This is a genomic window from Leptotrichia sp. oral taxon 417, assembly GCF_013394865.1.
Taxonomy (GTDB): Bacteria; Fusobacteriota; Fusobacteriia; order Fusobacteriales; family Leptotrichiaceae; genus Leptotrichia; species Leptotrichia wadei_A.
In genome coordinates this window covers 1-57,671 of record NZ_JABXYV010000001.1, presented here as the reverse complement: position 1 = coordinate 57,671, position 57,671 = coordinate 1, and the positions used below count along the sequence as shown (strand labels likewise).

At 33.4% G+C, this 57,671-nt stretch carries 40 protein-coding genes, 2 tRNA genes and 6 rRNA genes (1 of these 48 running past the window's edge); 35 read left to right on the top strand and 13 right to left on the bottom strand.

The genetic code is table 11. The features are described from left to right. The 10 genes from HW276_RS00240 to dnaA all read right to left on the bottom strand — a co-directional run. Positions 1 to 667, bottom strand: partial view of an AAA family ATPase gene (locus tag HW276_RS00240; RefSeq protein ID WP_178936958.1) — the 5' portion only. It extends 1,001 nt beyond the left edge of the window; 667 of the gene's 1,668 nt are visible here — the first part of the coding sequence; it begins with the start codon at positions 665 to 667; its stop codon lies off the left edge, out of view. A 294-nt stretch (positions 668 to 961) separates the two neighbouring features. Then, positions 962 to 1,528: an aminoacyl-tRNA hydrolase gene (pth, locus tag HW276_RS00235; RefSeq protein ID WP_147002652.1), complete on the bottom strand. Its 567-nt coding sequence runs from the start codon at positions 1,526 to 1,528 to the stop codon at positions 962 to 964. A gap of 236 nt (positions 1,529 to 1,764) precedes the next feature. Continuing rightward, positions 1,765 to 3,657 carry a tRNA uridine-5-carboxymethylaminomethyl(34) synthesis enzyme MnmG gene (mnmG, locus tag HW276_RS00230; protein ID WP_178936957.1) on the bottom strand — a complete coding sequence of 631 codons (1,893 nt, stop codon included), beginning with the start codon at positions 3,655 to 3,657 and terminating at the stop codon, positions 1,765 to 1,767. A gap of 25 nt (positions 3,658 to 3,682) precedes the next feature. After that, the gene (locus HW276_RS00225) at positions 3,683 to 4,597 is read right to left on the bottom strand and encodes a lipopolysaccharide kinase InaA family protein (protein ID WP_147002650.1); all 915 of its coding nucleotides are present in this window, start codon (positions 4,595 to 4,597) and stop codon (positions 3,683 to 3,685) included. Positions 4,598 to 4,634: 37 nt separating this feature from the next. Beyond that, positions 4,635 to 5,663 (bottom strand): lipopolysaccharide assembly protein LapB, encoded by a 1,029-nt coding sequence (locus HW276_RS00220; protein ID WP_178936956.1) that lies wholly within the window; start codon positions 5,661 to 5,663, stop codon positions 4,635 to 4,637. Positions 5,664 to 5,794: 131 nt separating this feature from the next. Beyond that, positions 5,795 to 6,583, bottom strand: a complete 789-nt coding sequence (locus HW276_RS00215) for a spherulation-specific family 4 protein (protein ID WP_178936952.1) — start codon at positions 6,581 to 6,583, stop codon at positions 5,795 to 5,797. Between the two features lie 139 nt (positions 6,584 to 6,722). Continuing rightward, positions 6,723 to 7,766: a DciA family protein gene (locus HW276_RS00210; RefSeq protein ID WP_178936951.1), complete on the bottom strand. Its 1,044-nt coding sequence runs from the start codon at positions 7,764 to 7,766 to the stop codon at positions 6,723 to 6,725. A 137-nt stretch (positions 7,767 to 7,903) separates the two neighbouring features. Further along, on the bottom strand, positions 7,904 to 8,992 hold the full coding sequence (locus tag HW276_RS00205) for a DNA replication/repair protein RecF (protein ID WP_178936949.1): 1,089 nt from the start codon (positions 8,990 to 8,992) through the stop codon (positions 7,904 to 7,906). A gap of 47 nt (positions 8,993 to 9,039) precedes the next feature. Then, on the bottom strand, positions 9,040 to 9,273 hold the full coding sequence (gene yaaA, locus HW276_RS00200) for a S4 domain-containing protein YaaA (RefSeq protein WP_178936947.1): 234 nt from the start codon (positions 9,271 to 9,273) through the stop codon (positions 9,040 to 9,042). A 625-nt stretch (positions 9,274 to 9,898) separates the two neighbouring features. After that, positions 9,899 to 11,248 (bottom strand): chromosomal replication initiator protein DnaA, encoded by a 1,350-nt coding sequence (dnaA, locus tag HW276_RS00195; protein WP_178936945.1) that lies wholly within the window; start codon positions 11,246 to 11,248, stop codon positions 9,899 to 9,901. Between the two features lie 502 nt (positions 11,249 to 11,750). On the opposite strand from dnaA, the gene HW276_RS00190 reads away from it, so the two are divergent. The 31 genes from HW276_RS00190 to HW276_RS00040 all read left to right on the top strand — a co-directional run bounded on the left by HW276_RS00190 (position 11,751) and on the right by HW276_RS00040 (position 48,492). Then, positions 11,751 to 12,137: a hypothetical protein gene (locus HW276_RS00190; protein ID WP_178936943.1), complete on the top strand. Its 387-nt coding sequence runs from the start codon at positions 11,751 to 11,753 to the stop codon at positions 12,135 to 12,137. 209 nt (positions 12,138 to 12,346) lie between these two features. Continuing rightward, positions 12,347 to 12,484, top strand: coding sequence for a 50S ribosomal protein L34 (gene rpmH, locus HW276_RS00185; protein WP_006805377.1), 138 nt, complete (start codon positions 12,347 to 12,349; stop codon positions 12,482 to 12,484). A 157-nt stretch (positions 12,485 to 12,641) separates the two neighbouring features. Beyond that, the gene (rnpA, locus tag HW276_RS00180) at positions 12,642 to 12,962 is read left to right on the top strand and encodes a ribonuclease P protein component (RefSeq protein ID WP_147004529.1); all 321 of its coding nucleotides are present in this window, start codon (positions 12,642 to 12,644) and stop codon (positions 12,960 to 12,962) included. Further along, on the top strand, positions 12,962 to 13,171 hold the full coding sequence (yidD, locus tag HW276_RS00175) for a membrane protein insertion efficiency factor YidD (protein ID WP_147004597.1): 210 nt from the start codon (positions 12,962 to 12,964) through the stop codon (positions 13,169 to 13,171). The genes rnpA and yidD overlap by 1 nt, the downstream gene beginning before the upstream one ends. An 83-nt stretch (positions 13,172 to 13,254) precedes the next feature. Continuing rightward, positions 13,255 to 13,941 carry a YidC/Oxa1 family membrane protein insertase gene (locus HW276_RS00170; protein ID WP_178936941.1) on the top strand — a complete coding sequence of 229 codons (687 nt, stop codon included), beginning with the start codon at positions 13,255 to 13,257 and terminating at the stop codon, positions 13,939 to 13,941. Continuing rightward, on the top strand, positions 13,910 to 14,725 hold the full coding sequence (locus HW276_RS00165; protein WP_178936939.1) for a R3H domain-containing nucleic acid-binding protein: 816 nt from the start codon (positions 13,910 to 13,912) through the stop codon (positions 14,723 to 14,725). The genes HW276_RS00170 and HW276_RS00165 overlap by 32 nt, the downstream gene beginning before the upstream one ends. A 29-nt stretch (positions 14,726 to 14,754) precedes the next feature. Further along, the gene (gene mnmE / locus HW276_RS00160; protein ID WP_178936937.1) at positions 14,755 to 16,122 is read left to right on the top strand and encodes a tRNA uridine-5-carboxymethylaminomethyl(34) synthesis GTPase MnmE; all 1,368 of its coding nucleotides are present in this window, start codon (positions 14,755 to 14,757) and stop codon (positions 16,120 to 16,122) included. 183 nt (positions 16,123 to 16,305) lie between these two features. Further along, positions 16,306 to 18,288 carry a DNA topoisomerase (ATP-hydrolyzing) subunit B gene (gene gyrB / locus HW276_RS00155; protein ID WP_147004526.1) on the top strand — a complete coding sequence of 661 codons (1,983 nt, stop codon included), beginning with the start codon at positions 16,306 to 16,308 and terminating at the stop codon, positions 18,286 to 18,288. A gap of 42 nt (positions 18,289 to 18,330) precedes the next feature. Next, positions 18,331 to 20,892: a DNA gyrase subunit A gene (gyrA, locus tag HW276_RS00150; RefSeq protein ID WP_178936936.1), complete on the top strand. Its 2,562-nt coding sequence runs from the start codon at positions 18,331 to 18,333 to the stop codon at positions 20,890 to 20,892. Between the two features lie 36 nt (positions 20,893 to 20,928). Continuing rightward, entirely contained in the window at positions 20,929 to 21,690 is a 762-nt protein-coding gene (locus tag HW276_RS00145; RefSeq protein ID WP_147004525.1) for a GntR family transcriptional regulator, read from the top strand. Between the two features lie 668 nt (positions 21,691 to 22,358). Then, complete coding sequence (locus HW276_RS00140; protein WP_147004524.1) at positions 22,359 to 22,811, top strand: YfcE family phosphodiesterase; 453 nt, start codon at positions 22,359 to 22,361, stop codon at positions 22,809 to 22,811. Between the two features lie 194 nt (positions 22,812 to 23,005). Beyond that, positions 23,006 to 24,022 (top strand): glycosyltransferase family 9 protein, encoded by a 1,017-nt coding sequence (locus HW276_RS00135; RefSeq protein WP_178936935.1) that lies wholly within the window; start codon positions 23,006 to 23,008, stop codon positions 24,020 to 24,022. Positions 24,023 to 24,131: 109 nt separating this feature from the next. Further along, a complete protein-coding gene (locus HW276_RS00130; RefSeq protein WP_178936934.1) occupies positions 24,132 to 25,433 on the top strand; it encodes an O-antigen ligase in 1,302 nt (433 codons plus the stop codon). A gap of 100 nt (positions 25,434 to 25,533) precedes the next feature. Beyond that, on the top strand, positions 25,534 to 26,538 hold the full coding sequence (locus HW276_RS00125; protein ID WP_178936933.1) for a capsular polysaccharide synthesis protein: 1,005 nt from the start codon (positions 25,534 to 25,536) through the stop codon (positions 26,536 to 26,538). A gap of 31 nt (positions 26,539 to 26,569) precedes the next feature. Next, the gene (locus HW276_RS00120) at positions 26,570 to 27,709 is read left to right on the top strand and encodes a glycosyltransferase (protein ID WP_178936932.1); all 1,140 of its coding nucleotides are present in this window, start codon (positions 26,570 to 26,572) and stop codon (positions 27,707 to 27,709) included. 47 nt (positions 27,710 to 27,756) lie between these two features. Next, positions 27,757 to 28,854, top strand: coding sequence for a glycosyltransferase family 9 protein (locus HW276_RS00115; RefSeq protein ID WP_178936931.1), 1,098 nt, complete (start codon positions 27,757 to 27,759; stop codon positions 28,852 to 28,854). Between the two features lie 63 nt (positions 28,855 to 28,917). After that, complete coding sequence (locus HW276_RS00110; RefSeq protein WP_178936930.1) at positions 28,918 to 30,000, top strand: glycosyltransferase family 9 protein; 1,083 nt, start codon at positions 28,918 to 28,920, stop codon at positions 29,998 to 30,000. Between the two features lie 149 nt (positions 30,001 to 30,149). Next, complete coding sequence (locus HW276_RS00105; RefSeq protein WP_255460248.1) at positions 30,150 to 31,739, top strand: glycosyltransferase; 1,590 nt, start codon at positions 30,150 to 30,152, stop codon at positions 31,737 to 31,739. Continuing rightward, the gene (locus HW276_RS00100) at positions 31,711 to 32,445 is read left to right on the top strand and encodes a glycosyltransferase (protein WP_147004516.1); all 735 of its coding nucleotides are present in this window, start codon (positions 31,711 to 31,713) and stop codon (positions 32,443 to 32,445) included. Before HW276_RS00105 ends, HW276_RS00100 begins: the two co-directional genes overlap by 29 nt. 17 nt (positions 32,446 to 32,462) lie before the next feature. Continuing rightward, on the top strand, positions 32,463 to 33,521 hold the full coding sequence (locus tag HW276_RS00095; protein WP_178936929.1) for a polysaccharide deacetylase family protein: 1,059 nt from the start codon (positions 32,463 to 32,465) through the stop codon (positions 33,519 to 33,521). Beyond that, positions 33,506 to 33,892, top strand: a complete 387-nt coding sequence (locus HW276_RS00090) for a glycosyltransferase family 52 (protein ID WP_178938487.1) — start codon at positions 33,506 to 33,508, stop codon at positions 33,890 to 33,892. The genes HW276_RS00095 and HW276_RS00090 overlap by 16 nt, the downstream gene beginning before the upstream one ends. Before the next feature lie 18 nt (positions 33,893 to 33,910). Continuing rightward, positions 33,911 to 35,683: an ABC transporter ATP-binding protein gene (locus HW276_RS00085; RefSeq protein ID WP_255460246.1), complete on the top strand. Its 1,773-nt coding sequence runs from the start codon at positions 33,911 to 33,913 to the stop codon at positions 35,681 to 35,683. A 26-nt stretch (positions 35,684 to 35,709) separates the two neighbouring features. Then, a complete protein-coding gene (locus HW276_RS00080) occupies positions 35,710 to 36,336 on the top strand; it encodes a hypothetical protein (RefSeq protein ID WP_178936927.1) in 627 nt (208 codons plus the stop codon). A 187-nt stretch (positions 36,337 to 36,523) separates the two neighbouring features. Beyond that, positions 36,524 to 37,555 carry an RnfABCDGE type electron transport complex subunit D gene (locus HW276_RS00075; RefSeq protein WP_178936925.1) on the top strand — a complete coding sequence of 344 codons (1,032 nt, stop codon included), beginning with the start codon at positions 36,524 to 36,526 and terminating at the stop codon, positions 37,553 to 37,555. A 19-nt stretch (positions 37,556 to 37,574) separates the two neighbouring features. Continuing rightward, positions 37,575 to 40,715, top strand: a complete 3,141-nt coding sequence (gene mfd / locus HW276_RS00070) for a transcription-repair coupling factor (RefSeq protein ID WP_178936923.1) — start codon at positions 37,575 to 37,577, stop codon at positions 40,713 to 40,715. Between the two features lie 109 nt (positions 40,716 to 40,824). Beyond that, positions 40,825 to 42,747 carry a tRNA uridine-5-carboxymethylaminomethyl(34) synthesis enzyme MnmG gene (mnmG, locus tag HW276_RS00065; protein WP_178936921.1) on the top strand — a complete coding sequence of 641 codons (1,923 nt, stop codon included), beginning with the start codon at positions 40,825 to 40,827 and terminating at the stop codon, positions 42,745 to 42,747. Between the two features lie 28 nt (positions 42,748 to 42,775). Then, a complete protein-coding gene (gene rsmG / locus HW276_RS00060) occupies positions 42,776 to 43,486 on the top strand; it encodes a 16S rRNA (guanine(527)-N(7))-methyltransferase RsmG (RefSeq protein WP_147004508.1) in 711 nt (236 codons plus the stop codon). A 213-nt stretch (positions 43,487 to 43,699) separates the two neighbouring features. Next, a 16S ribosomal RNA gene (locus HW276_RS00055) occupies positions 43,700 to 45,211 on the top strand. A gap of 113 nt (positions 45,212 to 45,324) precedes the next feature. Continuing rightward, a 23S ribosomal RNA gene (locus tag HW276_RS00050) occupies positions 45,325 to 48,227 on the top strand. Between the two features lie 59 nt (positions 48,228 to 48,286). After that, positions 48,287 to 48,399 (top strand): 5S ribosomal RNA (gene rrf, locus HW276_RS00045). Together the 16S, 23S and 5S rRNA genes with 1 tRNA gene alongside form the textbook arrangement of a ribosomal RNA operon. A 16-nt stretch (positions 48,400 to 48,415) precedes the next feature. Beyond that, positions 48,416 to 48,492: transfer RNA gene (locus HW276_RS00040), tRNA-Asn, on the top strand. A 219-nt stretch (positions 48,493 to 48,711) separates the two neighbouring features. Here the strand turns inward: HW276_RS00040 and HW276_RS00035 are convergent. The 3 genes from HW276_RS00035 to HW276_RS00025 form a co-directional block, all read right to left on the bottom strand. After that, a complete protein-coding gene (locus tag HW276_RS00035; RefSeq protein ID WP_018499469.1) occupies positions 48,712 to 50,100 on the bottom strand; it encodes a glycogen synthase in 1,389 nt (462 codons plus the stop codon). Between the two features lie 46 nt (positions 50,101 to 50,146). Beyond that, positions 50,147 to 51,400: a glucose-1-phosphate adenylyltransferase gene (locus HW276_RS00030; RefSeq protein ID WP_147004507.1), complete on the bottom strand. Its 1,254-nt coding sequence runs from the start codon at positions 51,398 to 51,400 to the stop codon at positions 50,147 to 50,149. A 356-nt stretch (positions 51,401 to 51,756) separates the two neighbouring features. After that, positions 51,757 to 52,134 (bottom strand): hypothetical protein, encoded by a 378-nt coding sequence (locus tag HW276_RS00025; protein WP_147004506.1) that lies wholly within the window; start codon positions 52,132 to 52,134, stop codon positions 51,757 to 51,759. Between the two features lie 680 nt (positions 52,135 to 52,814). Here HW276_RS00025 and HW276_RS00020 point away from each other — a divergent pair. The 4 genes from HW276_RS00020 (at position 52,815) to HW276_RS00005 (ending at position 57,607) form a co-directional block, all read left to right on the top strand. Then, positions 52,815 to 54,326 (top strand): 16S ribosomal RNA (locus HW276_RS00020). A gap of 113 nt (positions 54,327 to 54,439) precedes the next feature. Beyond that, positions 54,440 to 57,342 (top strand): 23S ribosomal RNA (locus tag HW276_RS00015). Between the two features lie 59 nt (positions 57,343 to 57,401). Then, positions 57,402 to 57,514: ribosomal RNA gene (gene rrf / locus HW276_RS00010) — 5S ribosomal RNA — on the top strand. A 16-nt stretch (positions 57,515 to 57,530) separates the two neighbouring features. Continuing rightward, positions 57,531 to 57,607 (top strand) — tRNA-Asn (locus HW276_RS00005). Positions 57,608 to 57,671 lie beyond the last annotated feature (64 nt).

Below are 57,671 nucleotides of genomic sequence, written 5' to 3'. Positions count from 1 at the left end.
TTCTTGTTATTCCTGTTAAAACACCATATTTCAAGGAATTATTAGTTTTTAATGCTGAGCTGTAAAATGTTTGAAAAAAGTTTATCGCTTCATTGTAGTATCCTTTATCAAAAGCATTTATTATTGGAGCATCGTATTCATCAATTAAAATTATGACTTTTTCTCCATAATATTTATTTAAATAATTTGATAAATCTAGGAGTGATGTTTTAAAATTTCTCTCATTTCCTGTTATTTCCCAAATTTTATCAAACTGTCTTTTTTCAACAATATTTAATTTTTCTCTTAAAAAACTGTACTCATTAAAAATTTTATACATAATATCCTTAATGCTTTCAAGACATTCTTCCCAAGTATCTTCTTTCAAATCCTTCAGTGAAACAAAAATTACAGGATATTTACCCTGTTCACTCATATATTCACTATCATATATTTTCAAATTTTCAAAAAGTTTTTTATTTTCTTCTTTATCTTTTACATCAAAAAAATATCTTAACATCGACATATTCAATGTTTTTCCAAATCTACGTGGTCTTGTAAAAAGTGTTACAGGAGCTCTGTTTATCAATAATTCTTCTATTAACATTGTTTTATCTACATAATAATAATCTTCGTTTATTATTCTTTCAAAATCTTCAATTCCCACAGGAACAGCTTTTTTTCTCATAAAATCATGCCCTCTTTTATTTTCTTAAAAATTATGCTCAAGCTCATTTAAAATTATATAAGCTTTTTTCGACTGTTTAAAAAATCTTTATATTCCCCAAAATCAAGTTTATTTGTATCATTAATTTCATTTCTTTTACTTAAAATCCCAAAGTATTTTACTAATGGATTATTTTTATATGCTGACAAAACTATTTGAACAAAAGCAAATTTTTTGACAATACATAAAATCTTGTTTTTAACTTTTATTCTTAAACAAAAAACTTTCAATAAATTTACTGATATTATAGACAGCTTATTTAGTATTATATTTATTCATTAATTTTTGTACTGTCATATCGTCCTTTATATCATCAATCAAATTAAAAATCTTTTCTCTCGAATCTTTTAAGACTTCCTTTTCTTCTGGCGAAAATTTCCCAAGTACAAATCCCAATGTCTCTTCCTTCGTTTTCGGCTTACCAATTCCAAATTTTATTCGCACAAATTCATTTCCGACATGTGATATAATGGATTTTATCCCATTATGTCCGCCCGCACTTCCATTTTGCTTAATTTTCAATTTTCCAAACTGCATATCCATATCATCATAGATTACAAAAAGCTCAGTTTTGGGATCAATCTTAAAAAATCTGACAGCCTCTCCAATCGCTTCTCCGCTCAAATTCATAAATGTAGTCGGCTTTTGATAAAAAACTTTATCTCCGTTATAATTTGTCTGAACAAACAGCGATTTAAATTTTTCCCTCATATCGCTTATATTATTTTCCTTCAAATATTCGTCAATAAATATAAATCCAATATTATGCCTTGTTAATTTATACTGTTCTCCAGGATTTCCAAGTCCCACTATTAATTTCATTAAATTATTTCTCCTTTTTTACTTTTTTTAGTTATCTGTAAAACTCTAAAAACTCCAATAAATACTATATTTTTTTATGTTCAATTTTCTTATTTTCTTCACTTTATGCCAAGAAGCCTTGAACTCTTAATACAAATACATTGTTGATAATTTTTTAAAGATTTTACTTTTACAGTTATCTATTCTTATCTTATTTGTCACTTGTAAAAATCTATGAATTTCAAAATATAATATTTTTAATTCTTCAAAATTGCAATTAAAAGTGAAATATCATTATAAGTAACTCCACTAATTCTGCTAGCCTGCCCAATCGTTTCAGGCTTTCCATACACAAGTCCAGAAATCGCAATATTACTAAGCCCCTTTACACTTTCATAGTCAAAATCCTCTGGGATTACCATTTTTTCCAGCTTTTTAAATTTCTCAATCTGCGCCTTTTCCCTTTCAATAAACACGTTATATTTCGCATTTATTTCCACTTGCTCCTTCGCCAAATCAGATAATTCCACAGTTTCCACAAATTCACTTAAATTATCATAGTTGATTTCTTTTCTTGCAAGAAATTCAAAGGCTGAAACAGGACTGTTCATACTATTTTTACTATTTTTTTCAATTTCTACATTTTCTGATTGGCTTTGTTTTTCCACAATTTCTAGTAATTTCTCATTATTTTCTTTAGTCGGATAAATAGTAATCTTTTTTAATCTTTCAATTTCATTTTCAATTTCAAAACAAGTATTTTCCAATTCGACTAATTTTTCAGCATTTAGTAGCCCGATTTCCTTCGACTTTTCCAAAAGTCTTATAAAAACATTATCTTGTCGCAAAGTTAGCCTGTATTCAGCTCTCGAAGGCAATACACGATAAGGTTCTGGCGTTTTTTTATTTATTATGTCATCAATCAAAACCCCTATATATCCTTCACTTCTGTCAATCACAATTTCCTTTTTCCCTAAAATTTTTCTCGCAGCATTCACTCCCGCTATAAATCCTTGGCAGGCAGCCTCTTCATATCCACTCGTTCCATTAATTGTCCCTGCCGTGTAAAGTCCATCCAGAACCTTTGTTTCAAGCGTCAATTTCAACTGATGAGCAGGCACAAAATTATATTCCACCGCATATCCATAACGTACAATTTTGGCGTTTTCCAGCCCGCTAATTGTCTTTAGCATCGCTTCCTGTGCAAATGGAGGCATTGCCGTTGTAAATCCATTTATATAAATTTCATCTGATTCCACAGATTCCTGCTCTAGAAATATCTGATGATTTGTTTTTTCTGGAAAGTTCATAATCTTTCTATCAAGCGAAGGACAATGCCGAGGACCTTTTGTACTTACAACTCCTGTCACAATTGGCGAATATTTAAGCATTTCCTGCCCCACACGAATAGTTTCAGGTGTTGTAAATGTCAGCCAAGTTGGCAAAGTTGAGTTATATTCTTTTTTTGTTTCATAAGAAAAATATCGTGGTTTGTCTTCTCCTTTTAATTCCTGCATTTTAGAAAAGTCAATTGAAGATTTGGCAATTCTTGGAGGGGTTGCAGTTTGATACCTGTCCAGTTCAAATCCATATTCTGCAAGCCTATCTGGTAAATCCACGCTTGCAGGCTCTCCTTGCCGTCCTGAAGAATACTTTACATCCCCCATAACATATTCTCCGCCTAAAAAAGTTCCAGTGCACAAGACAACAGCCTTTGCCCCATATTTAATCCCAAGATTATCTTCCACTCCCATAACTTTCTTATCTTCCACAGTCAAATCCACAACAATCCCTTGAACTAATTCTAAATTTTCCTGCTTTTCAATAATTTCCCTCATTTTAATTCTATACCAGTATTTATCAGCTTGTGCTCTAGTAATTCGTGAAGCCAGCCCCTTCGTATGATTCAAATTTTTCAGCTGCAAATTATAATTGTCAATATGTCTAGCCATTTCTCCGCCTAACATCCCAAGTTCCGACACCAGATGGCTTTTTCCAGGCCCTCCAACCGACGGATTGCACGACATCATCGCAATATTATCAAGATATATTGTAAACAATGCTGTTTTCAGCCCGTATCTAGCAGCAGCAAGTGCAGCTTCCACTCCAGCATGTCCCGCTCCAACAACAATTACATCATAATTTTTCATTTTTTATTTTCCTTTCAATTTACTCTTATTTTTTTCTTTTAAAAATATTTCTAAATGGACGTGTAATATCCATAAAATCAACATATCTCTTATGTTTTCTAATATAATATCTCAAAAATCTAAAAACTGTCTCTTCCCGCTGTTTATAACACTTCGCATATTCATCAGCAAAAATTTTTGCTATTTTTTCATTTTCCATCATTCTTGAAACATTTTTCATTCTTCTATTTAAATTAAGTTTCACATTAAACTTCATTCTATTCAAATCCACAAGATAAAATTCATAATTCCCGCTTTTATCCTTAATTAGCACATTTCCAGGCGAATAATCCTCAAATTCCACTCCATTTTCATGCAAATTAAATGAAAATCTTGCAAACTGCTTTATTATTTTTTCACGATTTTTTTCAACTTTTGCAAACATTCTTTCCATTTCTTCACTTATTTTATAATTTTCCCCTTGCTTAGCCTTTTCCTCCTCAATATCCTCAGGCCAGAAAACTTCCCTGCAGGTAAAATCATATTTCAGCTCTTCACTTATATAATAACTATTTTTTTTATTATTTTCATTCACAAAATCGTCAAAATAAGCAATCGGCTCTGGCGTCTTTATTTTGTATTCCAATAATTTTTTTGCATACTCATAAGAACGTTTTGCCTTTGAACCTTTAAATTTATAGAAAAAATTTGTAATAAAATCCTTTCTCTTAAATTTTTTTACATTTATCATTTTTTTATTTTTTAAATCATCAATTTTATTATGTTTTTTTCTTTTTAAATTCACGTTTTCCAAATTATTTTCAAAATCTATTTCAAATCTTTTTATCTCATTTCTCCCAGGTTCTACAACATATTCCCCAGCTTTATCAAAATTTTTCAATACATTTACCAGTGTTTTTTCATCATATTTCCTATTAACTTCATATTTTTTTTCTTCCATTTAAAATCCCCATAATTTTTTTATTTTTTAAATTTCTTTACTTTTCAGAATTTTTCTTGCTTTCCCTTTCAAATTTTCTCTTATTTTTCCTTATTCTTTTTTTCAATTCCTTTGAAAATTCCTTATCTTCCATAATTTTCCCCAACTTATCCACACATTCAAGCGCCTCGTCATATTTATGCTGTAATTCCAGAACATAAGCCAAATTCACATAATGCCTAAAATTTTCAGGCTCTAAAATTATCATTTTATCACAAACTTTCTGTGCATTTTCATAATCTGCAATTTTCACAAAAAATCTTCCCTGCAAATTCAGCATTTTTATTCGTGAAAGTTCCTTATTTTCATTTGTCGCATTTTCATAGTTTAAAAGCAATAGCCTTATTTCCTCATATTGCTCCGCTCTAAATAATATCTCAAAATAATCTTCAAACACGTAATCTTCCACATTTTCACAATTTATGGCAATATTATAATATTTTATAACTTCCTTTATATTATTCGCATAAGCCATTGTATCGCCCATTCGTGCATAAAGTGAAAATTCCTCCACTTCATTAAATTTAGAATTTAACAATTTTTCATATTCAGAAATCGCCTCGTCATATTTTCCCATCATTGTAAGGCAATCTCCCTTTTCAACATACGCTTCCGAACTTTCAGGCTCCATTTCTATCGCAATATTAATATTTTCAATTGCCTTTCTATAATACTTCAACAAAGCATAGGACATTCCCATATTAAGATACACAAAATAATTTTTTTCTATATCTAAAAATTTTTTATAAAGCGAAATCGCCTTTTTCAGTCTTCCCAGCGACTGATAAACAAATCCCAACGTAAAAAGCGTATCCTTGCTCTCAGGATACTTTTTATACAATTTTTCAGCATACTCCTTCGCTTCCTCAAACATCCCAAAATCTGTATAAATTTTGGAAAGTGTCATAAGCGCCGAATAGTTGCTCTCATCAATTTCAAGCACCGACTTCAAATACACAAGCGCATCGTCATACTTGTAATTTTCCATCGACTTATCCGCTTCCTTCAATAATTCTTTAATATACATTTTTTCTCCATTTATATTTAAATTCTTCTGTAATTTACAAAAATCTATAAAACCCAGTTAATATAGCATTTTTCAAGATCAATTTCTTTATTTCAGGTTACTTTTAACAAATCCAATATATAATAATAAAATTACTTATTAATCATATTTACCATTTCCATAAATCTAGATGGCTCCCTATCATAAGGATTTGGCATAACATCATCTGTTATCATAAGCCACCCTGCATTTCTCTCTCTTGATAATCTTATAATTCTTGCATATTCCTTAGGATTAGCGCTATGCACAATATGCCAGATATGTTTTGCATTCACCTTATTTTTTTCAAAATCAGATTTCGGCTTCTCAAACTTATTAACATACACATTTGCACTTACTTCGCTTGTTACGAAAATATCCGCATAAGGCGAAATTGCATCAGTAATCGGCGCTCCTGGATTAGCAATTACAAGATTACTTTTAGACTTCCCTTTTACATAATCAAAAATTTCCTTCATATAATTTACCTGCTTCAAAGTATCCGAAGCAATTTCATCAAAAAAGAATCCATTTATATTATCCCTGCCATAAAACTCCAAATATCTGTCAACTTCATCTTTCACTTTCTCAATATTTCTTTTCTGATAATTTGTAGAAATATAAGCAATGTTTTTTATCCCAGCTTCCTTGTTCTTCTTGATTTGAGTCACGTAATTCATTTCAATCTTTTTCCCTGCCCCGTTATCTGGATTTATCAGCACATAGGGAACTTTATCCTTCCCAAGTGCCAAAATATCATCCCAAAACGAATTTTCCCCATCTGGATAAGTATACGTTGTAGCAATTACAGACTGTTTCATCTTTGCATTGTTATCAATATTTTCACTTGAAAATCCATTAATTCCCAACATTATTCCAACTATCAAAAATATTTTTTTCATTATTTATTTTTTACTCTCTTTCTTCTTTTGAATCAAATAGTTAATACTAAATCCTATCAAATAAAAATAACATAAGATATATTATTTTAACATATTTTTTGAAATAATTGTAATTTTTCGATAAAATGGCAAAATAAAATCAATACCTCCTGCTATTTTCAAGCCTAAACCTGACATCCCTTTTCAACCTTCTCAAAACTGCCTTTCTTTCAATCTTAAAGACCTCCTCATTATCACTTCCAATTTTATAATCCACATAATTTTTTATAAATTTTTCCACATCTTCCCGTGATTCGCTCCGAATTTCAAACTCATAATCTCCATTTACAGAAATTTCCTTATTTTTTTCCACACAATAATAAAGCATATCGTTATAAGTCTGCTGTGCCAAAATATCCCGTGCCTTATAGTATGTGGATTTATCTGTATTTGCTATTCTAACTGCCTGTTTTTCAGATATATACGGATTATCTTTTATTAAATTTGATATTTTCTGAAATTTCCAATTTTTCTCATTCATTCTGCACTCAAAACACAATTTTTCATTGCTTTCCTGCAAAAACAGAATTTTACATTTCTCGCATTCAACATACCCAATACTTTTCAAATATTTTTCTCTCTTTTTCAATTTTATTGCAACTTTTTCCAAACTTCTAGCAATATCTTCATACTTTTTATCAATTTTATCAACATTTCTATGAATTTCCTTAATTTCCTCTGGAGAAAGTACAATATCCTTTATTTTTTCAGTAATTTTATTTTCTGATTCAACATTTATTTTCTTTTTTCCAATATTTCCCCTCGGAATTTCTCCAACTCGAATTGTCCCTCTATTTTCCTCATTTTCAATAAGTTCATCCAGCAAATCACGTTTTACCTTATAATTTATTTTCATAAACTCTATGCTTTCCACAAATTCTCCATTCAGGAAAGTATTTATTTTTTCCCTTATGACTTCTGCGCACATTATTGTCGTATGATAAATAACATTGTCATTAATAACTACAACTAAATTTTTATTAAACAGCCCCTTTGGATTAGTTTTTTCACCAATCGGACCATTCACGATCTGCTTCCAGTTTCTTTTAATTTTCAAAAAAATATATTTCTCATTTTTCAAAAGTGAACTTTTTTTCTCAACCGCCTCTAATGCCAAACTTTTTAATTCTCTAATTCCTTCCATTTTTCAACCCTTTTATTTATTTTTTTATTTTAAATCTATTAATAAACCAAATTTTTTTATATTATTATCTAACTGCAATCGTAAAATTATATAATTGTCAAGCAAACTATCCAAAATACAGCAAAACCATAAAAAAATTATTCTGCTGTAACTTTTCCCCTTTCCACAATGAATTTTTTCCCTTCTATCCCCAAATCCTCTGTTGAAGTTATAAAACATTGAATTTTTTTATTCAAAAAATAATTTAAAATGCTCTTTTTTCTCACTTCATCAAAATACGAAGCAATGTCATCCATAATAAAGATCGGATACTCATTTTTTTCTTTTATTAAAATATCAATTTCCGAGATTTTCAGCGAAAAAATTATAGATTTTTTTTCTCCCTGAGAAGAATATGCCTTTGCATTTTTCCCATTTAATTCAAAAATAAAATCATCCTTTTGCGGTCCAAGCAAACTATACCCTAAAAATTTTTCTCTTTCACTTTTTCTTTTGCACATTAACTCAAAATTCCCCTTCAACTCTTCCCTGGTTTTCTTTTCCACATCTCCAAGAAAACAGTCGTATTTTAATTTAAGTTCCGAATTTTCATCAAATAACTTTCTATAATTTAGATTTAGCAAAATTGATAATTTTTTTATAAATTCCCGCCGATTTAAAACAATATTCAGCCCTTCCTCAATAAATTTTTCATTATAAATTTTATAAATTTCCTCTCCAGTCTTTTTTTCCTTTATAAGTTTATTTCGCACCTTCAATATTTTCTCAAAATTTACAATCGACTGCAAATATTCCCTTTTTGCCTGCGAAATTTCATAGTTAAAAAAACTTCTCCTAACCCCAGGATTTCCCACAATTAGCTCAATATCTTCAGGAATAAATGAGATAATATTCAAAAGTCCCACATAATTTATATATTTATTTTTTTCCCTGTCAATATAAAAATCCCTTCTATCCTCATTCACATCAATAGCAATAACATTTTCCGATAAATCCCTATGCTGGTATTTCCCAAACACAATTAACCTGTTCAAATTATACTTGCGAATCTCCCTTACCTTCTTAGTCCTAAAGCTTTTCCCCGTAGCCAAAAAATAGACAGCCTCAATAAGTGATGTCTTTCCCTGTCCATTTCTCCCATATATTAAATTAAAATACCTGTCAAACTTCAACTTTCCATCCACAAGGCAACGAAAGTTATTAAAACTAATCTGATCCAAATACATTGATATTTCTTCCCCTTCATACTACACTAAATCTCAAAAAATTATTTCTATTTTTTTCTCACTGTTATCTTTTCCCCAGCAAATTCCACAATATCCCCATCATAAATTTTTTTTCCACGTCTTGTTTCCACAACATCATTTACTTTCACTTCACCATTTTGAATAAACATTTTCGCTTCCACTCCAGAACCTGTAAGATTCGCCCACTTTAACAGCTGATCTAATTTTATAAACTCAGTATTTATCGCAATTTCTTCAATTTCATTATCTATTTTTCTCATTTTCTCTTCTCCTTATATTTTTTTTATTTCTCTTTCAATCATTAATAAAATTAATGCTTAATTTTTCTGTGGAAAACTCATTTTTTTTGTGGAAAACTTTTTCCACAATTTTTCCACATCTTTTCCACAATTGCAGTTTATCCCCATTTTTACTAACTTTTTTAACTATTTACTTTTCCACATTGCATTGTGGATATAAATTTTATATATGTGGAAAACTTTTTAAATTTTTTATTTATATAATTTTTTATCAATTTATATTTAATTTAATATTAACTAAAACTGATTTATCCACAAATGTGGAAAACTTTTTTTAACAATGTGGATAACTAAATTTCAGTTTTACACAATTATATTTTACTTTTCCACAATCATAGTATTAATCGTAAATTTTAACAATCTTTTTCCACAAAAATTGTGGAAAACTTTCCAACATACTGTGGATAACTAATTTTTACTTTTCCACAATGATAAAATTTATTTTTTTAATTAATCAGAATATAATTATATTGATAATAAATATTTATAAAAATTTAGATTGTTGAAAACTTTTTCCACAGTGGAAAACTCCAGATTTTTTAATACGAGTTTTCCACAAAGTTTTCCACATGCTTTCCACAATCTTTTACACCTTGAATATTTTCTTGTTTAGCGTGTCAATTTCCTTCTTAAATACAATATCTTCTTTTATTTTCTTATCAATTTTTCTAATACTGCTTATAACCGTGCTGTGGTCTTTTCCGCCAAAAAGCCCGCCAATTGCAGTTAAGCTTAGATCAAGATTATCGTTGTTTTTTAAGAGATACATTGCAATTTGTCTTGTTTCAACTATTTTTTTCTGGCGTTTTTTAGATTTCATATCGGCTACACTGATACTATAATGTGCAGAAATCATTTCTATTACTTTTTGGGCTGTCATTTTAGATTGCTTCCGCTTTACGTTGTGCATAAGCATTTCCTGCACTAATTCCAATGTTATTTGCTCATTCAGCAGTTTTGCCCTTGCATTAAGGTTTGTAAGCGTTCCTTCCAGTTCTCTTACATTTGTATTCAAGGAGTCTGAAATATATTCTAAAATGCTTTCATCTATCTCAATTCCCTGTGCTTCTGCCATATTTTTTAAAATCATCATGCGAGTTTCATAGCCAGGGCTTTGTATTTCCACAGTTAAGCCTGATAGAAATCTTGATTCCAGACGTTTTGACAGATTTTTTATCTCCTTTGGCGACTTGTCGCTTATCATTATTATCTGCTTTCCTAGTTCCTGCAGCTTGTTAAAAGTGTGGAAAAACTCCTCTTCCACTGTTCCTTCTCCACGTCCAAAGACCTTTTCAAAAAACTGTATGTCATCCAGAAGAAGCACATCTAAAGCACGAAAGGTGTCCCGAAAATGCTGAATCCGTCCACTGTTTAAAACTTTGAAAAACTCATTTGCAAATTCTTCTGAAGTGGAATAATAAACCCGTTTTGTCGGATCCTTTTCCAAGATTGCGTTTCCCACAGCCTGCATAAGATGGGTTTTTCCAAGCCCTGAACTCCCAAAGATGAAAAGCGGGTTGTAAACAGTCGGGTTTTTCACAACTGCAAGACACGCATTATATGCCAGCCTGCTGTTTTCCCCAACTACAAAATTATCAAGCCGATGTCTAGGATTTAATCCTGTGTGAATTGGAGCTTTTTCCCTTGTTTCCTTTGGAAGTCTGTGTACTTCATTCTGATACAGCATTACATCCTGTTTTTTTACTTCAAACTTCATTGTAATTTCCTCATCAGTCACAATTTCCACAATTTCTTCCATCTGGCTTCTATACTTTTCCACACTTTCCTTTATCAGTTTAGAATTACAGGTAAGCGTAAATATGTTATCTTCTATTTTTTCTGCCTTTACATTCTCAAAAAAAAGCTCAAATTCTCCTTCGCTAATCTTCCTTTTCATAGTTTTTTTCACTTTTTCCCACAATTTCACGACATCCATCTGCTATTTCCCTTCTTTTATTATTAATTTATAGTAAAATTACTATCGTGTAACCTCTAATTTGATTTAACTATAACATATATAAAATAAATAATCAAGATTTTGAAAAAAAGTTTTCCACATACTTTTCCACATAGGGAAAATACTAACAAAACCTTTATTTATCACAATAATTTCACTTTCTTAAATACTTTTCCACAAAATCTTATATTCCCATTTTTAAGCACTTTCCACAGGTTTTCCACAATTGATTTAGTTTTCCACATCCTATGTTGATAACTATGTGGATAACATTGTGGAAAAAAGTTTTCCACAAAATCGGCAAAAGTTTTCCACAGGTTATCCGCTGGCAATCCCTTTATTCATCGGTATTCCCACATTTCCACAGTGCATAATAATAATATATATATTAATATATATTATATTAGTTATTATAGGAATGTGGAAAACTTTTCAAAAAATTAAAAATATGATATACTAAAAATTAGGAGGAATATACAATATGAATATAAAAATAAAAATTATTATCTGGCTTTTTATATGGATAATAACTTTTTGTAGTTCTCAAATATTCTGTTTAACAGAAATACAAAAAGTTTTAATAGAAATAATTAATTCATATACTTTTGCATATATAGCTATTGAATTAATCATAGAGACTCTTTTTTCAAAATTAAAATATTATTATATCATAATTATAAGTATTATTGATTTAATAATTTCATTATTCTATAAAAACACATTTGCTATATGCCTTTCAATTTTTGCTTTAACATTACTAATACTTGTTATAGAAAAAGTTCCACTAAAAAAATATTTAAAATCCAAGCAAAAAAAAAGAATTATTATTAAAAGTATTTTTAATATTATCAAGTTTTTTATTATATAGTTTTTTCTTTTCTTTTATTATTCCAAAATATTTAACTGTAAATTATATATTTGCTCCTTTTATATTTGAATATATAAAAATAATTATAAACTCAGTACAAATCAAAATTTAAATATAAACGGCTTAAAACTTGACTTTTTTTTGAATATTGTATATAATATTTATAAAAGACAATAACTTTTTTAAAAACACGAAAGAAAGGATAAGAAATGACTAAAAGAACATATCAACCAAATAAAAGAAAAAGAAAAAAAGATCATGGATTTAGAAAAAGAATGCAAAATAAAAGCGGAAGAAATGTTTTAAAGAGAAGAAGAGCTAAAGGAAGAGCTAAATTATCAGCATAACCCGGTGTTAAATTCAACACTGGGTTTTTAAAAGCATTAATCTAAACAAATAGGAGAGCTTTTTTATATAATAAAGATTTCTTGAAATTTGTCTGAATTTAAAGATTTTGAATATCTATTAAGCTCTCGTTTATCTTAAAATCTAAAGAAGAGAAATATGTCTATTAACAAAATAAAGAAATCAAAGGATTTTTCATTAATATATAACAAATCAAAAAAAATGCATACAAAGTATGCTATTATTTTTATAAGAGAAAATAATAAACAGCGATTTGGCTTTGTAGCCAGCAAAAAAACTGGAAATGCAGTTCAAAGAAATAGAATAAGAAGAATTTTTAGGGAATTTGTGAGAATACATAAGGATAAATTTAAAGAGAATACTGATTATGTATTTGTCGGCAAATCTATTTTGAAGGATAATTTAAAAAATTTAAAGTATAAGGATATAGAAAAGGATATTATCAAGGTGATAAAATGATAAAAAAAATATTATTATTTATGATAAAAATTTATCAAAAGGGCATTTCACCTTATTTAGGGAGAAGATGCAGATTTTATCCAACTTGTTCGGAATATTCACGACAGGCAATTACAAAATATGGAGCAGTAAAGGGGACTTACCTGACAGTAAAAAGGTTGTTAAAATGTCATCCTTTTCATAAGGGTGGATATGATCCGTTAAAATAAAAAAAGAGAAAGTTTAAAAATTAAAAAAAGTTTCACGCAAAAAGGCAAGTGAAATTTTATTATAAAAATGGAGGAAATTATACATGTTTAAAATACAAGCACTAGTCGATTTTGTCGTACATATTTTGAATGCGATATACGGTGTTGTAGGAAATTATGGGATAGCAATAATAATTGTTACAGTTTTAATGAGAATAATTATATTCCCTTTGACATTGAAACAGGAAAAGTCAATGAAAAAAATGAGGGAATTACAGCCTGAACTTGAGAAAATAAAAGAAAAATATAAAGACAATCCACAAGAATATCAGCAAAAAACAGCTGAACTTTATAGGGAAAGCGGAGTAAATCCACTAGGAGGATGTCTGCCATTATTAATTCAAATGCCTGTATTTGTGGCATTATACTGGGCTTTTAGCGGAAATGCCATTCCAGCAGATGCAAAATTTTTATGGTTTACATTAAAACAGCCTGATAGACTGTTTATGATAGGAAACTTTGCATTTAATCTGTTGCCAATTTTAAATGTTGGTGTTACTTATATTCAACAGAAAATAATGACAAGTGCAACAAGTGGACAGGAATCTAGCCAGCAAATGCAGACAATGCTGTATATGATGCCTCTTATGATGTTATTTATATTTTATAAAATGCCATCAGGAGTAACGTTATATTATTTAGTTTCAGGGGCTTTATCATTAGTTCAGCAGTATTTCATTTTGAAAGGAAGAAGTGATGATGGAAAAGATAATATTAAAAGCTCAAAATGAGGAAGAACTTAAAAATATGATAAGCCGTTCCTTGACATTGAAGGAAGATGAAACTTATCAGGTAAAAGTTTTAAAGTATCCTAAAAAAATATTATTTGTAAATATAAAAGGCGAATATGAAATTGAAATTGTTAAAAAGTCTGAGTTAAAGGCTAATAGTGAAATAAAAACACAAGAATCAAAAGTGCAAAGCGAAAATAAAATTGTAAAAAAAGAAACAAGAAATTATGATTTACAAAAGGAAAATAATCGAAATAGCAATACCAAGAAGAACTATAAAAATGAAAATTTTGAAAATGATGGAAAAACTAGTCAAGAAAGCTACTCTGATACGAATATAGATAAGATTAGAGGTTTTTTTAAGGAATTTATTGTGAGTGTAAGGCTGGATGTGAAAATTGTGAATGTTAAGAAGGAAAATAATGGAAAATATTTAGTTGTTCTTGATGGAAAGGATATGAGATTTTTAATTGGAGAAAAGGGGAGTGCCTTGAACAGTTTGGAATATCTGATAAGCACAACTAAAAAATTTAAGCATTTAAAAATTTCTGTTGATTCTAACAACTATAAGGAAAAACGTGAACATTCATTAAGGGATTTGGCTAGAAAGAAAGGGAAAGCTGTTTTATCGACTGGGAATGCGATAAAATTAAATCCTATGGCCTCACACGAACGTAGAATCATTCATGAAGAAATTTCATTTATGAAGGGATTGAAAACTGAAAGTGTAGGAGAAGATCCAAAAAGATATTTGATTATTAAAAAACTGGATGAAAAAAATTAGAAAAATGATTTTAGAAATAGAGGTTTAAGATGTTATTTGATACAATTGCGGCTATTTCCACTCCAAAAGGTGAAGGTGGAATTGCCATAATAAGAATATCTGGAGATAAATCATTTGAAATACTGGACAAAATATTTGTTAAAAAGAACCCAAATGCTAATTTGGGTTTTTATAAATTAAATTACGGATTTATCAAGGATGGTGAAAAAACAGTAGATGAAGTGATGGCTGTTAGGCTAAAAGCTCCAAAAAGCTACACTTGTGAAGATATTGTGGAAATAAATTGCCATGGTGGAACACTTGTTTCAGAAAAGGTGCTTGAGCTTGTGTTGAGAAATGGGGCAAGACATGCTGAAAGCGGTGAATTTACAAAAAGGGCATTTATGAATGGGCGAATAGATTTATCGCAGGCTGAGGCGGTTATGGATATAATTCAAGGAAAGACGGAAAAAAGCGTGTCTTTATCGCTGGATCAGTTAAGAGGGGATTTACGAGATAAAGTGAACCAGTTTAAAAAGGCGCTGCTTGATATTACGGCTCATGTAAATGTTGTGCTGGATTATCCTGAGGAAGGGATTGATGATCCATTGCCGGCTGAATTGAGAAATAATTTGGAAAAAGTCTATGAAGAGGCAAATCGTCTGATTGATTCTTATGATACGGGGAAAAAAATAAAAGAGGGAATAAAAACGGTTATTGTGGGAAAACCTAATGTGGGAAAATCTACATTGCTGAATGCTCTGCTTCACGAGGAAAGAGCGATTGTAACACATGTTGCAGGGACAACACGGGATGTTATTGAGGAAATAATTAATATAAAGGGAGTTCCGTTAGTTCTGGTGGATACGGCTGGAATCAGAAAAACTGATGACATTGTGGAAAATATTGGTGTGGAAAAGTCTAAGCAGTTTATTGGGAAGGCTGATTTGGTGCTGCTTGTGCTGGATGCTTCAAAGGAGCTTGAAAACGAAGATATAGAAGTTATAAATCAGATTAAAGAAAATAAAAAGAAAGTTATAGTATTATTGAATAAGATTGATTTAAATAAAAAAATTAATCTTGAAGGACATAATCTGGAAAATATTGTTGAAATATCAGCAAAGGACAATATTGGAATTGAAGATATGCAGGAAAAAATTTATTCGTATATTGTGGAAGAAGATGTGGAAAACTCATCAGAAAAATTGATAATTACAAATATTCGTCATAAAACGGCACTTGAAAAGACAAAGGATGCGATAAAAAATATTTTTGAAACGATAGATATGGGGCTTCCTATGGATTTGATTTCTGTGGATTTAAAGGAAGCATTGGATTCACTTTCGGAAATTACTGGGGAAATATCATCTGAGGATATTTTAGATCACGTATTTGGGAATTTTTGTGTTGGGAAATAAGGCGATTTCTTGTTTGAATAATAATTTTGTGGATTTTGAATCATGGCATTATTTGGCAAGAAGTTTAAAATTGCTTTGTTATTGCAACGGATAAATACTATTTTTGCTTTTCATAAGAAAAGTTTAGAGCAATTTGAAATAAAAGAAGATATAAAGTTTGGTATAAAATGGAGGGAGTAAATAATGGCTAATAATTATGGAGCAGAAGCTATTACGGTTCTGGAAGGGCTGGAAGCGGTTAGAAAGCGTCCTGGAATGTATATTGGGTCGACTTCGTCACGTGGGCTTCATCATCTTGTGTGGGAAATTGTGGATAACAGTGTGGATGAGGCGCTTGCTGGAGTTTGTGATAAGATTACTGTGAAAATATTGGAAGGGAATATAATCGAAGTAACTGATAATGGACGTGGAATTCCTGTGGGAATGCATAAAACAGGAAAATCAACATTGGAAGTTGTGCTTACAGTATTGCATGCTGGTGGAAAATTTGACAACGACAACTACAAAGTGTCAGGTGGACTTCATGGAGTTGGAGTATCTGTTGTAAATGCCTTGTCAGAGTGGCTTGAGGCGACTGTCACGCGTGATGGAAAAGTTTTTCGACAAACATATAGACGGGGTGTGCCAGCAACGCCTGTGGAGGAAATAGGCACAGCTGATGAGAATGAACATGGAACCGTAATTAGATTTAAGGCTGATGATGAAATTTTTGAAACAACAGTTTATGATTATTCTGTGCTGGAATCACGTTTGAAGGAATTGGCATATTTGAATAAGGACTTAAAAATTGAGCTGGCTGATGAAAGAAATGCTGATGATATAAAAACTGAAGAATTTTTGTTTGAAGGTGGAATAAAGGACTTTTTAAATGAAATTATTGATGATGAAAAAATTATTGATGATGTGATTTATATGGCTGATAAAATGCAGATTGAGGAAGCTAAAGAAGTAGAAACTGTGGATGAAAACGGAAATACTGTGAAAAAACACCGAAGCGCAAAATTTGTGGAAGTGGAAATCGCTATGAATTATACAACTTCTCAAAGGGAAAATGTCTATTCATTTGTAAATAATATAAATACACATGAAGGCGGAACTCATGTCAGCGGTTTTAGAACAGCGCTTACAAGAACTATTAATGATGTTGCAAAGCAGATGAACTTGATTAAAGATAAAAACGGAACATTTCAAGGGACAGATGTAAGGGAAGGGCTAGTCTGCGTAATAAGCGTAAAAATACCTGAACCGCAATTTGAAGGGCAAACAAAGACAAAACTTGGAAACAGTGAAGTAACAGGAATTGTATCAAATATTGTTGGAGGAAATTTAAAATTTTATTTGGAGGATCATCCAAAGGCAGCTGAAAAAATCATTGAAAAAATGGTAATGTCTAAAAGAGCAAGAGAAGCTGCGAAAAAGGCAAGAGAACTTGTATTAAGAAAGAATACGCTGGAAGTTGGATCGCTGCCTGGAAAACTGGCAGACTGCTCCTCAAAAGATCCAGCTGAGTCAGAAATTTTCATAGTCGAAGGAAATTCTGCGGGAGGTTCTGCAAAACAGGGAAGAGACAGAAGGTTTCAGGCAATATTGCCGCTTCGTGGGAAAATATTAAATGTGGAAAAATCAGGAGTGCACAAGGCTCTGGAAAATGCAGAAATTCGTGCGATGATTACAGCCTTTGGAGCTGGATTTGGTGATGATATGGATATAAAGAAATTAAGATACCATAAAATCGTAATTATGACAGATGCCGATGTTGATGGGGCTCACATCCGAACATTAATGCTGACATTCTTTTACAGACATTTAAGGGAATTAATTAACGAAGGCTACATTTATATTGCACAGCCGCCTTTATACAAAATTCAGGCTGGAAAGGCGATTAGATATGCCTATTCAGATGACCAGCTAAAGCAAGTGACAAAAGTTTTGGAAAAAGATGGAAGAAAATACACAATTCAACGTTACAAAGGGCTAGGAGAAATGAATCCAGAACAGCTTTGGGAAACTACCCTTGATCCAGAAGTGAGAACATTGTTAAAAGTTTCGATGGAAGATGCATCTTATGCGGATAAGATGTTTAATATTCTGATGGGGGATAAGGTTGAACCTAGAAGGAAATTTATCGAAGATAATGCAAATTATGTAAGGAATTTGGATATTTAACAAATGGAAGTATAGAATTAGAGAAGAAAAGAGGTGCAGATGATGTCGGACGATTTTAGAGATGACGAGGAAAGAGAAGATGAAATAACGGAAATGGATGAGAATGATGATAGGGAAATCATTGTGGAAGGATTACCTAAGGCTACGGATTTATCAAATGAATCTAATGTTTATATTGAGGATGAGATAAAGGCGGCTTATTTGGATTATTCAATGAGTGTAATTGTTAGCCGTGCGTTGCCTGATGTACGTGATGGATTAAAGCCTGTACATAGAAGAATTTTATTTTCCATGAGTGAAATGGGAATGAGCCATAAGACTCCATTTAAGAAATCGGCAAGAATTGTTGGGGATGTACTTGGGAAATACCATCCGCATGGGGATTCTTCGGTTTATGGTGCGATGGTTAGAATGGCTCAGGATTTTAATATGAGATATGAACTTATTGATGGACATGGAAACTTTGGTTCAATTGATGGGGATGAAGCGGCGGCAATGCGGTATACGGAGGCTAGAATGGCTAAAATTACTGAAGAGCTGCTTGCGGATATTGGAAAGGATACAATTGACTATAGAAAGAACTTTGATGAAAGTCTGGATGAGCCAGTTGTATTGCCTGCTAAATTGCCTAATTTGTTACTAAATGGAGCAAATGGGATTGCAGTGGGAATGGCTACAAATATTCCGCCACATAATTTAGGGGAAGTAGTTGACGGAATTGTTGCATTAATTGACAATCCTGAAATTTCAATTGATGAACTGATTGGTTATATAAAAGGGCCAGATTTTCCAACTGGTGGTATAATTAACGGGAAACAGGGAATTTATGATGCGTATAAAACTGGACGTGGAAAATTAAGAGTTGCAGGACGTGTGGAAATTGAAACTTCAAAAACTGGGAAAGAATCAATTGTTGTGACAGAATTGCCGTATCAAGTGAATAAATCTAGGCTTATTGAAAAAATTGCAGATTTAGTAAAACAGAAGAAATTAACAGGAATATCTGATTTGCGGGATGAAACTGACAGGGATGGTATTAGAATTGTAATTGAGCTGAAAAAAGGTGAGGAAAGTGAATTAATCTTAAACAGCCTTTATAAATTTACCGATTTGCAAAATACATTTGGTGTAATTATGCTTGCGCTTGTGGATAATGCACCGAGAGTATTGAATTTAAAGCAGGTTTTGCAAAAATATTTAGAGCATAGATTTGAAGTAATTACGAGAAGAACTGAATTTGAGCTGAAAAAAGCTAGAAATAGGGCTCATATTTTGGAAGGATTTAAAATTGCTCTTGATAATATTGAGGAAGTAATTAGAATTATACGTGCTTCTAAAGATGCAAATGTTGCACGGGCTGAATTAATTGATAAATTTGAATTTTCAGAAATTCAGGCAAAGGCTATTTTGGATATGAGATTGCAAAGACTTACTGGGCTTGAAAGAGATAAGATTAATCAGGAATATAATGAACTTATGAAATTAATTGAAAAATTAATGGGAATTTTGTCTGACGATTCAAAAATATATGGTATAATTAAAGAGGAAGCACTTAAGTTAAAGGAAGATTTTGGGGATGAACGTAGAACTGAAATTAGAAATGCAAGAGCTGAAATTAGCATTGAAGATTTGATTAAGGATGAGGAAGTTGTTGTAACGCTTACAGAAAAAGGTTATGTAAAACGTGTGGCAATTGATACTTACCGTTCTCAAAAGCGTGGCGGAATTGGAGTAAATGCTACAAATACAGTGGAAGATGATGTTGTAAAGGATATGTATATTGCCAAGGCTCTTGATACATTGCTTATTTTTACAACGAAAGGAAAGGTATTCAGCATAAAAGTTTATGAAATTCCTGAAACTGGAAAACAGGCTCGTGGAAAACTTATTGGAAATATTATAAATTTAGACAATGATGAGAAAGTTAGCACTATAATAAAAGTTCGTGAATTTGAAAAGAATAGAAATTTATTCTTTGTAACACGAAATGGAGTTGTTAAAAAATCTGAACTGACATTGTTTAGTAATATTATGAAGGCTGGAAAACGGGCAATCAGATTAAATGATGATGATGAAGTTATGTTTATTGGACTTACAAGCGGAAGCGGAGAAGATGAAATCTTTGCGGCAACTAGAAATGGTATTGCCATCAAATTCTCTGAAAAAGATGTAAGAAGCATGGGAACATCAGCAGTTGGAGTAAGGGGAATTACATTACGTGATAAGGATAAAGTTATTGGAGCTGCAATTATTAATTCTGAAATGGATGACGATAAAATGAGATTCCTTACAATAACTGAAGAAGGTTATGGAAAACGAACAAAACTTTCTGAATACAGACTTCAGTCAAGAGGCGGAAAAGGGCTCATCAATGCAAAACTGAATGATAAAACAGGAAAAATTGTAGATGTAAAAATCGTAAGGGAAAATGATGAAATTATGCTTATTACTTCAGAAGGTACGTTAATTAGAACAAGCATTAATGATATTACTGTGCAAAGTCGTTCGGCAACAGGTGTCAGAATAATGAAAGTTAGAAATAATGAAAAAATTGCCTCTGTTGTAAAAATTACAGAAGCTCCTGACTTTAGTGAAGAAAAATAGGTTAAATAAAATTATCATAATAAGGAAGTGGTTAAAATGTTACAAAAAAAAGCATTATTTTTAGTTACAGCAGAAAATGAAATACAGCCATTGGTTAATTTTGCGGGAATTTTTAAGAAAAAATATGATGTTGAAATTGATGTTATTTACATCAAGGATGTCTTAAAATACGAAGTTTTTCCTGTGAGCATTGAAGGTATGGGGCTAAATATCGGAGCAAATTATGCCTTTAAGGAATATAGGGAACTGGAAGAAAAAACTGTAAAAAAAATAAAGGAAAAAATGACAGCTGATATTTCAAATTTTTACACAAAGGATGGAGAAACTTCTGAAATTATCCTGGAAGAATTGAAAAAATATGATTTGCTTGTGCTTGTAAAAAATGAAAAAGTAACTCCTGTATTAAAGGAAATTTTAAGAAGCATATTCAAGCCATTAATTATTTTACCAAATGTGGAAAATTTCAGACTGGATAATTTAGTATTGCTTGATGACGGGGCTTATAATGCAAATAAGACATTATTTACTTTTTTCCATATATTTGGTGAGCAAAAGGTAAATGTGCTGCGTGTAAATGTTGAAGAAGATGATGAAAACAGCCTAGCTCAAAGATTTGGAGAAAACTATAACCTCATTCACAAAAAAGGAGATACATTTAAGACAATTATGAATGAATCTCAAAATTATGATTTAGTTTTAATGGGAGATTTACGGTATACAGTAATGGTTGAAAGAATTACTGGTAAACTTGGAGTTAGAATACTTGAAAATCTTCAAAAACCGATTTTCATTGTTTAGAAAATTAATCACAAATAATAATGGATATTACTCAAACAGTTTGTAATAGCTGTTTGGGTATTCCTAAATTTTTAAAATATGCTCTTCCTCTTTTTTTTGATTTTTAACTGGAACAATTAAATAATATTAATTTATTTTTAATATAAAAGGAAAATATAATAAAAATAATATTAGTAATAAACTATTTTAGATTATAATAAATGCAACTTTATTAAAAAATCTATGATTGAACATATACAAAAAGCAGATAAAAATTAGTATAAAATTAAAAAATATAGCAAATTTATTTAGAAGATTATAAAATTAAATATCAAATTATATAAATATTTATTTTTGAGAAAAATAATTGTAACATTCAAAATAATTTCAAAGTAATTTTATTGTTAAGTAAGAAACAAAAAACAGGGCAGGAACTGTCCGAAGAGCTTGGTAAATATATTTGGCTAGTCATGTGCAGATACTTCCCAAGAAGTTCCCGCTTCTAAAAGGGGGAGTAGTTCACTCTAATAAGATGATAAAACTGTTTATAAGTTAGATTGAAATGGCAACTAATTTTTTGAAAATTTTTAGGTTGTCTAGTTTTGGCAGTTTGATTTTAAAGAGGTTTGAGTATATAATAAAAAAATTTTTCAGTAGGGAAAAATTAAAAGATGGAGAGAGGAGATTTAATGAAAGTATTAATTTGTTCGGATAGTCACAGAAGACTTGATTATTTTCAGCAGGTGATGGAGCTGGAAAATCCAGAAATCGTAATTTTTGCAGGAGATCACAGCACCGATGCAATTGATATGTCATTAGTTTATAGGGATGTACTTTTTGCTATTGTAAAGGGGAATACTGATATGGATGATTATGAGTCCAGAGATACGAGAATATTTGACTTGATGGGGAAAAAGGTATTTCTTACACATGGACACTTGTATAATGTGAAACGGACACTTGAAGAACTAGAGAAAAAGGCACATTTGGAAAAGGCTGAAATTTGTGTTTTTGGACATACACACAAAGAATACTTTGCAGAAAAAAATGGTATAATATTTGTAAATCCTGGAGCATTGCAAGATAAGAAATATATGTTATATTATGGTGGAAAAAAATTCGAGTCAAAAGTATTGAAATAATTTGAATTATTTTTTAGTTTTATTCCAAAATATTGGTAAGGACATAACTTAGTGAATTTAATCATAAGCTATGTCTTTTTTTTGTTATTTTTTAAAAGAAATTTAGCACAAGTTAATCTAAAATGTAAAAATAACTATTATAAAAAGACACTAAATGTGATATAATAACTCTGTATACAGATTAAGGAGAAAAAATGAAAATATTGGTAATACATACGGCATTTATTGGAGATATTGTCTTGTCTACGCCATTGATTCAAAGACTGAAGGAAATGTATCCGAAATCAGAGATTGATTATTTGACATTGCCGGCAAATAAGAGCGTTATAAGCAATAATCCCAATTTGAATGAAATAATTCTTTATGATAAAAAGGGAAAAGATAAGGGAATAAAGGGATTTTTGAGAGTATTAAAAATCTTGAAGCAAAAAAAATATGATTATGCAGTAATACCGCATAGATTTATAAAGTCGATATTGCTTGCAAAACTGGCAAAAATTCCGAATATTGCTGGATTTGATGTGGCGACAGGCTCATTTTTGCTAAATAAGAAAGTTCATTATGACATGAAAAAGCATGAAGTGGAAAGATTGCTTGATTTGGTGGAATACAAAGGGGGAAAAATTCCGATTAGAATTTATCCTGCAAAGGAGGATTTTGCAAAAATTGACAGAATTTTGGAAAATAATGGATATTTTGGAAATGAAGGGCAAAAGTTAATATTAATCGCTCCTGGAAGCCAAAGACCTGAAAAAATGTGGCCTATAGAAAAATATCGTTTAGTTATTGAAAAATTGAAGAAAAATAAAAATTATTTTATAGGAATAACTGGTTCAAAAGCTGAAAAGGAACTGCCCCTAAATTTTGAGAATGATAAAAATGTTATTGATTTTCGTGGAGAAATTAACCTTGTTGAATTTGGGGCCTTGATTTCAAGGGCTGATGTTGTTGTAGGGAATGACAGTTCTCCAATTCATATTGCCAGCGGATTTGAAAAACCCTTTGTAATTGGGATTTTTGGACCTGGAAAACGTTCATTGGGATTTTTCCCTTGGAAGGAAAAAAGTAATGTTATTGAGGATAATGAGTTTTATGAGAATAATATTGTAAAAATTCCAGTACATCAGCATGAGTATAGGAAGGATTATTATAAGGGGATACCTGAGATTAGCATAGAAAGAGTCTATGAAGAAATTATAAATCATATTTAAAAAACTATAAAAGCAGGGATAAATACCTTGCAAGGGAGCGGAAAAAAACAAAGGTCGTATTTTATGGAATTTTTAGGCTTTTGTAAATGATTATAAAAAAGGAGTAAATATGAATAACGAAAAAATAAATTTAATTATAAATAAGGTGGGGTTTATTTTTTGTCTGTTAACTGGAGTTTCTTTATTTTTATCTGAAAAGTTTGAGAATAATGTTGTAATTCCGTTATTGTTATTGACATTTGCAGTTTCAATGTTTTTTAAAAAGAATCGGAAGGATTTTTTTTCTAAAATAGATGTAAAATTTTCAGTATTATTAGTCGTGTTTGTAGCTATGTCGTTTATAATAGCGGCATTTGACGGCGGAATAGGATCACGGTTAGATAATTATAACTTAAGATATTTAATTTTTTTTCCGTTAGCATATTTTATAAATGACAATAAAAGAATTTTTAATTTTTTAAAGTCATTTTTATTTGGTGGAACAATAATCTTAATTTTAGCAATTATTAATTTTATAAAAAATTATAATGAATGGGCACATCCTGTAGGGTTTGAATATCCGAGAGTTACTGCTATTTTAACTGTTCAGGATTTTGCAAATATTATGTGTATAATACTTTTATATTTGATGTCTTTTTTATTATTTTACAAGAATGAAGATAATAAAAAAAATAAAATGATAAAGATTTATTTGGCTATAATGTCAATTCTAGTTTTATTCATAGTTATTGTAAATAGATCAAAAATGGTTTATATTTCTTTACTTCCTACAATTTTGTATATTATGTATAAAAAAAGAAAAAGATATGTATTAGCCGCTGTTCTAATGTGCTTTACAGGCTACTTTGCATTGCCAGTTTCAATCTCGAATAGAATACAATACATAGTTAAATATAAAAATGATCCATCGAGTAATTTAAGAGTAATTTTCTGGAAAACTGGAGCAGAAGCTTTTAAACAGAAACCGCTATATGGCTGGAGAGCTGAGGAAAGAAAAAAATTTAATTTGGATTATTATAAAAAAATAGGAGTTAGCGATTATGTATATAAATATTTTCTTACTGGAAATAAATTGCGGACTCAGCATTATGTAGCTTCACATAATTCATATCTGCAATATTTACTGGATTTTGGAATTTTAGGCTTTGTGTTTTTTATTTTGATAATTATAAATTTATTAATAAAATTATTTAAGATAAATTTTTATAAATATGATAGGAATACAAAAATAACTGCATTTGAAATAGGTACTAAAGTTTCTTTTATAGCCTGGATAATTCAAGGGATGACAGATGACAATTTGAATGATAAGCATTTAGTAATAACTTTAACTGTACTAATATTTTTTATTGACTATTTGTACAGAAATATAAAAAATCAGAAGACTTTAAATTTTGAAAATGAAAAATGATGTTCTACTATTTTTAGTTTAAATATTATGTTTGAATTTTCAATTGGTGAGATCGAATTAATCAAAGTAGTTTTACTATATAAATAACAGGAGCGTGAAAATGGAGAAATATAAATTTTCTAACAGCAAAATTTACAAACTTAACGAAAAATTAAATAAAAAGCCCTATAAATATGTGTATAAAGAATTATTGCCAAAAAAAATATATGACAAATTACAAAGTAATGTGTATCTTTTGAATCAAAAAACAATTGCAAAGGATTGGGATAATATTTTAAAGGATTACTTTGAAAATAAAGTTATGGGAAAAAAAGTTAAGCCAAAAAAGACATTGGCAGATAAGAACATAATATGGCAATTTTGGGGGCAAGGCTGGGATTATGAAAAATTACCTAGCGTTGTAAAAATTTGCTATAAATCTATGGAGAAATATGGCAGGGATTATACTGTAATTCGTCTGGATAATGAAAGTATGAAGGAATATCTTGATATTCCAGAATATATTTTGGAAAAATTAAATGATAAAAGAATGGGATATGCTCACTTTTCAGATATATTAAGGCTTGCATTGCTGAGTAATTATGGTGGTGTATGGATGGATGCGACAATACTTTTGACAGATTATTTGTCTGAAAAATATTTTGAAATGGATTATTTTTTATTTCAAAGGGATGAGAATTTGGAAAATAAAAAAGAATGGGAAGATTATGATTCAATTTATTTTTCTTGGAGTAAAAAATCGAAGGTAAGAATGCTAAGCAGTGTTATTTTCTCACATAAAAATAACAAAGTTATTAATACGTTATTAGATATGTTAATGATTTTTTGGGAAAACAACGATTCAGTTCCAAATTATTTTATTTTGCAGATACTTTATAACGAATTAATAGAAAATTATTATAAAAAGGAACAATGTCAAGTTATATCTGATACTTTTCCTCATGAAATGTTTAGAGTATGGTTTGATAAATATTCTGAAGATAAATTACAAGAAATAACAAAAAAATCAAGTATTCATAAATTGTCTTTTAAAATAGAAAATAGTAAAAGAAAGAAAGATGGAACTTTTTTTGAATATTTTGAAAAAATGTATGAAATAGAATAGACTTGGAAAAAATAAAAAAGGATGAAAAAATATGAAAGTACTGGTATTACATGGTCATTTGAGCATGGGAGGAGAAGAGAGAGTTTTACTTAATGTTTTAAAAAATTTGGTTGAACTGAATTATGATGTTGATTTGCTTATAACTTGGAATCATGGAAAAAATAATTTATTTGAAAATGAAATTCCAGAAAAGGTGAATTATGAATTTTTATTTAAAAATTATGATGGAAAAAGCAAAATTGTTAAGGAAATTTTTAGGCTACGGGCAAAAACAACTTATTTAAAAAAAGTGGAAAAGAGAATAAAAGAAAAAAACTATGATGTTGTTATTGATTATTCTTCAAATTTGTTGAAATATAAAGATTTTGACATAGCAATTCCTGTATTTGCCTGGATTCATTTTTCACTTACTTTTGGAGAACAGCTAAGTGCAGACAAAATAGAAAAATATAAAAAACAATATAAAAAATATGATAAAATACTGGCAATATGTGATACAATGAGAAATGAGTTTGTGGATATTTTAGGAATGGATAAAACTAAAGTGGAATTAGTCTACAATCCAATAAATCTTAAAGTAATTAGAGAAAAGGCAGAGAATGTAAATCCTGACTATGAAAAATATTTAAAAGAGAATTATTTTTTACAGGTGTCACGATTGACACAGCAAAAACAGCCTGAACATCTTGTTGACATTTATTATAAATTAAAGCAACGAGGAATAAAGGAGAAACTTTATTTTATTGGAAACGGGGAAAAAGTAGAATTGATTAAGCAGAAAATTAAGGAATATAATCTGGAAAATGATGTAATCTTGCTTGGACAAATTGAAAACCCATATCCATTTTTTAAAAATGCAAAATTATTTGTACATACTGCAAAATATGAAGGATTGCCGACTGTACTGCTGGAAAGCCTTGCTTTTGGAACGCCTGTTGTGGCCTATGACTGCCCTACGGGTCCAAAGGATATATTGGGGGGAAATAGTGAATATGGTGAACTTATTCCGTTAAATGATAAAGACATGTTTGTGGAAAAAGTTTACGAATTAATAAATAATAATGAAAAATATGAAAATTATAAGAAAATATCATTAATTCGAGCTGATGATTTTTCAATGGAAAGTAATAAAGCAAAACTAAAGGAATTAATAGAAAATACAAATTTTTAAAAGTAATATAAATAGCTATTTAGAATAATGTAAAGAAAGGGTACATGATGAGTATAGTTAATGGAATAAAATCTAAAATAATAATATGGCTATTTGGTGCTAAAAAAAGACATAAAAATATTAACTTAAAAAATGTGAAATCAATACTTATAAATCCTAAGGATTCCATCGGAGATACTCTAATGTCTTTTTGCTATGCAAGACAGTTAAAAAAAATGTATCGTAATGTTAAATTAGGATTAGTAGTGACAAGCAGAAATATGGAATTTGCCAAATTATGCAATGAGAATGAAAAAATAATAGATAATATTGTGAAGCGGAATGATGTACTTAAAAATCATAAAAAATGGGATGTATTACTTGATTTTTTAAGTAAGGAAAATACAAAGCGGATGATTTGGAAGAAAGTGTTAAGTCCAAAAATTACAATGATTTTCGGAGAAAGTGACGAGGGGCATTATTATAATAGAAAAAACGTGAAAAATTATGATTTTGACTGTACTCCACCTGTTGAAACCCATATTATAGATTATTTAATAGGTTCTGAATTTTCTAAATATTTTAAAATAGAAGGAGAAAAGCCGCATATTGAACTTTTAAAAAAAGATATTGATAAAATGGAAAAATTTTGGGAAGCTGATTCTGAAAAAACTCAAAAAGTAAAAATTTTACTTGTTCCACAAGGAAGCGACAGAGAAATGAAACCTGAAGAAGTGGCTGAATTATTAAATAATATCGAAGATGAGAAGATGAAAAATGTAAAAATTATTATGGGAAAAACTGCTGGAAGTGAAGAATATTATAGAAAGTTAATGAATAACATAAATAAAAATTTAGACATTTCTTTATCTAGGGAATTTAGCATCAGGGATTTTGTTTTATTTGCAGCTGCAGCTGATTTAGCAATTGGAGTTGATGGCGGCGCAATTCACGTTGTCTCTTCTTTGGATAAGCCTTTGCTGAGCTTTTATGCGAATGATAAATATAACTTATGCAGATGGTCACCTAAAACAACAGCTGACAGCTTGCAGGTAATTTCAAAAATGCAGGGGAATCATAACCAGACTTATGGTTTTTCGTTATCAGAGCCGATAAGATGGCTAAACGGCAAGATAGATGAAATAAAAGAAACAAAGGAGAATTAGAATTATACGTTATCCTTGAATTAACGTAGATAAAATAATATTTACATAAGGAATGAGAATTTAATGAGTAAAATAAACTGGAAATTTTATAGACCATATAGAGATAAATTAGTTGATAAAAAAAATGAAATATTAAGCAGGATATTTGATAAGAGAAAAAAAGATGCAGATTTAGATCCATCAAAAATAAACAGGATTTTATTTTTAAGGACAGATGGAAAAATAGGAGATTATATAATAAGTTCATTTATCTTTAGAGAAATAAAAAAATATTATCCTAATATAAAAATAGATGTTGTTTCTGACAAATCTTTAGAAGATTTACTGAAATTAAATAAGAATATAGATGAATACTATATATTTGACAGGAAAAAATTTTTTGAATGGAGAAAAATTGCACGAATACTGAAAAAAAATAATTATGATGTATTGCTTGATTCGACGGAAGGTTTGAAGTATAAGCAGGTTTATCTTATAAACAGGGTAAATGCCAAAGTTAATGTTGGATATAATAAAGACGGCTATAAAATATATAATAAGAATGTAAGACAGAATAACACTTTAAAAATGATTGAAATTTATAAGCGGATGATGAAGAAAGTGAATATTGAAATAAAGGATACAGCTTATGATGTTCCAGTTTCCAAAGATTCAGAAAGAAATGTAAAAAAATTTTTAGATGAAAACAATGTTAGCGAGAAAATAATTGCATTAAACTTTTTTGGAGCCTCTAGAGGAAGAAAAATAAATGAGGAAGTTGCCTTAGTTATAATAAGAAGGCTAAGTGAAATGTATAGGGATCATAGGATTATAATTCTGGATTCTCCAAATGACAGGGAAACGATTTATAATATACTTGAAAAGACAGATAATAAAAATATTTTATTTTTTGAAAAGTCCAGAACGGTACTTGACTCAATATCTATAATTAAAAATAGTGATTTGGTGGTATCGCTGGATACTGCCATCTTGCATATTGCCGAAGGGCTGAATAAAAAAATAATGGCTTTTTATGGACTGAAAATTAATAAGAATAAATGGCGGATAAAAGAAGAAGGCAATATATTAGTTGACTATACTGAAAAACGGATCAATGATGTAGATTTTGAAAAAGTATTTGATAAATTAAATTATAAAAATATGTAGAATTTTGTAGGTTTTTGTAAATATCTAATAAAATGTGCAGGCGATTGCAAAAGTAAATGAATTAAAAGCAGTATTTATAAGCCTTGTCAGAGAGTGGCGAAGACTAAGAAAGTCAAGCATAAAAATATTGTGTTCTTATACTTTTACAAATGACTATAAAATATGAAATGGGAGAAGGGCTTATGAAACTATCTGTAGGAATAATAACTTTTAATGAGGAGAACAGGATTGGAAAAACTTTGGATTCTGTGAGGGAAATTGCTGATGAGATAATAATCGTTGATAGTGAAAGTACAGACAGGACTGTGGAAATTGCACTTTCAAAGGGTGCAAAGGTTTTTGTGGAAAAATGGAAGGGATACGGTCCGCAAAAAAATTCTGTCCTGGAAAAATGTAAAGGCAAATGGATTTTATTAATAGATGCTGATGAAGTAATATCAACGCAGCTAAAGGAAAAGATAAAAACAATTATCAATAGTGAAAATCCATCAAGCGATGTTTATAAAATAAAATTGAGAAATATTGCATTTAAAAGGGAAATAAAATTTGGCGGATGGGATGATTATGTAATCAGGCTGTGGAAAAACGGAAAAGTAAAAATAAGCAGCCGTGAAGTTCATGAACAATATCAGACTGACAGTAAAATAAAAAAAATAAAGGAAATGATAATTCATTATACTTACGACAGCATTGAGGAATTTCTTGAAAAATTAAACAGGTATACTTCACAAAGTGCAAAAGAATATATAAAAAATGGGAAAAATCCGAACTTTATAAAAATATATTCAAAAATGATGTTCAGATTTTTTAGAATGTATATTTTGCAGCTTGGATTTATGGATGGATATGAAGGCTACCTGCTTGCCAAGTACAGTTCCATCTACACAATGACAAAATATACAAAATTACGTGAAGAATATTATAATAATTTGGGAAATGACACTTCTCTCGTTATTACTACCTACAATTGGCCGAAAGCTCTGGAAGTATGTCTGAATAGCGTGTTAGATCAGACTGTTGCTCCAAAGGAAATAATAGTTGCCGATGACGGCTCAAAGCAGGAAACAATAGATCTTGTAAAGAGATTTCAGGAAAGCTGTCCGCAAAGCAATATTATTCATTCTTGGCAGGAAGATAAGGGATTTCGGGCTGGAATGTCAAGAAACAGGGCGATAAGCAAGGCATCTGGAAATTATATAATAATAATAGATGGTGATTTAGTACTGAACAGGCATTTTGTTGAAGATCATATAAAAAATATGAAAAAAGGCTGCTTCATTCAAGGATCAAGAGTTATAACTTCGGCAGTTGCGGCAAAGAAGATAATGGAAGGCAAAAGAATAAATATTTTTAGCAAAGGTGTAAAGAATAATATAAATATGATAAGAAGTAAAATTCTTTCTAAAATATTTACAAAAGTAGATAGCAATTTACGTGGAATAAGGTCTTGCAATATGTCCTTTTTCAAGGAGGATCTAATTAAAGTGAACGGATTTGAGGAGGAAATAGAAGGTTGGGGAAGGGAAGATAGTGAACTTGCTGTAAGGCTATTTAATATTGGATGTAAAAAGAAAAAATTAAAATTTGAGGCATTGACTTGTCATCTGTATCATAATGAAAATGACAGAAGCAGGCTGAAGAAAAATGATGAATATTTGGTGGAGGCTATAAAAAGCAGAAAAACAATGGCTAAGAAGGGGCTTGATAGATATGAAGGAAGTAACGCTGGTAATAACTAGCTGCGGGAGATTTGATTTGCTGGAAGAAACGCTTGACAGCTTTTTTGAATGCAATACTTATCCGATTAAGAAAATAATAATAACAGAAGACAGTACAGAAGGGAAAAAACTGGAAAGGCTGATTTCAAAATATGATGGTAAAAATCAAGATTTTAGGCTGATAGTAAATGAAACACGGTTAGGGCAGCTAAAATCAATTGACAAGGCTTATCGTGAAATTGATACTGAATATATTTTCCATTGTGAAGATGACTGGAAATTTCTTAAAAGTGGATTTATTGAAAAGTCAATGGAAGTAATGGAGGAGGATGAAAAAATTTTAGTTGTTGGGCTTCGTTCAAAGGAAGATTTTAAGGAAGATTTTTTTTATGATAAAGATTATGTTTCAAAAAAAGGGGAGCATTACTACAATGTAAAGGGAGAAATATTTACTTACAATCCAGCCTTGAGAAGAAAAAAAGATATGGATTTGTTTGGGCTTCACGAGAAATTGGAAAATCAGCGATATGAGGAAGTTTTGTCGAATTTTTACAAGGAACGTGGATTTAAAGCGGTATTTTTTAAGGAGCCTTATGTGACCCATATTGGGAATAAAAGGCATGTGCATTTTAGCAACAGGAGAAAAAATACAGTTCTGAATTTTAAGATTGATAGGTTGATTAAAAAAATTAGAGCAAAAATTTTGAAGCTAAGAGGTAAGTTATAACTTGAAGGGAGGGAAAGATGATATATTTATTTTTAATAATAATTTTGCTGTTTTTGGCATTTATTGTATATAATAAAACTAGGAAAAATTTTGTTTTATGCCTTATGTATCACAGTGTTGACAGTGAAAAGGGAAAAGGCGGAATTTTTGTGGATGAATTTGAAGAGCATATAAAGTGGATAAAGGATAAAAAGACTTTTAAAATGGAGGAATTGAAGGGATTAGATTATAAGTTGCCGAAAAATTCAATACTTATAACTTTTGATGATGGATATAAAAATAATTATACTTTGGCTTTTCCAATTTTAAAAAAATATAATATGAAGGCTACAATATTTTTGAATACAAAGTTTATTGAAAAGGATGATGCTTATTTAAACTGGGCTGAAATTAGGGAAATGTATGAAAGCGGACTAGTTGATTTTCAGCTTCACACACATTCGCATCAGCTGACAATAAAGAATATTGATGTTCTGGATTTTTATGATGAGGAAAGTTCACCATATTTTAAAAGAGAAAGCTATAGCCTGTTTTTTGATGGAAATTATGATGAAAAAAGGGATGCTGGAAAATTAAATGGACTTCCTGTGTTTAAATTGCGAAGCAAGATTTCTATTCCTGGCTATAAGGCTAAAAAGGATTTTGTGGAAAAGTATAGAAATATTGTGGAACCTCAAGAGAATAATATGTCTGAAAAGGAAAAAAAGGAATTTTTGAATAAATTATTTAAAGAAAGAAAAGATGAGTTTTTTGATAAAATTAGTGAAGAACAATTTAAAGAAACTGTGAAATTTGAAATTTTGGAAAATAAAAAAATTATTAGTGAAAAATTGGGAAAAATTCCAGATTGTCTGGCTTATCCTTGGGGACATCGATATAAAGGCAATAGAGATGATATAAAAAAATTGGGAGTGGATATTTTTATAACAACTAGAAAGGGCGTAAATTCCTTAAAGCTTAATAAAGACTGGATTTATCGTGTGAGCGGAGATGATTTTGAGAATTTTGATGAATTTAAGAATGAATTGACTGATGGATCTACAGCAATTTATAGAAAAATATTCAAAAAGCATTAGGAGAGAACAAAAATGAAAGAAATAAAAAAGTTGTTTTTTTAAGTCAGCCGCTAGAGGAAGATGAATCTCTTACACATAAAGAAACAGTTGAGCTATATAAAAAAATATTTAAAAATTACAATGAAAGCGATATGTTGTTTAAATTGCATCCAAGGGGGATTTTTACATATAAAGATGAATTTCCGGAAATGGAAATATTTACAAGTAAAATACCTTTTCAGATATTTGAATATATGGGAGTATATTTTGATACGGTTGCAACAATTTATTCTACTGCTGTGTGGGATATTAAAAATGCTAGAAAAATAGATTTTTTTGGAACAAAGGTACACCCAAAACTGCTTGCCCAATTTGGAAACATAGAAAAATAAGAAATACAAAAAATAAAAATGAAAGGTAAATTTATGAAAATAGTAAAATTAGATTTTGGAGAAATTTTAAAACTGAAAAAATACATAAAAAAATATTATATATTAATTATCCTTAATATTTTGCTTGCAACAATGTCATCGCTTGTTTCCTCGGCTCCAATAGCATTAATAAAAAGGTTATTTGACAAAGGAATTTCAGGAAAAAGCGAAAAAGATATATTATATGCGGCAGGTGCAATGATAATGCTTGCAGCGATTGGTGCAATACTTATGTACTGGAATACAATTTTTTCAACAGTAATTTCATCTTCTATTTATAAAGATATCGTTACCGATATTTATAATAAAATACAGACTCTGGATATGGAATATTTTTCTGGGAAAAAAATAGGAGATATGATGACACGTACTATGACAGATCCCAGCAATATAAATTCAATTATATTAGAAGTTTTTAATATGATACCTGAAGTAATAAAATTAGTACTTTGCCTTGGGATAGCCTTTTATATAGATTTTGATTTAACTTTGGGTGTTATGATTGTTACTCCTATTCTTATCGTTACAGTAAGAAAATATGCCAAAAGACTAAAACGATCGGGAAAACAAAGGCAAGAAGCATTGGACAGCCTTAATTCCAAATTACAGGAAACATTATCTGGAATTAGAGTTATTAGGGCATTTGCGACAGAAAAGCATGAGATAAATGATTTTAAAAAGAAAAACATTAATTTAAAGAAAATTGCTGTGAAATCTGCCAGATATAATGCAAAAGCAAATTCAATAATGGAAGCTATGAATTATATAATTATAGCGTTACTGCTAATGTTTAGTGGCTACCGAGTTTTAAGGGCAAAAAATTTCACACCTGGAGATTTTATTACGATAGTAGGGGCAATTTCATCAATGTATACGCCTGCAAGACGTGCAATGACAAGATTTAATTCCATAAGTGCAAATATATCTTCTATTACAAGAGTTTCTGAAATTTTAGAAGAAGTGCCGGCTATTGTAAATAAGAAAGATTGTATAAAATTTGAAAACTTTGCAAGAGATATAACTTTTGAAAATGTAGATTTTAAATATAAGGACAGTACTGAAAAAATATTGAAAAATATTAATTTGGATGTTAAAAAGGGTGAAACAATTGCCTTTGTTGGAAATTCAGGTGGAGGGAAATCGACACTTGTAAACCTGATACCTAGGTTTTTTGATGTATCAGGCGGTTCATTAAAAATTGATGGAATTGATATTAGAGATTATGAAATAAAGAGTTTACGTAAAGCAATTGGAATTGTGCCGCAAGAAACATTTTTATTTTCTGGAACTATACTTAGCAATATAAAATATAGCCGTCAAAATGCTACTTTTGAGGAAATTGTGGAGGCAGCAAAACAGGCAAATGCACACGAATTTATTGAAAATCTTTCTGATGGTTATAATACAGAAATTGGAGAGCGTGGAGTGAAGCTGTCTGGTGGACAGAAGCAGAGGATTGCAATTGCACGTGCAATCTTAGAAAATCCTCAAATATTAATTTTAGATGAAGCGACTTCTGCCCTTGATAATGAGTCTGAAAAGCTAGTTCAAGATGCGCTTGAAAAACTTATGGATGGAAAAACTACATTTGTTATCGCCCATAGGTTGACAACAATCGAAAATAGTAATAAAATAGTAGTGATACAAAAGGGTGAAATAAAAGAAGTTGGAAATCATAATGAATTGTTAAATAAAAATGGAATTTACAAAGCATTATATAATAAAAATTTCGATTTTAATAGTAAAAGCTAATATTTATTAGAATAAGGAGACGAAAGATGAAACAGATTAAAGGAATTTTCCTGTTTTTAATGTCAGTTGTGCTAGTGGCATTTGGAAGTCAGGATTCAAAAAATTCAAAGGGCCTAGTAAAAAAACTAGAGGATGGAACAAAGGAAGTTGGAAAAAGTATAGTTGGCAAGAAAAATAAAGCTGTAAAAACAGACAATAAGAAAGAGGTGGCAAAAAAAGAAGAAAATAAAAAAGTTGAACAAAAACCGGCACAACCACAACCACAGCCAGTTCAACAACCTGCTCCAGCAGCGGCGACACAACCACAACCACAATCAACACAGCAGCAGCCACCACAACCACAGCAAAATGCAGTGCCTAATAATCCAAATTCAGCACAAAACAAGGCTGTTAATCCAGAATATGCACTTGATGCAAATAATAAGACTAGCGGCAAAAAAGGAAGTAAAAAATATAAAAAAAGTAACCAGTATAGCTTTTATAAGGAACCAAAACATAGCCGTTTGAAAAATAATTCATCATCATCGCATAAATCTTCACATGTTAAATCTCAAGATTCTTCTGCAAAACCAGCCAGTGGAGGAAATAGTGGCGGAAGCAGCAGTTCTGGAGGAACTTCAACAGGTGGCGGAGATTCAAGTTCTTCAGAATAAGGATAAAATTTATGAAATCTAATATTAAACTTGTTTGGAAATTTATTTAGTAAGATAAGTATTGTAAGGCAAGGGGATTCGACCCCTTGTTGAAACAAAAAAGTTAGATTGTCAAATATTTAGAGAGTAGAAAATGATCTTAAATTAGAAAAACAAACTATAAAAGGAAAGGTAGTGAAATTTTAATATGTTTAGAAGTAAAAGAAGGGAATTGCAGGAAAATATAGCAAAAACGAATATAGATATTTTAATATCCCTGATTCCAATGCTGCTTGCTGCATTTTTAGTTTACCAGGTAACGCCTATTTTGGTAATATTGTCGGCAGTTGTTGCATCAGAATTGGCAGAAGTGATATTTTCATTATTAATACAAAGAAAAAAAGAAACTTTAAAGGATTTGTCGGGAATAGTAATAGGGGCTTTGACAGGACTGGCACTTGCTCCATTTACACCGCTTTATGTAGCGGCATTTGCAGGGGCAATGGCAACATTGTTTGGGAAAGTTATATATGGAGAAACAGAAAAGAAAATATTTAATCCAGTAATTTTAGGAAAGTTATTTGTATTGACATTTTTTCCGGCTGTACTTGCTTCAAATTCTGCAGCATGGGCTAATCCTGAAGTTTTAAATATTTCTGAAAGTACTTCATTGCCCTCTTTAATTTTAACAGATAGAGGGATAATTGGGGAACTTTCGATAATTGCAATGGTTTTAGGAGCCATATATTTGCTTTTTAGATCAAAAATAACATGGCATATACCTGTATCGTTTTTTGTTACAATTTTCTTTGGGTATTACATTGCTTCAAATCAAAATATTAATGTGGCTACTTCACTTGGAGAAGTGATTTTTATGGGAGTTTTTGTATTGACAGATACTTTTACTACTCCACAGCATGGTTTTGGGAAGGTATTTTTTGGATTTCTTGCTGGAGTTTCAACAATTATATTCTGGTTTATGGGAATCCAGGCAGAAGCGATTATCTATTCTGTATTAATATTAAATCCTTTTACAAGACCAATAAATACAATTTATAAACCAAATGTATTCGGAGTTGAAACAGTTTCATTTGCTGAAATAATACAAGGACTTGGTCTTGCAATTTTGATAATAGCGCTTGTTTTTGCTGTTTCATATTTGCACACTTTAGGATTTGTGCCATATATTGTTTATATTTACATAGTTTATGGAATATGGAGATTGTATAACAACAGATAGAAAAATAGGAAGGTTTTATATGAACTTTAATTTAAGTTTTTTAAATAAATTAAAAAATAAAGAAAAAGATATTTTACAATCTGAAAATAATTTTTACCGCGGTGCAATTCCGTGGTTTTTATTATGTTCGGAAAAGAAAAAGATAATTTATATTTCCACATCCAATAGAAATTTGGAAAATTATTATTCAATGCTTGAAAATTATTATGAAATGTCTGAAAATCAAGAAAATATTTTGAAAAAAATTTTTAAAAATAATAAAAAAATAATTGATATTTTTGAAAATATTTCACAAAATAAGGAAGATATTACAGGAATAAATATAAGATTGCTAGATATTTTAAAAAATCAGGAGCAGTTTATTTTATTTGTAAATTTACAGATTACTTTAGATGTTTTTTTTGAAAAGGTTAAGTTTCTTTCATTTGAAATTGGAAAAGAATACAGTTTTCCACAAATTTTGGATTTTCTTGTGGAAAATGGATATGAAAATTCGTATTTGATTGAGAAAAAAGGGCAATATAGCAGACGTGGGGATATTCTTGACATTTTTCCGCCAGATTTGGAAAATCCCGTGAGATTGGAGTTCTTTGGGGATGAATTGGAAAGCATTAGGTTTTTTGATATTGACAGTCAGATTTCTGTGGAAAAAATAAAGAAAATTAAGATTTTTGGAAATTTGCTTTCTGGAAATAATTATGAGCTGATTGAGCTAATTGATGAATTAAAGGCGAAAGATATTACGATTGTTATTGAAAATGAAGAACTTTTAGATTATAAAATGGAAGAATTTATACTGCTGGATAGAAATCGGGAGGAAGTTTATCGGAAAAGGTATGAAAATCTAAAGAAGAAAAGTATTTTTGTACAGACTAAAAATTTTTCGCAGGAGCAGGTTGAAACTTTTAGAGATAAAAATAGGCTTGAAAAATTGTCAAAAACTGAAAACGTCTATATTTTTACAAATAATTATGAAAAAAAATTGGCTGAATACGGTAAAATTTTAACTGAAAAGGAAAATAATCTGGAAATTGAAAAATATGAGCTGTTTGAAGGATTTATTTTTAATGAAAATAAAAATAATAAAAATAATTTTCTTGTGCTGACAGATAGGGAACTTGACGGATATATTTATGAGCGGAAGAAAAAAACAAATAAAGCTGTAAAATATAAGAAAGTCAATCAAATAATCGAAGGCGACTATGTAATTCACGTTCAGTACGGTGTTGGAATTTACAAGGGAATTCAGACGATAGATGAGCGGGATTACCTGAAAATTAAGTATGCTGATGAGGATATTTTGTATATTCCTGTGGAAAAGATGGACAGGCTGGAAAAATATGTGTCAAATGATATAGAACCGCAGTTATTTAGGCTGGGGACACGTGGGTTTAAACGGAAAAGGAAGAAAATTGAAGAGGATATTCAGAAATTTGCGGCGGAACTTATTAAAATACAGGCAAGAAGGCAAAGCCAGAATGGTTTTGTATATCAGAAGGATACTGTGTGGCAGGAGGACTTTGAAGCGAACTTTCCGTTTGAGGAAACAGAAGATCAGAAAAATGCCATAAATGATGTGAAAAAGGATATGGAAAGTCCACAAATAATGGACAGGATTGTCTGTGGAGATGTTGGATACGGGAAAACTGAAGTTGCAATGAGAGCCGCATTTAAAGCAATTGACAATGGAAAGCAGGTTGTTATGGTGGCTCCGACTACAGTGCTTGCAGAACAGCATTTTGAACGGTTTAAGAGAAGATTTGAAAATTATCCGATTACGATTGAGAATTTGTCAAGACTTACAAAAAATAAGTCAAAGGAAATTTTGAAGAACTTAAAAAGCGGAATTATTGACTTAGTTATTGGAACTCACAGGATTTTAAGCGATGATGTTCAGTTTAACAATTTAGGGCTTCTGATTATTGATGAAGAGCAGAAATTTGGTGTAAAAGCCAAGGAAAAACTGAAGGCACGGCGGGAAAAGCTGGATGTGCTAACATTAACTGCAACTCCGATTCCACGTACATTAAACCTTGCGATGCTTGGAATTCGTGAAATTTCCATAATTGACACGCCTCCGACAAATCGGCTTCCCATTATAACAGAAGTTCTAGATTGGGATGAGGAAACAATAAAAATGGCAATTTTACGTGAATTGTCACGTGACGGGCAAGTTTTTTATATTTATAACGATGTAAAAAATATGAAGGAAAAATTGAAGGAACTAAAGGAAATGCTGCCTGACTTTGTAAAAATCGAATTTATAAATGGACAGCTTCCGCCAAAGGAAATTAAAGATAAATTACTACGTTTTGAAAATGGGCAGTTTGATATTTTAATTGCTTCTACAATTATTGAAAATGGAATTGATGTGGGAAATGCCAATACAATTCTTATTGAAAACTTTACTGGACTAGGATTATCGCAGGTGTATCAGCTGAAAGGGCGTGTAGGGCGTAGCAACAGGCAAGGATACTGCTATTTATTAAAAACGAGAAATATTACAAAGCAGGGGCGGCAAAAGGAAGAAAGTATGCTAAAAGTGGAAGGGGTAAAATCAGGCGGTTTTCAAATTTCGATGGAAGACTTGAAAATACGTGGCGCTGGGGAGATTTTGGGAGATAAGCAGCATGGAATGATTGAAACTTTTGGCTATGACTTGTATATAAAAATGTTAAATGAGGAAATTCGTAGGCAAAAGGGCAAATTTGTGGAAAAAATTGAAAATGTAGAAATTATTCTGGATGAGAGAGGATTTATTCCTGAAACGTATATTGAAAAGGATGAAAGGTTAAATATCTATAAGCGGTTTGCAATGCTTGAAACAAATGAGGAATTGGCTGAATTGCTTGATGAAGTGATAGATAGGTTTGGAAAAATTCCAGAACAGATGAAAAAATTCATTTTAAGCATTAAATTAAAATTATTTGCTGAAAAACATAAAATTCAGAGAATTCTTGAAACAAGAAATCATTTTGAACTATATTTTTTAGAAAACGCACAAGAAGAACGAGCAGAATTAAGTGAAAAAATGGAAATGAAAAAAGTCGTAAAAATTATTAATTCAACAGTTTTAACAGAAAAAAATAAAAAAGAAGATATTGCTGATAATTTTGTTATAATGAAAGTTAAGAAAAATGAGTTTATAAAAAATCTGTAAAAATATCACATTGAAAAAAACAAAATATTAATATATAATGGATTATGTAAGTATACTTAAAATCGAAAGGAGAATGTAATTTTAAAATAAAAAAATTACATATTATATAATGAGAAATTATGATGTAATTGTAGTTGGTGCTGGACATGCGGGAAATGAAGCAGCTTTGGCATCGGCAAGATTAGGATTGAAAACGGCAATTTTTACGATAACGCTTGATAATATAGGGGTTATGTCCTGCAATCCATCGGTAGGAGGACCTGCAAAAAGTCATCTGGCTAAGGAAGTTGATGCTTTAGGTGGAGAAATTGGACGAAATATGGACAAAAGTTTTGTGCAGATGAGAATTTTAAATACAAAGAAAGGACCGGCAGTTCGTTCGTTGAGAGCTCAGGCAGATAGAAAAATTTATGCAAGAGAGATGAAAAGAACAATAGAACATCAGGAAAATCTTGATACTATACAGGATATTGTTACGGAATTGATTGTTGATGAAATTGAAATTGTTGAAAATGGTTCTAAAAGAATAGAAAAAGTTGTAAAGGGAATAAAAACTAAAACTGGAATGGAATTTTTTGCAAAAGCAGTTGTGCTTGCAACAGGAACATTTTTGAGAGGGCTTTTGTATATTGGAGATAAACGTGTAAAAGGCGGAAGAATGGGAGAATTATCTGCTGATGATTTGACAAGTTCACTAAAGTCATTAGGATTAAAAATGGGAAGATTTAAAACAGGAACTCCTCCAAGACTTGATATTAGAACGTTAAATCTTGAAAAACTTGAAGAGCAGCCTGGAATAACAGGAGTTCCATTAAAATTTTCAATGAGAACTCCAAATAGCGAAATTTTGGAAAAACCCCAATTATCTTGCTATTTAACAAGAACAAATGAAACAACACATAAAATAATACTTGATAATTTAGACAAAGCACCAATGTATAACGGAAGTATAAGCAGCACAGGACCAAGATATTGTCCGTCAATTGAAGACAAAGTTGTAAAATTTAACGATAAAGATAGCCATCATTTATTTTTAGAGCCAGAAGGCTTTGAAACAGCGGAAGTTTACATAAGCGGACTTTCTACAAGCTATCCTGCCAGTTTGCAGCAAAAAATTGTAAATACAATTAATGGACTTGAAAATGCCCATATAATGCGATATGGATATGCTGTGGAATATGATATTATAGATCCAAGCGAACTTGATTACACACTTGAAACAAGAAAAGTAAAAGGGCTTTATCTGGCTGGGCAAGTTAATGGTACAAGCGGTTATGAAGAAGCGGCTGCACAAGGAATTATTGCTGGAATTAATGCAGCTCTTAAAATAAAAGGAGAAGAACCGTTTATTTTGGATAGAGAAAGCTCTTATATCGGAACGATGATAGATGATTTGATAAACAAAGAATTATTTGAGCCATATAGAATGTTTACAGCAAGATCCGAATTCCGCCTTATTTTACGTGAAGACAATGCTGACATCAGGCTTTCTGAAAAGGCATATAAAATCGGACTTTTGGATAAAAAATATTATGACATTGTGCAGGAAAAGAAAAAAAATGTCAAAGAAACTATGGAGAAACTGGAAAATATAAAATTAGGAACTAGCAACGAAAGACTCGTGGAAATTCTTGACAAATATAATGAAAGTCTAAAGAGCGGTACTACATTAAAAGAAATTTTGCGTCGTCCAAAAGTGACATATCAAGATATAAAGTACATTGCTGAAATTATTGAAAATGCACCAAATTTAAGTTTTGATGCTGAAACTGAATATCAGATTGAAGTTCAGACAAAATACGAAGGCTATATCGCCAAAGCAATGCAAATTATGGAAAAACAGCATAAACTTGATGACAAAAAAATTCCTAAAGATTTTGATTATGAAAAAATGAAGGGAATTACGAGAGAAGCGAAACAACGTTTGAAGGAAAATCAGCCGTATAACGTTGGGCAAGCATCTAGGATGTCTGGAGTAACACCAGCAGATATCTCAGTATTGTTGATGTATCTGGATGGAGTTTTAAAATAAAATGAAAAATAGAAATTAGGAGAAAAAATTGGAAAATATTGATTTTAAAGAATATTTTATAAGTTTACTTGAAAAATCAGAAATTAAAGTGGAAAATGAAAAAATTGGAAAGATGATGAAATTTTTAGAACTTTTATATAAAAAAAATCAAGTCATGAATTTGACAGCAATTAGAGATAAAAAAGGAATGTTGGAAAAACACTTTGTAGATTCATTATTTTTAACAAAAGTTATAAATGATAATGAAAAATCATTTATTGATGTTGGGACAGGTGCAGGATTTCCAGGACTTGTACTTGCTATTTATTACCCAGAAAGAAATTTTTTATTAGTTGATTCAGTTAGAAAAAAAATAGACTTTATAAATGAAGTAATAAAAGAATTAAATTTAAAAAATGTAAATACAAGTTTTGAACGTTCTGAAGAGTTAATAAAAAATAACCGTGAAATCTATGATGTTGCACTTTGTCGAGGAGTGGCCAATCTAAGAATAATTTTAGAATACATGATTCCATTTATAAAAGTAAATGGCCGTTTTCTGCCACAAAAATTAAATTTAAACGAAATAGAAGAATCTAAAAAGGCTTTAAAAATTTTAAATGCAAAAATAAATAATATTTTTGAATTTAAATTGCCAGAAAATGAAGATAAAAGAATAATATTAGAAATTTTAAAATTAAAAAAGACAAGTGAAAAATACCCAAGAAAAACTGGGATACCAGCAAAAAAACCACTATAATTTTTAAGCCATTTAAAAAATTTTCAAAAAAGTAGTTGACAAACATTTTCTTTTATGATAATATATATCTTGTCGATACGAAAATGTATCAACGGACAATAGAGATATTAATAATGTAAAGAAGCAATTAAGTGTATAATCAATAAAGTCAAGTATCTTGAAAAAGATAACGTCAAGACTAATTAGGTGAAATTTAAATATATGTGTATATATTGAATGAAGAGTTTGATCCTGGCTCAGGATGAACGCTGACAGAATGCTTAACACATGCAAGTCTTTGGCGAAGCTGTGCTTGCACAGCCTAGCCAAGGCGGACGGGTGAGTAACGCGTAAGGAACTTGCCCTGCAGTCAGGGATAACAGACGGAAACGACTGATAAGACCTGGTAAAGTCAGGCGGACTCATGTCCAGCCTGATGAAAAGAGATGCTGCAGGAGAGCCTTGCGTCCTATTAGCTTGTTGGTGGGGTAACGGCCCACCAAGGCGATGATAGGTAGCCGGCCTGAGAGGGTGGACGGCCACAAGGGGACTGAGATACGGCCCTTACTCCTACGGGAGGCAGCAGTGGGGAATATTGGACAATGGGGGCAACCCTGATCCAGCAATTCTGTGTGCACGATGAAGGTTTTCGGATTGTAAAGTGCTTTCAGCAGGGAAGAAAAAAATGACGGTACCTGCAGAAGAAGCGACGGCTAAATACGTGCCAGCAGCCGCGGTAATACGTATGTCGCAAGCGTTATCCGGAATTATTGGGCATAAAGGGCATCTAGGCGGCCAGATAAGTCTGGGGTGAAAACTTGCGGCTCAACCGCAAGCCTGCCCTGGAAACTATGTGGCTAGAGTACTGGAGAGGTGGACGGAACTGCACGAGTAGAGGTGAAATTCGTAGATATGTGCAGGAATGCCGATGATGAAGATAGTTCACTGGACGGTAACTGACGCTGAAGTGCGAAAGCTAGGGGAGCAAACAGGATTAGATACCCTGGTAGTCCTAGCTGTAAACGATGATTACTGGGTGTGGGCATGAAGAGTGTCCGTGCCGAAGCTAATGCGATAAGTAATCCGCCTGGGGAGTACGGCCGCAAGGCTGAAACTCAAAGGAATTGACGGGGACCCGCACAAGCGGTGGAGCATGTGGTTTAATTCGACGCAACGCGAGGAACCTTACCAGATCTTGACATCCTGCGAAGGCCTGCGAGAGCAGGCTGTGCCTCCGGGAACGCAGAGACAGGTGGTGCATGGCTGTCGACAGCTCGTGTCGTGAGATGTTGGGTTAAGTCCCGCAACGAGCGCAACCCCTATTGCTAGTTGCCATCATTAGGTTGGGAACTCTAGCAAGACTGCCTGCGAAGAGCAGGAGGAAGGTGGGGATGACGTCAAGTCATCATGCCCCTTATGATCTGGGCTACACACGTGCTACAATGGCCGGTACAGAGAGCCGCAAGGCGGCAACGCCAAGCCAATCTTTAAAGCCGGTCCAAGTTCGGATTGAAGTCTGCAACTCGACTTCATGAAGCTGGAATCGCTAGTAATCGCAGATCAGCAATGCTGCGGTGAATACGTTCTCGGGTCTTGTACACACCGCCCGTCACACCACGAGAGTTGTCTGCACCTGAAGCTGCCGGTCCAACCGCAAGGAGGAAAGCATCTAAGGTGTGGATAGTGATTGGGGTGAAGTCGTAACAAGGTATCCGTACCGGAAGGTGCGGATGGATCACCTCCTTTCTAAGGAGAAACAGGCACTGCTTCTTTATATATCTTTATAACTGTTAGGACAATGGGAAATGAATAGTAGGTAAAAGATTATAACTAAACTAGAGTAAAAAGTTATTCTGGATATAAAAGCTAATAAGGGCACACGGAGGATGCCTAGGCAGCAACAGCCGATGAAGGACGTGATAAGCTGCGATAAGCCGGGAGAAGATGCACATAATCATTGATCCCCGGATTTCCGAATGGGTAAACCTGCATGCCTGGAGGGCATGCGTGAAAACGGCAAGCCTGCGAACTGAAACATCTAAGTAGCAGGAGGAAAAGAAAGTAAAAACGATTCCCCAAGTAGCGGCGAGCGAACAGGGAAAAGCCTAAACCGTGCCAGTGTCAAGCGGACAGCGTTGCTGGCACGGGGTTGCGGGACTTCCATTAACGGATTGTCATAATGTTTAATCTGTATATGTGTAAGTGGAACCAGTTGGGAAGCTGGACCGAAGAAGGTGAAAGTCCTGTAGAACATAAAGCATATGTGGAGACTGGAAGCACCCGAGTAGCGTCAGGCACGAGGAATCTGGCGTGAATCAGCGTGGACCAAATCACGTAAGGCTAAATACTGTTGTTGACCGATAGTGAAGAGTACCGTGAGGGAAAGGTGAAAAGAACCCTGAGCAAGGGAGTGAAACAGAATTTGAAACCGTGTGCTTACAAACGGTAGGAGCACTTTATGTGTGACTGCGTGGATTTTGGTTAATCATCCTGCGAGTTATGGCTGGTGGCAAGGTTAATAGACGGAGCCGAAGGGAAACCAAGTCTTAATAGGGCGTCAAGTCGCCAGTCATAGACGCGAAACCTAGTGATCTAGGCCTGTCCAGGCTGAAGCTGAGGTAAGACTCAGTGGAGGGCCGAACTCACCGCCGTTGAAAAGTTGGGAGATGAGATAGGTCTAGGGGTGAAAAGCCAATCGAACTAGGAGATAGCTCGTTCTCTCCGAAATGCATTTAGGTGCAGCCTTGAACTGAGATATGTGGGGGTAGAGCTCTGTATGATCTAGGGGGCGTACTGCTTACCGAAATCAAGCAAACTGCGAATACCATATATCATGTTCAGGAGTGAGTCCGTGGATGACAAGGTCCTCGGACGAGAGGGGAACAGCCCAGACCGCCAGCTAAGGTCCCTAATTATGTCTAAGTGGGAAAGGAGGTGGACATTCATAGACAACCAGGAGGTTGGCTTAGAAGCAGCCATGCCTTGAAAGAGTGCGTAATAGCTCACTGGTCGAGAGTGCCTGCGCCGAAGATGTAACGGGGCTAAGACATAAACCGAAGCTGCGGAAGATACACCGTATCTTGGTAGGAGAGCGTTCTGTAGGCCGTCGAAGGGATGCCGCAAGGCCGTCCTGGAGGTATCAGAAGCGAGAATGCAGGAATGAGTAGCGAGAAGGCGGGCGAGAATCCCGCCGGCCGGAAGTCCAAGGTTTCCAGGGGAAGGCTTGTCCGCCCTGGGGAAGTCGGGACCTAAGCATAAGCAAAATTGTGATGGCGAATGGAAAACAGGTTAATATTCCTGTACCGCTGTTATCGCTTGAGAGACGGAGTGACGCAGGAAGGTATGCGAGAAGGCTGACGGTTTAGCCTTTCTAAGGGCCCAGCGTGGGCGTGCAGGTAAATCCGCACGCCTAAACGTGAGACCTGACGGGGAAGTGCATTTGCATAAGTCGCAGATCCTACACTGCCAAGAAAAACTTCTATCGATGAGAAGCAGCGCCCGTACTGTAAACCGACACAGGTGGACAGAGTGAGAAACTTAAGGCCGACAGGATAACTCTAGCTAAGGAACTCTGCAAAATAGCCCCGTAACTTCGGGAGAAGGGGTGCCTGACATACCTGAAGGAGAGAAACGCTCCCAGGGGAAACAGGCCGCAGTGAAGAGTCTCAAGCAACTGTTTACCAAAAACACAGGTCTATGCTAAGCTGAAAGGCGACGTATATGGGCTGACACCTGCCCAGTGCCGGAAGGTTAAGAGGAGGAGTGAGAGCTCCGATTTGAAGCCCCGGTGAACGGCGGCCGTAACTATAACGGTCCTAAGGTAGCGAAATTCCTTGTCGGGTAAGTTCCGACCTGCACGAATGGTGAAATGATTTGAGAGCTGTCTTGGCTGGAGACCTGGTGAAGTTGTAATGCCGGTGAAGATACCGGCTACCTGCAGTAGGACGGAAAGACCCCGTGGAGCTTTACTGTAGCTTGGCATTGGGTTCTGGCAATGTGTGTATAGGATAGTTGGGAGACTGTGATGTGATGGCGTCAGCCATTGCTGAGTCGCTGTTGGAATACCAACCATATGCTGTCGGAATTCTAATCTGGCAACGGAGACAGTGCTAGGTGGGCAGTTTGACTGGGGCGGTCGCCTCCCAAAGAGTAACGGAGGCGTTCAAAGGTTCCCTCAGGCTGGATGGAAATCAGCCTAAGAGTGCAAACGCATAAGGGAGCTTGACTGCAAGACTGACGGGTCGAGCAGGTACGAAAGTAGGAGTTAGTGATCCGGCGGTTCCGTATGGAAGGACCGTCGCTCAACGGATAAAAGCTACCCCGGGGATAACAGGCTGATACTTCCCAAGAGTCCATATCGACGGAAGTGTTTGGCACCTCGATGTCGGCTCGTCTCATCCTGGGGCTGGAGAAGGTCCCAAGGGTTGGGCTGTTCGCCCATTAAAGAGGCACGCGAGCTGGGTTCAGAACGTCGTGAGACAGTTCGGTCCCTATCCACTGCAGGCGCCTGAATATTGAAAAGATCTGACCTTAGTACGAGAGGACCGGGTTGGACAGACCTCTGATGTATCAGTTGTCACGCCAGTGGCATGGCTGAGTAGTCACGTCTGGTACGGATAACCGCTGAAAGCATCTAAGCGGGAAGCCGGCTTTGAGATGAATATTCGTAGTATCCATAGAGAACATATGGTCGATAGGCTAGGGGTGTAAGTGCAGCAATGCATTTAGCTGACTAGTACTAATATTACGTCTGCTTTTAAGATAATCTTTTGCTGCTGCTATTTATTTCTCATTGTCTTAATGGACAGTATATATATCTAGTTTGGTGATGATAACGACAGGGATACACCCGGAAACATTTCGAACCCGGCAGTTAAGTCTGTTAGTGCCTAAAATACTTGGATTCGTCCTGGGAAGATAGGTAGTTGCCAAACTTTTTTAAATATGTGTGTCTCCGTAGCTCAGCCGGTTAGAGCATCTGACTGTTAATCAGAGGGTCGTTGGTTCGAGTCCAACCGGGGACGCCATTTTTTTATTTGCAGAATTGAATTTATTTTTGTCATGTCATATTCTCCTTAGCGGAGTTTTTTTTATTTATAGCTTTAAAACTGAACTCAAAAGTTATGATAATTTTACTCAAACCCTGAATCTATGGTTTAATTTTAAATAGGTCTGAATACAATAAAAAAATGGAGTTTAACAATATTGCTTTACTCCATTTTTTGTATAAATTTGATTTTTTATAATTAATAAGATTTAGCTAATTCATAAAGTTTTTCATATTCTTTTGCAGATCTATCCCAAGAAAAATCTAAATCCATATTTCTTTTAACTAATTTTTCCCAAATGTCAGGTCTATCATAATAAATTCCTTCTGCAACTTTTATTGTAAATAACATGTCATCTGCATTAAAGTTTGTGAATGAGAATCCATTTCCTTCATCTGTAAAGATGTTATAAGGTTTGACAGAATCTTTTAATCCACCAGTTTCCCTTACGATTGGGATAGTTCCAAATCTCATTGCAATCATTTGACTAAGTCCACAAGGTTCATATCTTGAAGGCATTAAAAACATGTCACTTCCAGCATAAATTTCATTCGCAAGCTGTCCATTGTAACCAAGATAAACTTTGAATTTATCAGGATATTTCCAAGCTAGATGGTTATAATAGTCTTCGTAAAATTTATCTCCACTTCCTAAAATTACAATTTGGACTGCATCATATTGCAGTAGATTTTCAAGAGCTGCAGATACTAGATCCAATCCCTTTCCTTCAACAAGTCTTGAAATTATTGAAATTAGAGCAACATCTGATTTTGGAAGTCCTAATTTTTCTTGTAATAAGTATTTATTTTCTCGTTTTTTATCTAAAGATTCTTTATTAAAGTGAATTATCCCTTTTGTTGTTTCAGGGTTAAATACATCTGTATCTATTCCGTTTAAAATACCATGAATATATTTTCTGTTTGTGATCCATTCAAGCCCTTCACCAAAATATGCATATTTTATTTCTTCAGCATAAGTCGGACTTACTGTATTTACTACATCACCATATCCTATTCCGATTTCCATGAAGTTTAGATCATTTCTATCATCCATATAATATCCCATTCTTTCAAATGAATATTTAGAGAATCTACCTTGATACATTAGATTGTGAATTGAATAAACAGTTCTCATGTCCCAGTAAAACGGATCATAATTATATCTGACATTTAAAAAATATGGAACTGGACCAGTTTGCCAGTCATTACAGTGTAAAATATCAGCCTGTAAATTAATTTCCTTTAAGAATCTGAGTGCCAATTCTGAAAACATCGCATATTGAACATCTTGGTCAAAATCTCCATAAACATGTCCTCTTTCATATAATGCTTTATTTTCAATAAAATAATAATTTATTTTGTCATCAGGATATCTTACCAAATTAAATACATCTCCGTGACTCTCAAGTCTTGCAACCCATTCTAGTTTTTCAAGATACTTTAATGGTATTATGTCATATTTAGGCATTATTATAGAAACTTCATGTCCCAATTCCTGCATTTTTTTAGGCAATGCACCAAGAACATCGGCTAATCCACCAGATTTATAAAACGGAGCCACTTCAGATGCCAAATATACAATTTTCAAATTAATCACTCCTTATTAAAAAAATTTCTTATATTAAACAATTAGATTACCATTTAATAGTTTCTCCTGGTTCTATTAATCTATTGTCATCATGTACTTTTACTCCAGCAAAAATTCTTACATTTTTACCAACAATTGATCCATCAGGTATAACTACACCTTTTCCAATAACTGTAATTCCTGAAGATAATAAATCTGGACGTTCCTTATTTGGAATATTTGCATTTCCATTTCCTATAAATGAATTTTTACCAATATATGTCTTTTTATCGGCAATAATAGTATCTAAGTGAGAATTTTCATCTACATAAGTTCCAGAAAAAATTATACTATTTCTAACAGTTGCCCCTTTTCTAACAGTAACACCTGGTCCTAATACTGAATTTTCAACACTTCCTTCAATTTTACATCCATTACAGATTAATGAATTTTGAACACTTCCTGTAACTCCAATTCTTACTGGCGCTAAGTCTTCACTTCTTGTATAAATTTTCCATCCTTGGTCGTACAAGTTAATTCCAACTTCTTCAGATTTTTTGATTAAGTCTAAATTTGCTTCCAAGTATGAATCATAAGTTCCTACATCTTTCCAATAACTGTCATAAGTGTGAACATAAACTTTTCTATCTTCTTGAATCATTGAAGGAATAACATGTTTTCCAAAATCTAAATCGCTATTTTCTAATTTTTCAAGATATTCTAATAAAGAATCAGTGTTGAAAATATAAATTCCCATTGAAGCTAAATTACTTTTTGGTTCTGCAGGTTTTTCTTCAAAGTTTAATATTTTTTTATCTTTATCAACTTCAAAAATACCAAATCTGCTTGCTTCTTCAATAGGTACAGGTTGTACAGCTATTGTCAATTCAGCATCATTTTCTTCATGTTCCTTTAACATCCATCTGTAATCCATTTTGTAAATATGATCTCCAGATAAAATTAATACATATTTAGGATTTTTATTTTTAATAAAGTCAATATTTTGTCTAATCGCATCGGCAGTTCCTTGATACCAAGAATTGCCACCAAGTTTTTCATGTGGCTGTAACATTGTAATGCTAGAATCTCTTCTGTCAAAATCCCAAGGTTTTCCAGAACCAATATGTTCATTTAATGATAATGGCAAATATTGAGTAAGTAATGCAACATCGTAAATACCTGAATTTGAACAGTTACTAAGTGCAAAATCTATTATTCTAAATTTTCCAGCAAAAGGAACACTTGGTTTAACTCTTTTTTCTGATAGAATGTCAAGTCTTGAACCTCTTCCACCAGCTAAAATCATAGCTAAAACTTTCATATAAATACCTCCATTTTTATTCTTTACAATTAAAGTATACCCCTATTTTTAAAAAAATCAAATTATTTTTAAAAAAATTTTTATATCTGATTTTTACAAGATAAAATCTATCAAAACTGGAGATTATTTAAATAAAAATGATGTACTATGTTATTTTAAAATATTAAATTTCATAAAAAAATAAAAATTATATTTTATTTATTCTCTCACAAAAAATATTAAATACTTAAAAATGAGAGTGTAAATTTTTTGTGAAATTGTAGTAGTAAATCTACAGTTCTTGATAAATAAGAATTTCAAGAAATTTTATTTCTTTAATATTTTTTTACACTCTCAAAAAATAAATTTATTATATTTTATAAGTTTAACTCTTTTATTTTAATAACTCCCAAAATTTTCTCAATAAGTTCTTCAAAAATAATATTTTTTTCTTTTTCATTATTATGTAAAATTAGAAAATATAAATCAGTATAAAATTCCTTTTTTACTCCATTTATAGAAAAATGCCCGCATTTTATTTTCTTTTTATTTTTTAAAACAAGTATTCTTCCTTTATTATCATCAGCTTTAGAAAAATAAATTCCAAATGTCAGATTATCAAATTGAACTTTTTTAATATTCTTGTCTTTAATTTCTTCCTTTTTCAAATAAAAATTTTTACACATCTCATTGTTCAATTTTTCAATATTTTCATTATCTGTAAAATAAATAAAATCCTTCAATATTTTTTCCATAATTTAATCCCTCCATTTTTTAATTCTTTTTTATTAATTTAAATATTCAATTTTGAATCAATATTCAGTATTTCTCAGATCACCTCTCTTTTCTATAAATACCTAAATATTTTCTCAAATAATCTTAATTAAACAGATAAATTAATTTAAAGTATTGTATCATAATATATCAAAAAATATTAGAGTATATTTTATTTTTTATTAAATCCTATTTAAAGCACTAATGACAAAGGATTCTTAACAACAATTAATATTAAAATAAAATTAAAGAAAAACTTAAAAAGTGGATTGAAGTCTTTAAACAAAGGAAATAATTGATCTTATATTATTAAAAAAACATAAAATTAATTTTTGATTAATTATTTTAAAAAAATAAAACAATATAGTATCAATAGTGTATTGATAGTAATATAATAAGGAAAAAATGGGATTCAAAACTTGTATAACTAATATAATGCAAGAATAAAATTGAGAAAATTTGAAAAAAATTTCAAAAAAGTAGTTGACAAACATTTTCTTTTATGATAATATATATCTTGTCGATACGAAAATGTATCAACGGACAATAGAGATATTAATAATGTAAAGAAGCAATTAAGTGTATAATCAACAAAGTCAAGTATCTTGAAAAAGATAACGTCAAGACTAATTAGGTGAAATTTAAATATATGTCTATATATTGAATGAAGAGTTTGATCCTGGCTCAGGATGAACGCTGACAGAATGCTTAACACATGCAAGTCTTTGGCGAAGCTGTGCTTGCACAGCCTAGCCAAGGCGGACGGGTGAGTAACGCGTAAGGAACTTGCCCTGCAGTCAGGGATAACAGACGGAAACGACTGATAAGACCTGGTAAAGTCAGGCGGACTCATGTCCAGCCTGATGAAAAGAGATGCTGCAGGAGAGCCTTGCGTCCTATTAGCTTGTTGGTGGGGTAACGGCCCACCAAGGCGATGATAGGTAGCCGGCCTGAGAGGGTGGACGGCCACAAGGGGACTGAGATACGGCCCTTACTCCTACGGGAGGCAGCAGTGGGGAATATTGGACAATGGGGGCAACCCTGATCCAGCAATTCTGTGTGCACGATGAAGGTTTTCGGATTGTAAAGTGCTTTCAGCAGGGAAGAAAAAAATGACGGTACCTGCAGAAGAAGCGACGGCTAAATACGTGCCAGCAGCCGCGGTAATACGTATGTCGCAAGCGTTATCCGGAATTATTGGGCATAAAGGGCATCTAGGCGGCCAGATAAGTCTGGGGTGAAAACTTGCGGCTCAACCGCAAGCCTGCCCTGGAAACTATGTGGCTAGAGTACTGGAGAGGTGGACGGAACTGCACGAGTAGAGGTGAAATTCGTAGATATGTGCAGGAATGCCGATGATGAAGATAGTTCACTGGACGGTAACTGACGCTGAAGTGCGAAAGCTAGGGGAGCAAACAGGATTAGATACCCTGGTAGTCCTAGCTGTAAACGATGATTACTGGGTGTGGGCATGAAGAGTGTCCGTGCCGAAGCTAATGCGATAAGTAATCCGCCTGGGGAGTACGGCCGCAAGGCTGAAACTCAAAGGAATTGACGGGGACCCGCACAAGCGGTGGAGCATGTGGTTTAATTCGACGCAACGCGAGGAACCTTACCAGATCTTGACATCCTGCGAAGGCCTGCGAGAGCAGGCTGTGCCTCCGGGAACGCAGAGACAGGTGGTGCATGGCTGTCGACAGCTCGTGTCGTGAGATGTTGGGTTAAGTCCCGCAACGAGCGCAACCCCTATTGCTAGTTGCCATCATTAGGTTGGGAACTCTAGCAAGACTGCCTGCGAAGAGCAGGAGGAAGGTGGGGATGACGTCAAGTCATCATGCCCCTTATGATCTGGGCTACACACGTGCTACAATGGCCGGTACAGAGAGCCGCAAGGCGGCAACGCCAAGCCAATCTTTAAAGCCGGTCCAAGTTCGGATTGAAGTCTGCAACTCGACTTCATGAAGCTGGAATCGCTAGTAATCGCAGATCAGCAATGCTGCGGTGAATACGTTCTCGGGTCTTGTACACACCGCCCGTCACACCACGAGAGTTGTCTGCACCTGAAGCTGCCGGTCCAACCGCAAGGAGGAAAGCATCTAAGGTGTGGATAGTGATTGGGGTGAAGTCGTAACAAGGTATCCGTACCGGAAGGTGCGGATGGATCACCTCCTTTCTAAGGAGAAACAGGCACTGCTTCTTTATATATCTTTATAACTGTTAGGACAATGGGAAATGAATAGTAGGTAAAAGATTATAACTAAACTAGAGTAAAAAGTTATTCTGGATATAAAAGCTAATAAGGGCACACGGAGGATGCCTAGGCAGCAACAGCCGATGAAGGACGTGATAAGCTGCGATAAGCCGGGAGAAGATGCACATAATCATTGATCCCCGGATTTCCGAATGGGTAAACCTGCATGCCTGGAGGGCATGCGTGAAAACGGCAAGCCTGCGAACTGAAACATCTAAGTAGCAGGAGGAAAAGAAAGTAAAAACGATTCCCCAAGTAGCGGCGAGCGAACAGGGAAAAGCCTAAACCGTGCCAGTGTCAAGCGGACAGCGTTGCTGGCACGGGGTTGCGGGACTTCCATTAACGGATTGTCATAATGTTTAATCTGTATATGTGTAAGTGGAACCAGTTGGGAAGCTGGACCGAAGAAGGTGAAAGTCCTGTAGAACATAAAGCATATGTGGAGACTGGAAGCACCCGAGTAGCGTCAGGCACGAGGAATCTGGCGTGAATCAGCGTGGACCAAATCACGTAAGGCTAAATACTGTTGTTGACCGATAGTGAAGAGTACCGTGAGGGAAAGGTGAAAAGAACCCTGAGCAAGGGAGTGAAACAGAATTTGAAACCGTGTGCTTACAAACGGTAGGAGCACTTTATGTGTGACTGCGTGGATTTTGGTTAATCATCCTGCGAGTTATGGCTGGTGGCAAGGTTAATAGACGGAGCCGAAGGGAAACCAAGTCTTAATAGGGCGTCAAGTCGCCAGTCATAGACGCGAAACCTAGTGATCTAGGCCTGTCCAGGCTGAAGCTGAGGTAAGACTCAGTGGAGGGCCGAACTCACCGCCGTTGAAAAGTTGGGAGATGAGATAGGTCTAGGGGTGAAAAGCCAATCGAACTAGGAGATAGCTCGTTCTCTCCGAAATGCATTTAGGTGCAGCCTTGAACTGAGATATGTGGGGGTAGAGCTCTGTATGATCTAGGGGGCGTACTGCTTACCGAAATCAAGCAAACTGCGAATACCATATATCATGTTCAGGAGTGAGTCCGTGGATGACAAGGTCCTCGGACGAGAGGGGAACAGCCCAGACCGCCAGCTAAGGTCCCTAATTATGTCTAAGTGGGAAAGGAGGTGGACATTCATAGACAACCAGGAGGTTGGCTTAGAAGCAGCCATGCCTTGAAAGAGTGCGTAATAGCTCACTGGTCGAGAGTGCCTGCGCCGAAGATGTAACGGGGCTAAGACATAAACCGAAGCTGCGGAAGATACACCGTATCTTGGTAGGAGAGCGTTCTGTAGGCCGTCGAAGGGATGCCGCAAGGCCGTCCTGGAGGTATCAGAAGCGAGAATGCAGGAATGAGTAGCGAGAAGGCGGGCGAGAATCCCGCCGGCCGGAAGTCCAAGGTTTCCAGGGGAAGGCTTGTCCGCCCTGGGGAAGTCGGGACCTAAGCATAAGCAAAATTGTGATGGCGAATGGAAAACAGGTTAATATTCCTGTACCGCTGTTATCGCTTGAGAGACGGAGTGACGCAGGAAGGTATGCGAGAAGGCTGACGGTTTAGCCTTTCTAAGGGCCCAGCGTGGGCGTGCAGGTAAATCCGCACGCCTAAACGTGAGACCTGACGGGGAAGTGCATTTGCATAAGTCGCAGATCCTACACTGCCAAGAAAAACTTCTATCGATGAGAAGCAGCGCCCGTACTGTAAACCGACACAGGTGGACAGAGTGAGAAACTTAAGGCCGACAGGATAACTCTAGCTAAGGAACTCTGCAAAATAGCCCCGTAACTTCGGGAGAAGGGGTGCCTGACATACCTGAAGGAGAGAAGCGCTCCCAGGGGAAACAGGCCGCAGTGAAGAGTCTCAAGCAACTGTTTACCAAAAACACAGGTCTATGCTAAGCTGAAAGGCGATGTATATGGGCTGACACCTGCCCAGTGCCGGAAGGTTAAGAGGAGGAGTGAGAGCTCCGATTTGAAGCCCCGGTGAACGGCGGCCGTAACTATAACGGTCCTAAGGTAGCGAAATTCCTTGTCGGGTAAGTTCCGACCTGCACGAATGGTGAAATGATTTGAGAGCTGTCTTGGCTGGAGACCTGGTGAAGTTGTAATGCCGGTGAAGATACCGGCTACCTGCAGTAGGACGGAAAGACCCCGTGGAGCTTTACTGTAGCTTGGCATTGGGTTCTGGCAATGTGTGTATAGGATAGTTGGGAGACTGTGATGTGATGGCGTCAGCCATTGCTGAGTCGCTGTTGGAATACCAACCATATGCTGTCGGAATTCTAATCTGGCAACGGAGACAGTGCTAGGTGGGCAGTTTGACTGGGGCGGTCGCCTCCCAAAGAGTAACGGAGGCGTTCAAAGGTTCCCTCAGGCTGGATGGAAATCAGCCTAAGAGTGCAAACGCATAAGGGAGCTTGACTGCAAGACTGACGGGTCGAGCAGGTACGAAAGTAGGAGTTAGTGATCCGGCGGTTCCGTATGGAAGGACCGTCGCTCAACGGATAAAAGCTACCCCGGGGATAACAGGCTGATACTTCCCAAGAGTCCATATCGACGGAAGTGTTTGGCACCTCGATGTCGGCTCGTCTCATCCTGGGGCTGGAGAAGGTCCCAAGGGTTGGGCTGTTCGCCCATTAAAGAGGCACGCGAGCTGGGTTCAGAACGTCGTGAGACAGTTCGGTCCCTATCCACTGCAGGCGCCTGAATATTGAAAAGATCTGACCTTAGTACGAGAGGACCGGGTTGGACAGACCTCTGATGTATCAGTTGTCACGCCAGTGGCATGGCTGAGTAGTCACGTCTGGTACGGATAACCGCTGAAAGCATCTAAGCGGGAAGCCGGCTTTGAGATGAATATTCGTAGTATCCATAGAGAACATATGGTCGATAGGCTAGGGGTGCAAGTGCAGCAATGCATTTAGCTGACTAGTACTAATATTACGTCTGCTTTTAAGATAATCTTTTGCTGCTGCTATTTATTTCTCATTGTCTTAATGGACAGTATATATATCTAGTTTGGTGATGATAACGACAGGGATACACCCGGAAACATTTCGAACCCGGCAGTTAAGTCTGTTAGTGCCTAAAATACTTGGATTCGTCCTGGGAAGATAGGTAGTTGCCAAACCTTTTTAAATATGTGTGTCTCCGTAGCTCAGCCGGTTAGAGCATCTGACTGTTAATCAGAGGGTCGTTGGTTCGAGTCCAACCGGGGACGCCATTTTTTTATTTGCAGAATTGAATTTATTTTTGTCATGTCGTATTCTCCTTAGCGGAGTTTTTTT

Coding starts and splice junctions, on each gene's coding strand:
- pth (WP_147002652.1), bottom strand. CDS start 1,528: ATGAAATTAATAGTGGGACTTGGAAATCCTGGAGAACAGTATAAATTA.
- mnmG (WP_178936957.1), bottom strand. CDS start 3,657: ATGAAAAATTATGATGTAATTGTTGTTGGAGCGGGACATGCTGGAGTG.
- HW276_RS00225 (WP_147002650.1), bottom strand. CDS start 4,597: ATGGAAGAAAAAAAATATGAAGTTAATAGGAAATATGATGAAAAAACA.
- HW276_RS00220 (WP_178936956.1), bottom strand. CDS start 5,663: ATGTATATTAAAGAATTATTGAAGGAAGCGGATAAGTCGATGGAAAAT.
- HW276_RS00215 (WP_178936952.1), bottom strand. CDS start 6,583: ATGAAAAAAATATTTTTGATAGTTGGAATAATGTTGGGAATTAATGGA.
- HW276_RS00210 (WP_178936951.1), bottom strand. CDS start 7,766: ATGGAAGGAATTAGAGAATTAAAAAGTTTGGCATTAGAGGCGGTTGAG.
- HW276_RS00205 (WP_178936949.1), bottom strand. CDS start 8,992: ATGTATTTGGATCAGATTAGTTTTAATAACTTTCGTTGCCTTGTGGAT.
- yaaA (WP_178936947.1), bottom strand. CDS start 9,273: ATGAGAAAAATAGATAATGAAATTGAAGAAATTGCGATAAATACTGAG.
- dnaA (WP_178936945.1), bottom strand. CDS start 11,248: ATGGATGTCGTGAAATTGTGGGAAAAAGTGAAAAAAACTATGAAAAGG.
- HW276_RS00190 (WP_178936943.1), top strand. CDS start 11,751: ATGAATATAAAAATAAAAATTATTATCTGGCTTTTTATATGGATAATA.
- rpmH (WP_006805377.1), top strand. CDS start 12,347: ATGACTAAAAGAACATATCAACCAAATAAAAGAAAAAGAAAAAAAGAT.
- rnpA (WP_147004529.1), top strand. CDS start 12,642: ATGTCTATTAACAAAATAAAGAAATCAAAGGATTTTTCATTAATATAT.
- HW276_RS00170 (WP_178936941.1), top strand. CDS start 13,255: ATGTTTAAAATACAAGCACTAGTCGATTTTGTCGTACATATTTTGAAT.
- HW276_RS00165 (WP_178936939.1), top strand. CDS start 13,910: ATGGAAAAGATAATATTAAAAGCTCAAAATGAGGAAGAACTTAAAAAT.
- mnmE (WP_178936937.1), top strand. CDS start 14,755: ATGTTATTTGATACAATTGCGGCTATTTCCACTCCAAAAGGTGAAGGT.
- gyrB (WP_147004526.1), top strand. CDS start 16,306: ATGGCTAATAATTATGGAGCAGAAGCTATTACGGTTCTGGAAGGGCTG.
- gyrA (WP_178936936.1), top strand. CDS start 18,331: ATGTCGGACGATTTTAGAGATGACGAGGAAAGAGAAGATGAAATAACG.
- HW276_RS00145 (WP_147004525.1), top strand. CDS start 20,929: ATGTTACAAAAAAAAGCATTATTTTTAGTTACAGCAGAAAATGAAATA.
- HW276_RS00140 (WP_147004524.1), top strand. CDS start 22,359: ATGAAAGTATTAATTTGTTCGGATAGTCACAGAAGACTTGATTATTTT.
- HW276_RS00135 (WP_178936935.1), top strand. CDS start 23,006: ATGAAAATATTGGTAATACATACGGCATTTATTGGAGATATTGTCTTG.
- HW276_RS00130 (WP_178936934.1), top strand. CDS start 24,132: ATGAATAACGAAAAAATAAATTTAATTATAAATAAGGTGGGGTTTATT.
- HW276_RS00125 (WP_178936933.1), top strand. CDS start 25,534: ATGGAGAAATATAAATTTTCTAACAGCAAAATTTACAAACTTAACGAA.
- HW276_RS00120 (WP_178936932.1), top strand. CDS start 26,570: ATGAAAGTACTGGTATTACATGGTCATTTGAGCATGGGAGGAGAAGAG.
- HW276_RS00115 (WP_178936931.1), top strand. CDS start 27,757: ATGAGTATAGTTAATGGAATAAAATCTAAAATAATAATATGGCTATTT.
- HW276_RS00110 (WP_178936930.1), top strand. CDS start 28,918: ATGAGTAAAATAAACTGGAAATTTTATAGACCATATAGAGATAAATTA.
- HW276_RS00105 (WP_255460248.1), top strand. CDS start 30,150: ATGACTATAAAATATGAAATGGGAGAAGGGCTTATGAAACTATCTGTA.
- HW276_RS00100 (WP_147004516.1), top strand. CDS start 31,711: ATGAAGGAAGTAACGCTGGTAATAACTAGCTGCGGGAGATTTGATTTG.
- HW276_RS00095 (WP_178936929.1), top strand. CDS start 32,463: ATGATATATTTATTTTTAATAATAATTTTGCTGTTTTTGGCATTTATT.
- HW276_RS00085 (WP_255460246.1), top strand. CDS start 33,911: ATGAAAGGTAAATTTATGAAAATAGTAAAATTAGATTTTGGAGAAATT.
- HW276_RS00080 (WP_178936927.1), top strand. CDS start 35,710: ATGAAACAGATTAAAGGAATTTTCCTGTTTTTAATGTCAGTTGTGCTA.
- HW276_RS00075 (WP_178936925.1), top strand. CDS start 36,524: ATGTTTAGAAGTAAAAGAAGGGAATTGCAGGAAAATATAGCAAAAACG.
- mfd (WP_178936923.1), top strand. CDS start 37,575: ATGAACTTTAATTTAAGTTTTTTAAATAAATTAAAAAATAAAGAAAAA.
- mnmG (WP_178936921.1), top strand. CDS start 40,825: ATGAGAAATTATGATGTAATTGTAGTTGGTGCTGGACATGCGGGAAAT.
- HW276_RS00030 (WP_147004507.1), bottom strand. CDS start 51,400: ATGAAAGTTTTAGCTATGATTTTAGCTGGTGGAAGAGGTTCAAGACTT.
- HW276_RS00025 (WP_147004506.1), bottom strand. CDS start 52,134: ATGGAAAAAATATTGAAGGATTTTATTTATTTTACAGATAATGAAAAT.